At 36.0% G+C, this 57,671-nt stretch carries 49 protein-coding genes and 1 tRNA gene (1 of these 50 only partly in view); 33 read left to right on the top strand and 17 right to left on the bottom strand.

The features are described 5' to 3' along the window. On the bottom strand, nt 1-291 hold the start of the coding sequence (locus AC5YC8_RS07745; RefSeq protein WP_496116879.1) for an aspartate aminotransferase family protein. 921 nt of this gene lie to the left of the window's left edge; only the first 291 of its 1,212 coding nucleotides appear in the window; the start codon lies at nt 289-291; the stop codon falls past the left edge of the window. Between the two features lie 200 nt (nt 292-491). On the opposite strand from AC5YC8_RS07745, the gene grxD reads away from it, so the two are divergent. Continuing rightward, nucleotides 492-833, top strand: a complete 342-nt coding sequence (grxD, locus tag AC5YC8_RS07740) for a Grx4 family monothiol glutaredoxin (protein ID WP_166323214.1) — start codon at nt 492-494, stop codon at nt 831-833. A 50-nt stretch (nt 834-883) separates the two neighbouring features. Here the strand turns inward: grxD and AC5YC8_RS07735 are convergent, their stop codons facing one another. After that, nucleotides 884-3,502 carry a Lon protease family protein gene (locus AC5YC8_RS07735; protein WP_496164109.1) on the bottom strand — a complete coding sequence of 873 codons (2,619 nt, stop codon included), beginning with the start codon at nt 3,500-3,502 and terminating at the stop codon, nt 884-886. Nucleotides 3,503-3,685: 183 nt separating this feature from the next. Between AC5YC8_RS07735 and AC5YC8_RS07730 the strand changes: the two genes are divergently transcribed. From AC5YC8_RS07730 to rpmE, 4 genes are all read left to right on the top strand, one after another. After that, nucleotides 3,686-5,839 (top strand): AmpG family muropeptide MFS transporter, encoded by a 2,154-nt coding sequence (locus AC5YC8_RS07730; RefSeq protein ID WP_496164108.1) that lies wholly within the window; start codon nt 3,686-3,688, stop codon nt 5,837-5,839. Nucleotide 5,840: 1 nt separating this feature from the next. Then, complete coding sequence (gene gloA / locus AC5YC8_RS07725) at nt 5,841-6,242, top strand: lactoylglutathione lyase (protein ID WP_496116882.1); 402 nt, start codon at nt 5,841-5,843, stop codon at nt 6,240-6,242. 153 nt (nt 6,243-6,395) lie between these two features. Beyond that, nucleotides 6,396-7,376, top strand: a complete 981-nt coding sequence (locus AC5YC8_RS07720) for a bile acid:sodium symporter family protein (RefSeq protein ID WP_496164107.1) — start codon at nt 6,396-6,398, stop codon at nt 7,374-7,376. A gap of 205 nt (nt 7,377-7,581) precedes the next feature. Further along, entirely contained in the window at nt 7,582-7,809 is a 228-nt protein-coding gene (gene rpmE, locus AC5YC8_RS07715) for a 50S ribosomal protein L31 (RefSeq protein ID WP_496116884.1), read from the top strand. 177 nt (nt 7,810-7,986) lie between these two features. Here the strand turns inward: rpmE and AC5YC8_RS07710 are convergent, their stop codons facing one another. The 3 genes from AC5YC8_RS07710 to epmB are packed head-to-tail and all read right to left on the bottom strand — an operon-like array spanning nt 7,987 to nt 12,913. Then, a complete protein-coding gene (locus tag AC5YC8_RS07710) occupies nt 7,987-10,155 on the bottom strand; it encodes an EAL domain-containing protein (RefSeq protein ID WP_496164106.1) in 2,169 nt (722 codons plus the stop codon). Further along, nucleotides 10,137-11,882 (bottom strand): cyclic-di-GMP receptor FimW-related protein, encoded by a 1,746-nt coding sequence (locus AC5YC8_RS07705; protein WP_496116886.1) that lies wholly within the window; start codon nt 11,880-11,882, stop codon nt 10,137-10,139. Before AC5YC8_RS07705 ends, AC5YC8_RS07710 begins: the two co-directional genes overlap by 19 nt. A 14-nt stretch (nt 11,883-11,896) precedes the next feature. After that, a complete protein-coding gene (epmB, locus tag AC5YC8_RS07700) occupies nt 11,897-12,913 on the bottom strand; it encodes an EF-P beta-lysylation protein EpmB (protein ID WP_496164105.1) in 1,017 nt (338 codons plus the stop codon). A gap of 371 nt (nt 12,914-13,284) precedes the next feature. Here epmB and efp point away from each other — a divergent pair, with 371 nt between their 5' ends. The 15 genes from efp (at nt 13,285) to AC5YC8_RS07625 (ending at nt 29,179) form a co-directional block, all read left to right on the top strand. Further along, nucleotides 13,285-13,854 carry an elongation factor P gene (gene efp, locus AC5YC8_RS07695; RefSeq protein ID WP_496116888.1) on the top strand — a complete coding sequence of 190 codons (570 nt, stop codon included), beginning with the start codon at nt 13,285-13,287 and terminating at the stop codon, nt 13,852-13,854. 172 nt (nt 13,855-14,026) lie between these two features. Next, entirely contained in the window at nt 14,027-16,129 is a 2,103-nt protein-coding gene (locus AC5YC8_RS07690; protein WP_496116889.1) for a carbon starvation CstA family protein, read from the top strand. Between the two features lie 12 nt (nt 16,130-16,141). Continuing rightward, a complete protein-coding gene (locus AC5YC8_RS07685; protein ID WP_154773214.1) occupies nt 16,142-16,444 on the top strand; it encodes a YbdD/YjiX family protein in 303 nt (100 codons plus the stop codon). Nucleotides 16,445-16,546: 102 nt separating this feature from the next. Further along, on the top strand, nt 16,547-17,254 hold the full coding sequence (locus AC5YC8_RS07680) for a hypothetical protein (RefSeq protein WP_496116890.1): 708 nt from the start codon (nt 16,547-16,549) through the stop codon (nt 17,252-17,254). Between the two features lie 100 nt (nt 17,255-17,354). Next, on the top strand, nt 17,355-18,311 hold the full coding sequence (locus AC5YC8_RS07675) for an AAA family ATPase (RefSeq protein ID WP_496164104.1): 957 nt from the start codon (nt 17,355-17,357) through the stop codon (nt 18,309-18,311). An 8-nt stretch (nt 18,312-18,319) separates the two neighbouring features. After that, a complete protein-coding gene (locus AC5YC8_RS07670) occupies nt 18,320-19,225 on the top strand; it encodes a DUF58 domain-containing protein (protein WP_496164151.1) in 906 nt (301 codons plus the stop codon). A gap of 4 nt (nt 19,226-19,229) precedes the next feature. Continuing rightward, nucleotides 19,230-21,260, top strand: a complete 2,031-nt coding sequence (locus AC5YC8_RS07665; protein ID WP_496164103.1) for a transglutaminase TgpA family protein — start codon at nt 19,230-19,232, stop codon at nt 21,258-21,260. Beyond that, nucleotides 21,259-21,335: transfer RNA gene (locus AC5YC8_RS07660), tRNA-Val, on the top strand. Before AC5YC8_RS07665 ends, AC5YC8_RS07660 begins: the two co-directional genes overlap by 2 nt. Nucleotides 21,336-21,878: 543 nt before the next feature. Beyond that, a complete protein-coding gene (locus AC5YC8_RS07655) occupies nt 21,879-24,110 on the top strand; it encodes an NADP-dependent isocitrate dehydrogenase (protein WP_496116899.1) in 2,232 nt (743 codons plus the stop codon). 414 nt (nt 24,111-24,524) lie between these two features. After that, nucleotides 24,525-24,833, top strand: coding sequence for a type I secretion C-terminal target domain-containing protein (locus AC5YC8_RS07650; RefSeq protein ID WP_496164102.1), 309 nt, complete (start codon nt 24,525-24,527; stop codon nt 24,831-24,833). Between the two features lie 176 nt (nt 24,834-25,009). Beyond that, nucleotides 25,010-25,441, top strand: a complete 432-nt coding sequence (locus tag AC5YC8_RS07645; protein ID WP_496164101.1) for a recombinase family protein — start codon at nt 25,010-25,012, stop codon at nt 25,439-25,441. A 387-nt stretch (nt 25,442-25,828) separates the two neighbouring features. Beyond that, nucleotides 25,829-26,029, top strand: a complete 201-nt coding sequence (locus AC5YC8_RS07640) for a hypothetical protein (protein ID WP_496164100.1) — start codon at nt 25,829-25,831, stop codon at nt 26,027-26,029. A 341-nt stretch (nt 26,030-26,370) separates the two neighbouring features. Next, nucleotides 26,371-27,693, top strand: coding sequence for an NCS2 family permease (locus AC5YC8_RS07635; RefSeq protein WP_496116901.1), 1,323 nt, complete (start codon nt 26,371-26,373; stop codon nt 27,691-27,693). Nucleotides 27,694-27,756: 63 nt separating this feature from the next. Continuing rightward, nucleotides 27,757-28,758 carry an adenosine deaminase gene (locus tag AC5YC8_RS07630; RefSeq protein WP_496164099.1) on the top strand — a complete coding sequence of 334 codons (1,002 nt, stop codon included), beginning with the start codon at nt 27,757-27,759 and terminating at the stop codon, nt 28,756-28,758. A 58-nt stretch (nt 28,759-28,816) separates the two neighbouring features. Beyond that, on the top strand, nt 28,817-29,179 hold the full coding sequence (locus AC5YC8_RS07625; protein ID WP_496164098.1) for a hypothetical protein: 363 nt from the start codon (nt 28,817-28,819) through the stop codon (nt 29,177-29,179). Nucleotides 29,180-29,245: 66 nt separating this feature from the next. Here AC5YC8_RS07625 and AC5YC8_RS07620 read toward each other — a convergent pair whose 3' ends face one another. Next, nucleotides 29,246-29,800, bottom strand: a complete 555-nt coding sequence (locus tag AC5YC8_RS07620) for a cytochrome b (protein WP_496164097.1) — start codon at nt 29,798-29,800, stop codon at nt 29,246-29,248. Between the two features lie 209 nt (nt 29,801-30,009). Here AC5YC8_RS07620 and AC5YC8_RS07615 point away from each other — a divergent pair, with 209 nt between their 5' ends. Both AC5YC8_RS07615 and rnhB read left to right on the top strand, forming a co-directional pair. Further along, the gene (locus tag AC5YC8_RS07615; protein ID WP_496164096.1) at nt 30,010-30,384 is read left to right on the top strand and encodes a hypothetical protein; all 375 of its coding nucleotides are present in this window, start codon (nt 30,010-30,012) and stop codon (nt 30,382-30,384) included. A gap of 11 nt (nt 30,385-30,395) precedes the next feature. Continuing rightward, nucleotides 30,396-31,022 carry a ribonuclease HII gene (gene rnhB, locus AC5YC8_RS07610; protein ID WP_496164095.1) on the top strand — a complete coding sequence of 209 codons (627 nt, stop codon included), beginning with the start codon at nt 30,396-30,398 and terminating at the stop codon, nt 31,020-31,022. Nucleotides 31,023-31,089: 67 nt separating this feature from the next. On the opposite strand, the gene csrA is transcribed toward rnhB, so the two are convergent. From csrA to AC5YC8_RS07590, 4 genes are all read right to left on the bottom strand, one after another. Next, a complete protein-coding gene (gene csrA, locus AC5YC8_RS07605) occupies nt 31,090-31,344 on the bottom strand; it encodes a carbon storage regulator CsrA (RefSeq protein WP_496116907.1) in 255 nt (84 codons plus the stop codon). Nucleotides 31,345-31,576: 232 nt separating this feature from the next. Continuing rightward, nucleotides 31,577-32,857: an aspartate kinase gene (locus AC5YC8_RS07600; RefSeq protein ID WP_496164094.1), complete on the bottom strand. Its 1,281-nt coding sequence runs from the start codon at nt 32,855-32,857 to the stop codon at nt 31,577-31,579. A gap of 62 nt (nt 32,858-32,919) precedes the next feature. After that, the gene (alaS, locus tag AC5YC8_RS07595; RefSeq protein ID WP_496116909.1) at nt 32,920-35,613 is read right to left on the bottom strand and encodes an alanine--tRNA ligase; all 2,694 of its coding nucleotides are present in this window, start codon (nt 35,611-35,613) and stop codon (nt 32,920-32,922) included. Between the two features lie 312 nt (nt 35,614-35,925). Beyond that, complete coding sequence (locus AC5YC8_RS07590; protein WP_496116910.1) at nt 35,926-36,363, bottom strand: hypothetical protein; 438 nt, start codon at nt 36,361-36,363, stop codon at nt 35,926-35,928. A 231-nt stretch (nt 36,364-36,594) separates the two neighbouring features. On the opposite strand from AC5YC8_RS07590, the gene AC5YC8_RS07585 reads away from it, so the two are divergent. Further along, complete coding sequence (locus AC5YC8_RS07585) at nt 36,595-37,620, top strand: type I glyceraldehyde-3-phosphate dehydrogenase (RefSeq protein WP_496164093.1); 1,026 nt, start codon at nt 36,595-36,597, stop codon at nt 37,618-37,620. 75 nt (nt 37,621-37,695) lie between these two features. Here the strand turns inward: AC5YC8_RS07585 and AC5YC8_RS07580 are convergent, their stop codons facing one another. Both AC5YC8_RS07580 and AC5YC8_RS07575 read right to left on the bottom strand, forming a co-directional pair. Continuing rightward, complete coding sequence (locus tag AC5YC8_RS07580) at nt 37,696-37,995, bottom strand: AzlD family protein (protein WP_496164150.1); 300 nt, start codon at nt 37,993-37,995, stop codon at nt 37,696-37,698. Next, nucleotides 37,995-38,744, bottom strand: coding sequence for an AzlC family ABC transporter permease (locus AC5YC8_RS07575; protein ID WP_496116912.1), 750 nt, complete (start codon nt 38,742-38,744; stop codon nt 37,995-37,997). Before AC5YC8_RS07575 ends, AC5YC8_RS07580 begins: the two co-directional genes overlap by 1 nt. A 147-nt stretch (nt 38,745-38,891) precedes the next feature. Between AC5YC8_RS07575 and AC5YC8_RS07570 the strand changes: the two genes are divergently transcribed. The 5 genes from AC5YC8_RS07570 (at nt 38,892) to AC5YC8_RS07550 (ending at nt 43,495) form a co-directional block, all read left to right on the top strand. Next, nucleotides 38,892-39,347 carry an Lrp/AsnC family transcriptional regulator gene (locus tag AC5YC8_RS07570; protein ID WP_496116913.1) on the top strand — a complete coding sequence of 152 codons (456 nt, stop codon included), beginning with the start codon at nt 38,892-38,894 and terminating at the stop codon, nt 39,345-39,347. A gap of 235 nt (nt 39,348-39,582) precedes the next feature. Beyond that, nucleotides 39,583-40,749 carry an ATP phosphoribosyltransferase regulatory subunit gene (locus AC5YC8_RS07565; protein WP_496116914.1) on the top strand — a complete coding sequence of 389 codons (1,167 nt, stop codon included), beginning with the start codon at nt 39,583-39,585 and terminating at the stop codon, nt 40,747-40,749. A 70-nt stretch (nt 40,750-40,819) separates the two neighbouring features. Further along, nucleotides 40,820-42,139: an adenylosuccinate synthase gene (locus AC5YC8_RS07560; protein ID WP_496116915.1), complete on the top strand. Its 1,320-nt coding sequence runs from the start codon at nt 40,820-40,822 to the stop codon at nt 42,137-42,139. Nucleotides 42,140-42,294: 155 nt separating this feature from the next. Next, nucleotides 42,295-42,603 (top strand): hypothetical protein, encoded by a 309-nt coding sequence (locus AC5YC8_RS07555; protein ID WP_496164092.1) that lies wholly within the window; start codon nt 42,295-42,297, stop codon nt 42,601-42,603. A 103-nt stretch (nt 42,604-42,706) separates the two neighbouring features. Next, the gene (locus AC5YC8_RS07550) at nt 42,707-43,495 is read left to right on the top strand and encodes a M48 family metallopeptidase (RefSeq protein ID WP_496116917.1); all 789 of its coding nucleotides are present in this window, start codon (nt 42,707-42,709) and stop codon (nt 43,493-43,495) included. A gap of 109 nt (nt 43,496-43,604) precedes the next feature. On the opposite strand, the gene AC5YC8_RS07545 is transcribed toward AC5YC8_RS07550, so the two are convergent. Next, nucleotides 43,605-44,654: an NADP(H)-dependent aldo-keto reductase gene (locus tag AC5YC8_RS07545; protein WP_496164091.1), complete on the bottom strand. Its 1,050-nt coding sequence runs from the start codon at nt 44,652-44,654 to the stop codon at nt 43,605-43,607. Between the two features lie 171 nt (nt 44,655-44,825). Continuing rightward, nucleotides 44,826-45,530: a cAMP-activated global transcriptional regulator CRP gene (gene crp / locus AC5YC8_RS07540; protein ID WP_496164090.1), complete on the bottom strand. Its 705-nt coding sequence runs from the start codon at nt 45,528-45,530 to the stop codon at nt 44,826-44,828. A gap of 145 nt (nt 45,531-45,675) precedes the next feature. On the opposite strand from crp, the gene AC5YC8_RS07535 reads away from it, so the two are divergent. Together AC5YC8_RS07535 and clpB are read left to right on the top strand one after the other, a co-directional pair. Further along, the gene (locus AC5YC8_RS07535; RefSeq protein WP_496116920.1) at nt 45,676-46,098 is read left to right on the top strand and encodes an OsmC family protein; all 423 of its coding nucleotides are present in this window, start codon (nt 45,676-45,678) and stop codon (nt 46,096-46,098) included. A gap of 319 nt (nt 46,099-46,417) precedes the next feature. Then, entirely contained in the window at nt 46,418-48,997 is a 2,580-nt protein-coding gene (clpB, locus tag AC5YC8_RS07530) for an ATP-dependent chaperone ClpB (RefSeq protein ID WP_496164089.1), read from the top strand. Nucleotides 48,998-49,118: 121 nt separating this feature from the next. On the opposite strand, the gene rlmKL is transcribed toward clpB, so the two are convergent. Further along, a complete protein-coding gene (gene rlmKL, locus AC5YC8_RS07525; RefSeq protein WP_496164088.1) occupies nt 49,119-51,329 on the bottom strand; it encodes a bifunctional 23S rRNA (guanine(2069)-N(7))-methyltransferase RlmK/23S rRNA (guanine(2445)-N(2))-methyltransferase RlmL in 2,211 nt (736 codons plus the stop codon). Between the two features lie 255 nt (nt 51,330-51,584). Between rlmKL and AC5YC8_RS07520 the strand changes: the two genes are divergently transcribed. Further along, nucleotides 51,585-51,944, top strand: a complete 360-nt coding sequence (locus AC5YC8_RS07520; RefSeq protein ID WP_496164087.1) for a hypothetical protein — start codon at nt 51,585-51,587, stop codon at nt 51,942-51,944. A 193-nt stretch (nt 51,945-52,137) separates the two neighbouring features. Here the strand turns inward: AC5YC8_RS07520 and AC5YC8_RS07515 are convergent, their stop codons facing one another. Further along, nucleotides 52,138-53,442: a D-alanyl-D-alanine carboxypeptidase PBP6B gene (locus AC5YC8_RS07515; protein WP_496116924.1), complete on the bottom strand. Its 1,305-nt coding sequence runs from the start codon at nt 53,440-53,442 to the stop codon at nt 52,138-52,140. 179 nt (nt 53,443-53,621) lie between these two features. On the opposite strand from AC5YC8_RS07515, the gene AC5YC8_RS07510 reads away from it, so the two are divergent. Further along, the gene (locus AC5YC8_RS07510) at nt 53,622-55,325 is read left to right on the top strand and encodes a M61 family metallopeptidase (protein WP_496164086.1); all 1,704 of its coding nucleotides are present in this window, start codon (nt 53,622-53,624) and stop codon (nt 55,323-55,325) included. 88 nt (nt 55,326-55,413) lie between these two features. Then, nucleotides 55,414-56,637, top strand: coding sequence for a PDDEXK-like family protein (locus tag AC5YC8_RS07505; RefSeq protein WP_496164085.1), 1,224 nt, complete (start codon nt 55,414-55,416; stop codon nt 56,635-56,637). 72 nt (nt 56,638-56,709) lie between these two features. Here the strand turns inward: AC5YC8_RS07505 and AC5YC8_RS07500 are convergent, their stop codons facing one another. After that, nucleotides 56,710-57,498, bottom strand: a complete 789-nt coding sequence (locus AC5YC8_RS07500; protein ID WP_496116927.1) for an rRNA large subunit pseudouridine synthase E — start codon at nt 57,496-57,498, stop codon at nt 56,710-56,712. Between the last annotated feature and the right edge of the window lie 173 nt (nt 57,499-57,671).

Here is a 57,671-nt window from a genome sequence, read left to right as displayed (position 1 = left end):
TGCAACTTCTGCAAGTTTTTGGGCAGCAGCAGTTTGCCAAGGCACTTCAAATAAATTACTTGTGTGAATTAAAGTTGATGCTTGATCAACAATAGCGGCAGTAACAGCAGGATGTGAGTGACCTAAACCACAAACAGCAATACCTGTAAGTGCATCGAAGTATTCGGTACCATCTGCTGTATAAAGATAAGAACCTTGTCCTCGGACAAAGCTGATCTTCTGACGGCCAAATACAGGCATCAAGTGTGATGGTTGATCAGTTTGCACGGGAGCAAAGGTAATGTTATTCATGGCTAACTCTTATCTGTTAGTTGATTGGGAAATTTGGGTATTAATACCAAATAGATCAAAGGTATTAAGATGTTCTATATAAGCAAAATCTGTCTTAAAATTAAAGCCCGATTGTAAATAAAAATGGATTTATTACTTTTGACATACTGTTTTGCGTAGATTTGGGTATAATGCGAAGCAGAATTATTGAGGATTTATCAATGACTGAACAAGCACGCGATACCGAAGCGTTAATTCGTGACCAAATTGCTAAACATGCAGTTCTTCTTTACATGAAAGGCACACCACAATTTCCACAATGTGGTTTCTCTGCACGTGCGGTAGAAGCGCTTAGTCAAATTGGTCGTCCATTTGCGTATGTAAATATTTTGGAAAACCAAGATATTCGTGCTACTTTGCCACAAATTGCAAATTGGCCTACATTCCCACAATTGTGGATCAATGGTGAATTGATTGGCGGTAGCGATATTATGCTAGAAATGTTCCAAACTGGTGAATTGAAAACATTAGTTGAACAATATAGCGCGGCACCTGAAGCTTAATTCAGTTGTTGAAGCAAAAAAAAAGCGCCTCTAGGGCGCTTTTTTATTATTTAAATTTTACTTTCATCTGATAGATGTTCTGAAGTTTCAGGTGTGTGTTCAGCATCTTTTAGCTTTGCTTTTTTCTTGTCCTTCTTTTTTTTCTTCTTTTTCTTTGGCTTTTCTTCTTCAAGCTCAGCACCATCTTCTATTGCTTGCCAGTACTCGAGTTGTTCCATAACGGCAGCATAAATAGAGTTTTTGGTATATCGACCTTTTTTATCCAGTGTACCTACAGGGCGAGCCATCAGAATTTCAAGTGCTTGATCGATCGTATCAATCGCATGAATGTGGAATTGACCTTCGGTTACCGCTTCAATTACATCTTTACGGAGCATGAGGTGTTGCATGTTTTGACGAGGAATAATAACGCCTTGTTTACCCGTGAATCCTTGAAGCTTACATGCATCGAAGAAGCCTTCAATTTTCGCATTGACACCACCAATAGGCTGTACCTGACCTAATTGATTCATGGAACCAGTAATTGCCCAAGATTGATCAATTGGTAATTGGCTAATTGCAGAAATAAGTGCTGAAAGTTCGGCAACTGTTGCGCTATCACCATCTACTTGACCATAACTTTGTTCAAAAGCTAATGCAGCAGAGAAATGTAAAATTTGTTCACGGCCAAAGTGAGCTTTTAAGAAACTTGACATCAATAGCACGCCTTTGGCATGTAAAGAGCCACCCAGTTCTACACTGCGTTCAATATCTAGAATATCGCCACCACCTTGATAAACTGAAGCAGTTAAACGAGAAGGTAAGCCAAATTCTACATCTGCATATTGAATGACAGAGAGGGCATTAATTTGTCCTAAGCGATGTCCGCGTGTTTCTATAAGTTGTGTACCACGGGATAAATCTTGCCAATACAATTCGCGTAAATAACCTAAACGATATTTACGATGGTCTAAAGCTGTATTGATATGCGCTTCTGTGACCATTTTATCATCTGCTTTTTCTGCATGATGATGTGCTTCACGAATGAGATCGCCCAAGGTTAAAGCATGAAGTGATAATGAACTTTGATCTTCAGCTTGGCGGCTTGAATCTGTAAGTAATGCGGCTAATGCGCTACGGTCAAAAGGCAGTAATTTATCGGACTGAACATAGTCTGCAATAAGTTGCATATAGGCTTGTTCGTTTAATTCATTGCGCTGTAAGGTATCCGTAAAGTCTGCACGAATTTTGAAGATGCTACCAAGTTCAGGCTCAAGTTCTAAAATTTCATAATAAATTTCAGGTTCTGCAAGTAATATCACTTTAATATTTAAAGGAATTGCGGCAGGTTCAATAGAAATGCTTCCTGTTAGGGTAATCATGTGCTCTAAAGAGGAGAGTTTGAGCTGTCCCGATTTAAGTGCACGTTTTAGGCCTTGCCATGCATAAGGTTGTTCTAATAATTGCTCTGCTTCGAGAATGAGAAATCCGCCATTGGCTTTATGCAGTGAACCAGAACGTATTAAGGTGAAATCTGTGGTAATGGTGCCATTTTGAGTAAGTTGTTCTACATGACCCAATAAGTTGTAATGCGTTGGGAAATCTTCAAATACGACAGGCATACCAGAATTAGGTTTATGCGTTACTACAATATTGGCTTGATAGCGTGGAGGTACACGACTAAATAGCCCCGCAGTAAAGTCATCTTCTTCTTGTTCTAAAACAATTTCAACATTATGAATAATGTCTTCGGCATAGTGTTTAAGATAGTCGGCTAAACCAGCTACATCTTTAAACTTATTTAACAATGCTTCAGTACGAGGAAGAACAACTTGTTTTGCAATATCACGGTTTAACACCTGGACTTTGTCACGAGCATGATCTTCTAAATCACCCAAATGCATACCTAGTCGTTCAAGCTTTTTATCCATATAACGAATGTTTGCAGAAATTTCAGCACGATCTTTGTTGTTAAGTGCATTGATTTCAGTTTGCGTCATTTCTTGCATTTTATTGTCTTTTAAATGCATTGGAACAAAGCAATGTTCTTCATTGTTCGAGATAAGTTTTAAATCTAATTCTTCGCCTTCTTTAGTAAGCTCAATAAGTGCAAGATGTTGTTCATCTCCCGTTTGTTGACGAATCATTTCAATACGGTTGTGATACGTTTCTGCGGTAAAACGACGTTCAAGCTGTTTGAGTACTGTTTGCCAAGTTTGATGTAGTTGTGCTTGAAACTTGGGTGCTTGTCCTGCGGGCATTTGTAGCGCAATAGGTTGGCGTGGATGTTTAAAGTTATAAACATAGACCCAGTCATTAGGCGTAGGCATAGTTTTCGCATGTTGTTGAAGCAAACGCTTCACCATTGTACGTTTGCCTAAACCTGCTGTACCTACAGCAAATATATTGTATCCAGAATATGGTAGTGCAATGCCAGCTTCTACAGAGGCACGTGCTCGGTCTTGTCCCAAGAAATTATTTAATGGTTTGATACGTTTTGTTGAAGAGGGAATTTTTACAAGATCAGGTGTATGTGTAAGCTGAGACGCTTCAAGCTTAGTTTGAGTAAGCGTAGGAAGGATTTCTGTTTGATCAAATGCTGATATCAGGTTAGTTTGAGTTGTATCTGAGGTTATGTTTGTTGTGTTGGCAGCGACAGCAGTTTTTACTTGATCGAGTTTTTTCGGCACAGTTTTAGGTCCAAAACAAAATTAAACATGAGAAGTTTAAGATATACAGGTTTAAGGGAAAAATTCAAGCAAACATAAAGTTTTTCGTCATAAAAAGATGAATGTTTTCATAAATCATGTTGAATCTATTTGTATTAAGCGTTTGAATAGCAATTATTCATTTTTGCAGAAAATAAATAAGTAATGACAACACAAACTAAGGATTGGAAATCGGCTTTTACTGCATTTTTAGACCGACGTGCATTAATTATGCTGTTCTTGGGTTTCTCTGCGGGTATTCCAATTTTACTCATTTTTTCTAGCTTATCTTTATGGTTAGGTGAAGCAGGAATAGATAAAAGTGCAGTGACATTTTTTAGTTGGGCGGCACTCGGTTATTCGTTCAAATTTGTTTGGGCTCCCTTAGTTGATGAACTTCCTGTACCTATTTTAACGAAGTTATTAGGTCGGCGTAGGGCTTGGTTGCTCATTGCGCAATGCTTAATTATTTTAGCTATTTGTATTATGGCATTTTCAGATCCTTCTTTAGGGCAAGGCTATATTTATCAAATGGCGGTAGGTGCAGTATTACTTGGTTTTTCTGCCGCAACGCAAGATATTGTGATCGATGCTTATCGTATTGAGCTTGCTGAAACTAATATGCAAACGGTGTTGGCATCTACCTATAACGCAGGTTATCGAATAGGGATGATAGTTGCTGGTGCTGGAGCATTGTTTCTAGCTGCATCTTTTGGAACGGCAAAAGGGAATTACATTTATAGTGCATGGAAAATCACGTATTTAATTATGGCTGCGGTGATGTTGGTCGGAATCCTGACAACATTATGTATTCGTGAGCCACAAGTAGATCGTATTCGTAAAGAATATAAACGTGGTGATTATTATCGTTTGGTCACGGTATTTTTCATTGCCGTTATTAGTTTTGTACTGAGTTATATCTATTCAGGAAACCTAACCGAAAGCTTAAAAACACAATTAAACATTTCAGATTCATTTTTATTGTTTTGTTTTGAAGTATTACGCTTTTTGGGTTCAGGTGCTGTTGCTATATTTGTGGGTTCTGTTTTAGTTAAATCAGGTGCTGTGAATAAGCAAATGGCGTATGAAACTTGGGTTCATCCTATCGCAGATTTTTTTAAGCGCTATGGGGTAAAACTTGCTTTAGTTTTATTGTTGCTGATTGGTTTTTACCGAATTTCAGACATTATTGCAGGTGTCATTTCGAATGTCTTTTATCAAGATTTAAACTTTACGAAAGAACAAATTGCAGAAGCTGTAAAAATTTATGGTGTGATTTTTAGTTTAATTGGCGGTTTTTTAGGAGGTTTGCTAGCACAGCGTATGAACATCATGAAGCTGATGTTTGTAGGTGCTGTACTTGCATCTTCAACCAACCTTATTTTTGTTGGTTTGGTGAAGTCGGGTGAGAAACTTAATGATGTTCAAATTCACGTAGGTACTCAGGCATACGCAGCATCTGTTAATGAAGTTGGCTATTGGCAAGTGAATATTCCAAGTCAGGTTTTAGTGCAAAGTCATCGGTTAGATGTAAAAGCGAGTTATGTAAACTCTAATGAATCTATAACAGCAAACTTACCGTATTTGATTCAAAAAAATCATCAAGCTGTTATGCAACTATTGCCTGTCACAAGTGATAATACAATTTCTGCAAAAGAAAAAAATGGTAGTTTAGTTGTTCGAGGACAGTACTTTGGTGCGCCGTTAAATGATCAACAAAAAATTGTAGTGACGTTGGATGGTGAAAAACTTGATGCCAAATTAGACAAAGACGGCATGTTTAGTACGGCAATTGATGTCAAAAAAATGTTGAACTCACCATCTAAAAATATCACGGCTACACTTGTAGAAAATGACAAAACTGGCTTAGCAGTACAGCATAAATATAGCGTAGATACATCTGAACAAAAACATACTTTAGATGTAGATTTAAAACCGATCCCTGCAATTGATACAAATTCAAATGAAAGCATAAAAGTGTCAGGAAAAGTGATTAAGCCATATAGTAGCGGTTGGCTCTATTTTGCAATTATTGTTGATAATCTAGCTTCAGGTCTGGCAGGAGCAGCATTTATTGCTTTCTTATCAAGTTTAACGAGCGTGTCATTTACGGCAGTTCAATATGCAATTTTCAGCTCATTAATGACGTTAACCCCTAAGATTTTAGGTGGTTATTCAGGTACTATAGTGACTAATATTGGTTATCCAAATTTCTTCTTAATGACTACATTAATTGGTGTTCCAATTTTGGTTTTAGTTGTTTGGGTTGGAATTTTACTCAGAAACCATCAAAAACTTACTGCAAATGAAGGTGAATAGTATGCGAATGTTACATACCATGTTACGTGTAGGCAATTTAGAACAATCTTTAGCGTTCTATACTGAAGTACTGGGTATGACATTGCTTCGTAAACGTGATTATGAAGAAGGTCGTTTCACATTAGCTTTTGTGGGCTATGGTGATGAAGCAAATAATACAGTACTAGAGCTTACTCATAACTGGGATACAGAAAGTTATGAATTAGGTAATGCTTATGGGCATATCGCAATTGCAGTAGATAATGCCTATAAAGCGTGTGAAGAAATTAAAGCACGTGGTGGTAATGTTGTACGTGAAGCAGGTCCTATGAAGGGCGGTGTAACGGTTATTGCTTTTGTTGAAGATCCAGATGGTTATAAAATTGAGTTGATTCAACAAGACTCAAATGCACGAAATAACTAATAGATCTTATATCGGGTAAATAGTTTAAGAAAATAGTGAATATTTTAATAGATATAGACACTTTTTTCTAAAAGCTCAGTAAGATAGTTTATCGAAAGGTAAATTCTCATACTGAGCTTTTTAATGTCGGTTGATAAATACAAGGAAGAAGTAATGTTGAAGTTATTGGCTTTAGATCGTTTTACGATTTTATTGGTTGTAATGGTTATATTGGCATCAGTAGTGCCTGTATCGGGTCAGGCTGCATATTACTTTGGTATTTTAACAACAGTTGCCATTGCGATTTTATTTTTTTTACATGGTGCTAAATTATCACGTGAAGCAGTAGTGCAAGGGATTATGCATTGGAAACTTCATGCGCTTGTCTTTGCGCTTACTTTTGCTGTATTTCCAATACTGGGGCTAATGGCAAAACCTATACTTGAACCATTATTGGGTAGAGAGTTGTATTGGGGCTTTTTGTTTATGTGCTTTTTGCCCTCTACAGTTCAGTCTTCAATTGCATTTACTTCTGTAGCTAAAGGTAATGTTGCAAGCGCCGTATGTAGTGCATCTTTTTCTAATATTATTGGGATGTTTATTACACCTGTATTAGTGAGTGTATTTATATTGGGTCAGGTCAAGCATGATTTTGATCCAACAGCATCTATTATCCAAATTACGTTGTTACTTTTGATCCCGTTTATTTTGGGGCAAATTTTAAGACCTTGGGTATTTCCAAAAATGCAAAAAGTACCCAGCATTGTCAAAGCATTTGATCAGGGTTCAATTTTGATGGTGGTGTATGGTGCATTTAGTGGAGCAGTAGTTGCTGGTCTATGGAGGGCTGTTAGTTTTAATACGTTGGTTTTATTAATCTTGGCATGCTCAGTGTTGCTAACAGTTGTAATGCTTTTAGCCTTATATATTCCGAAATTATTAGGCTTTAATAAAGCAGATCAAATTGCAATATTTTTTTGTGGCTCTAAGAAAACCTTAGCAAGTGGTGTACCAATGGCACAAATTTTATTTATTGGTCAGCCATTAGGAATGATTGTTTTACCTATTATGATTTTCCATCAAATGCAACTTATGGTTTGCGGTGTCATTGCAAACTACTGGTCTAATAAAGCTGAAGCAAAAGAGAAAGAATAGTTCGCTTTATGTAAAATATAAAGTATAATGTTGCCCACTTGTTGTGCTTAGCTCTGACGGTATCCGTCTCGGTGGGCCAAAAGAATGGTCTGTTGTGGTGTTGATCTGCTGAAGTAATTTAATTATTTCACCTTTTCCTCATTTTTGATGAGAGTGATCAATTGCGATGACAGCAAAACCTTCTTTAATCTTAGGAGAATCGACGATGCGCGCCGATATTCACCCAAAATATGAAAAATTAGTTGCTACTTGTTCATGTGGTAACGTAATTGAAACTCGTTCTGCGATTGGTAAAGAAACTGTTTACCTAGACGTATGTTCAGCTTGTCACCCATTCTATACTGGTAAACAGAAGAATGTTGACACTGGCGGTCGTATCGACAAGTTCAAACAACGTTTCTCTGGTATGTCACGTTCTATCAAACGTGGTTAATACTGAAGCGAAAAAAACGGGCTTTAAGCCCGTTTTTTTGTGTCTAAAAGAAAGAATAAAAATAAGATTTAACTATTCATATTGGATTGAAAATAAAAAATTAGCAATATTTAAAACCTTTGTATTTTATATTTCAAAAATGACAAAGGTTTAAATAAAGAAGCATGTACAAAAACTTTACGAGTCTTGTACATCAACAAGTTGGTCTAATTTTTTCTGGAAATAATCACCTTGAATAAAACGAGCTTCAACATTCCAGGCATTTGCAAATAAGTTCATATCGTTTAATTCACGTAATAGCATTTGTGCTGGACGAATTTCTTGGAAAGCTAATAGCTTTTCATTGAATTCTTGCATGGTTGTTTCATCGGCTAGCATGTGTGTTAAATCTGAATGTAATGATAAACACTCAACATCAAGTTGTTTTAGAAGCGTTTCACTATACATTGAGCGACCAAAATTACGGATTGCAATTTGTGCGCCGTGCGAGCGTAATAGGGCATACTTCTTCTTCACTTCATCAATATATTGATGTACATCTTCTTCCGCAAATTGAAGAATAAGAGGGTGTTCAACTGGGCTACCAACAATAGTAATTAGTTTGGATACAAACTCTGGGAATGCGTTGTCTTGAAGTAAAATATGTTTGTTTAAGTTGATAATGAGTTTAGCACTCGGATATTGAGTAATAAAATTATGTAGCTGTTTACACGCTTCTACTAAAATCCAACGGTCAAGTTTGATAGATAATTCAGGGTCTTCTGAAAGCTCTAAAATATCATTACAGTTTTTCCAAGTTGTTCTATCAATAAAACTACTTGTAACCTCGTAGGTATAAAGACTTGTATCTTCTTTGTCATATAGTTGTTGATATTTAAGATGAATTTCACCTTTGTTTAGGCATTCTGTAAGTCGACCAAGCGTACTGTCAAGTTGCGGGGCAATGAATACGGATTCATTTGGTTGAGTAATTGCAGGAGTTGGGGTAAGTGCAATGATAGGACTTTCTACTTTGGTTGTAGGAATTTCAATATTTGGTGCGAAGTCTGTGTCTAAGGCAAAATCTACGGTTGATTGTTTGCATGGTACTGGAAGCTCAGTATTAAATGCTTGAGCAATGTGATGATCAAAAGCTTGTTCATCTTTAATACTATTCTCTAATATGCTAAAGCCCATACGTAAGTTTAATGGATAAGATGAACCATTAACTTCAATAAGTTGAGGCTTTGAGAGTGAGCTCAAAGCAGATAGTTTTGAGTCTAAAACAGCTTGTGAGTCTGCTTGAAATAGACCGATATAGACAAGGGTGTCGACTTTGAATAAAGGAACTTGAGTTTGTTCTTTTAAAAAATTACGAATATTTTGGAAATAGGCTTTAGATGTAAACCAATCTAACTGAAAAATTTGTTCTGGGCATGAAGCCAAAGAAAAAATGACTAGGGCATTTGCAGTAGCTGGCTGCTTTTGCAATACACGATTGATTTGTTGGAAAATATGTGTATTTTGTGGCTGTGTTTCAATAGTTGTTGCAAGTGAAGAAGATGTTGTTTCAATATCGATTGTAATTTGAATAGCATCTTCTTCTGTTGCTTTTAGAAATTCTACATTGAGAGGGTTTTTACTTGATATATTGCTATTTAAAGATTCTAGGCTAAATGAGCCTGCTTCTAGTTGACCTTGAGTTGCTTTTTTTATACGCGTTTTTAATTCCGCAACATTTTTAGGTTGAAGTAAATCAAGTAAAGGTAAGCCAATAATTTCATCTTCAGATTTAAAGCCAAATAAGTCTAAATACTCAGGATTCGCTTGAATGTGAATACCTTCTTGTACAAGAGCAAGTGCTTTATTGCTGTCTTCAACTAAAGATTGTGCTTGAGTTTGAGCTGTTTCTAACTCTTCCATCAAGTTTTCTTGCTGTTGTTGCAAGCGACTAAATGCAAGCGTGCGAATTACACCATAATAAAAACGTTCAGGATGATCGATATTAAGAACATCGTATAAACCTTTATGGATATAACTCGTGTATTGTTCATATTCGTAATCATCGGGGTTAAGTAATAAAAGAGGTAATCCTGGTTGTGATGATGAACGAATTAATGCAATGGCTTGATCTACTTTTAAGTCATAAGCACGACCAAAAATAACAACATCCCATTTTAAATTTAATTGTTTTTCGAAGCTTTTAACATCATCTAAAAGCGTGGCAACAACATTAAAGTTATTTTCTTTCAGTTGATTACAAATTTGATTAAATCTAATTTGATTATCATCGATAATGAGTAAGCGTGCTTCCGAACGTTTATGTTTTTTAGAAAATAATGGATTTCTCACTTTAATGTTTCCCATAAATCATGATGTTTTACTTCATTTAATTGTTGCTGGATAAATGTATCCAAAATTGGCTTGTGCTGTTCATTAAGCAATTCAAAGTCAAAACGCATGAAACTTTGAGTAATTAATAACGGCTTAATTAAAAATACTTTTAACTCATCCGAGCCTAAACGAAGTTGAATAGATTGCTTGTCTTTTAATAATCCAATTCCTGGCAAAATGAGAGTAGTGGATGTTTCATCTAATTGTGTGTTTTGCATAATAAGAGCAGGGTGGTAATGTCCTGTATTCCGATCGACTTGTAAGAAACATGCACATGGTGCAATGTCTTGTGCAAGGATTTCTAGACCAAGTTCTAAACTTTGTTCGGAAGATTGTTTAATCCAACGAATAACGCCACCACGCCATGGGCTACGTGAGTTTTCTTGGACTAGAATGAATTCACCAGTTTTTAAATTTTTGGGTGTTTCTCCAGACCATTTAATACGATAACCATTGACACTAATATCAAGAACATCGACTTGAAATATTTTTTTTGCTTCTCGATCTGTTGTTTTAACTGTTTTGTCATTTAGTGAAATTGAATGATCATTTGGGTCTTCAAATACACTTGCACCTTTAATTTGGTAATTAGGGCCTAGTGCCAATGTTTCATTGAAATTTTTGGCTTTAGATAGGTAAAAATGAGCAGCACTTAAGCCAAAACATATTTTAATACGTGCATTATATTCATACCGTTCATGACGTCTTTCTGCTGTATTTGTTAAAATATTATGCAGATGAAAATGTAGAGCAGGTGTTAAAAATAGCTTCTCATTAGAAGACATTTTTTCATTTTTTCGCCCCTGATTTTCATTCAAATATTCAAGTAATGCTTGGGTTGAAATATAGATATTTACACTGCAATCTGAGTTTTGTAGGGTGTTGAAAATAGGAGCATGATCTTTAGTTGAGTCGACAATATAGCGAGATAGCGTAGATTCTTTAGGCAAAATTTGAATGAACTTTACCCATTCATAGCTACATAAAAATAAGCCCTGAATTTCAGCTGGACGAATTTGATGAGTATTAAAAATATTAAGCACAATTAATTGAGCATAAGCTTGATTAATATTTTTAATTTGATGTTTTGTACCTAATATTTGGTTAATGTTGGTCAAATTGTAATTGTGCTTCATTGCTGTTGCTAAAAGCGTATGCGTGATAAGCCATTGACCAGGGAGGGCTGTGTTGTACAGCATCTGTTGTTGGTAAAATAATAGAGCAAGTTGTTGCAATGCGTAATAGGTTGCAACAATTCGAGCAGTCTGTAAGTTCTTTTTCAGTTTAAAAGAAAATAAAGAAAAATTTTGACTTTCTAATTGATGATTACTGCGCTGAGCAATATCTATATAAACTTTAGATAAATGAATTCTTAAAGATAAAGCCAATTCAATAATTTGTTTATTACGGCTATCTGAAATAAGAGATTGATTAAAGAAATGTTTCTCTAGACTGTTTAAAATATTATCGATAAGAGGGTGAATCGCTTGAGTTAAATCAAAGCGAAGTGTTTCACTACAGTTAAGTTTAGATATTTCTACAAGTGCATTAAATAAAGCACGTGCCGAATCTCCCAAATGATGAATTTCTAATTGTCCCGACCATTGTTGAATGCTTTTTACAGAATTTTGGCAAAAACTAAGTTGATCCAATGTTAATTCGTAGGTCGTTTGAAAGATATCGTTCGACTTTATATCCATAGTTCTTATCTAACTCAAAAAGTTGCAGTTCCAAATAGTGGAGTTTTATTCTTTTCTCCAGCAATTTCTCTAACAAGTTTAGGTACCAAATAGCCAGGCAATGTTGCAAGTAAGTCTGTATAAATGTGATTAATGACATCGGGGGCTAAATCGAAATGATGTGCACCTTTCACTTTATCTAATACATGTAAATAGTACGGCATTACCCCAATATCAAATAATTTATAACTTAAGTTTGCTAAAATGTCAGCTGAATCATTTACCCCTTTTAACAAAACAGCTTGATTTAAAAGCGTAATTTTATTCTCTACAAGTCCACTTAATTTCGAACATGTATAGTCATCTAATTCTAGAGCATGATTTGAGTGTATCACTAGAATTATGTGTAGCCTACTGTTTTTTAAGATAGAAATAAGTTCATTATCAATTCTACTTGGAATAACAACGGGAACACGTGAGTGAATTCTCAAGTACTTTAATTGATCAATTGATTCTAGTCGATCAATCCATAATTGCAATTTTCGATTTGAAATTGTGAGTGGATCACCACCACTTAAAATAACTTCATTAATGTCAGGTTTAGATTCAATGTAGTTTTTTATATTTATCCAGTCATCATTTTTAGGTAAATTTTCTTGATATGGGAAATGGCGTCTAAAGCAATATCGGCAATGAACTGCACAAGCACCAGTAAGTGTAAGTAAAAACCGTGATTTATATTTATGTAAAACACCTGGTTGTTGATTGGCATCTTCTTCACCTAATGGATCAGTTACAAAACCATCATGATCCTCAAGTTCTAAGTGATGAGGTAATATTTGTAGTAATAAAGGATCAAGGGGATTTCCTTTCTCTATTTTTTCAGCAAAAGCACGAGGCACACGTAGTTTGAATTCTTCAGATGCCAAAAGCGCACCAGACAATAATTGTTCAGTTGATAATTCGAGTTGATCTAACAGCTCTTGAGGATGAGTAATAAGATCACTCATTTGAGATTGCCAATTTTGCTCTTGATACAAATAATTTGTCATGTTGATGCTTAAAAATATTAATTAATTTTAAATACAAACGAATGGGCTGATTCAAAATTCAAGTGGAGTGAGAGATAAAATTATCTGAAAAAAGATAAGGCTGAGCATTATCTGAAATTGATATTCAATTTTGATGAATTTTACATCTTTATGAGAGTGCTATAAACCAGAGAAATTAATGTATGTGTATAAGTTAATCAGCTTAAGTTCGTTATTCAGGAATTTTTCATTGCGACAAAGTGTATTGGTCATTTAGAATACGTCATATTACATTAATGTGCGCGTGGCATAAATGTGCGAATTAGCTTGCTAAATGATTTGTACAGCCCGTGGCACTAAAGATTAAAGTTAGTAAGTTTGGAGTGCCAGTCATGGCCTATTATTCTACGAATGATTTCAAGTCAGGCCTTAAGGTCATGCTTGATGGTAACCCATGTTCAATCATGGAAAATGAATATGTTAAGCCTGGTAAAGGTCAAGCATTTAACCGTGTTAAATTGCGTAACCTTCGCAGTGGTAAAGTTTTAGAAAAAACTTTCAAATCTGGTGAAAGCTTAGAAGCTGCAGACATCGTAGAAGTAGAAATGGAATACTTGTACAACGATGGTGAAATGTGGAACTTCATGGATCCTGTAACTTTTGAACAGATTGCTGCTGATAAAACAGCGATGAGCGATGCTGCGAAATGGTTAAAAGACGATTCTAACGAAAAATGCACAATCATGTTGTTCAATGGCGTTCCTTTGAACGTTACAGCACCTAACTTTGTTGTATTAAAAATTGTTGAAACAGATCCAGGCGTTCGTGGCGATACTTCAGGCGGTGGCGGTAAGCCAGCTAAGCTTGAAACAGGCGCTGTTGTACGTGTTCCATTATTTGTACAGCAAGAAGAAAGCGTTCGTGTAGACACTCGTACAGGTGATTATTTAGAGCGTGCATAATGGTCTACAATTAGACTATTATCGAAAGGGATGATGAAAATCATCCCTTTTTTTATGCCAAAGTCTTAGATTAAAAGAAGGATATGAGGAGTAAAATTGTTTAGGAAGAAACAGCGGTACTCCAACAAGAATAAATAAGCTGATTAAGTACATACATTTATGAGGGATTTACATGGAATCTGTACAACCTAAGTTGACAACAACTTCGAAAATAATATGGCTGCTTGTTGCCATATTAGGCGCAGTATCATTTGGAATATTGGCGGTAAGTCGTGGTGAGCATGTAAATGCGGTTTGGCTTATTCTGGCAGCTATTTGTGTTTATAGCATTGCATACCGTTTTTATAGTTTATTTATTGCAAATAAAGTTTTTGAACTTAATGAACGTCGTTTAACACCAGCTCATCGTTTAGCAGATGGCTTAGATTATGTTCCAACTAATAAAAGCGTATTGTTTGGACACCACTTTGCTGCAATTGCAGGTGCTGGTCCGCTTGTAGGTCCAATCCTTGCAGCACAAATGGGTTATTTACCAGGCACCATTTGGCTTTTAGTGGGTGTTGTTCTTGCAGGTGCTGTACAAGATTTCTTAGTTCTTTTCATTTCTACACGTAGAGATGGGCGTTCTTTAGGTGAAATGGCGAAGCAAGAGCTTGGTTCATTTGCTGGTGTAATTGTAATGCTCGGCGCGCTTGGTGTGATGATCATCATTCTTGCTGTATTGGCATTGGTTGTTGTTAAAGCATTAACGAATAGCCCTTGGGGGGTATTCAGTATTGCTGCAACTATTCCAATTGCATTGTTCATGGGTATTTACATGCGATTTATCCGTCCAGGAAAAATTGCAGAAGTGTCAATTATTGGTTTTGTACTAATGATGGCAGGTATTATCTATGGTGAAAATATTGCTCAACATCCATATTGGGGGCCATTATTCACATTAACTGGTACTGAATTAACTTGGTGCTTAATCGGATATGGTTTTGTTGCATCAGTTTTACCAGTTTGGTTGCTTTTAGCACCACGTGATTATTTATCTACATTCCTAAAAATTGGTGTAATTGCAGGTTTGGCTATTGGTATTCTTTTTGCAATGCCAGAAATGAAAATGCCAGCAATCACTCAATTTGTTGATGGTACAGGTCCTGTGTTTGCAGGTTCAATGTTCCCATTCTTATTTATTACTATTGCTTGTGGTGCTATTTCAGGTTTCCACGCACTTGTTTCATCGGGCACAACGCCAAAACTTGTCAACAAAGAAACTGATATTCGTATGATCGGTTATGGCGGTATGTTGATGGAGTCTTTTGTTGCAATCATGGCAATGGTTTGTGCAACAATTTTAGATCCAGGCGTATACTTTGCAATTAACTCTCCAGCAGCAGTTATTGGTACATCTGTAGAATCAGCAGCTGAAGCTGTTCGTAATTTAGGCTTTGTCGTAACTCCTGAGGCTCTAACATTACTTGCACAAGAAGTGGGTGAGAACTCAATTTTATCGCGTACAGGTGGTGCACCAACATTTGCTATTGGTATGGCTCACATCATTACTGATATTTTTAACAGTCGTGAAATGATGGCATTCTGGTATCACTTTGCAATTTTATTCGAAGCATTATTTATTTTAACAGCAGTTGATGCGGGCACACGTGCTTGTCGTTTTATGGTTCAAGATACCGTTGGTATTGTTGTTCCTGCGGTTAAAAACTCTAAGAATTTTGTGGGTAACCTTATTGGTACAGCGGTAGCCGTATCGGGTTGGGGTTTCTTTGTGTATCAAGGCGTAGTCGACCCATTAGGTGGTATTAATAGCTTATGGCCGTTATTTGGTATTGGTAACCAAATTCTTGCTGCAATGGCACTTATTTTAGGTACAGTTATTCTGTTTAAAATGAAGAAAGAAAAGTATGTTTGGGTGACAATTGTTCCAACAATTTTCTTATTTATCACATCAATGACAGCGGGTTGGCAAAAGATTTTCCACGAAAATCCAAAAATTGGTTTCTTGGCACAAGCGAACCGTTTTTCAGATGCAATTGCGCGTGGTGAAATTTTAAAACCTGCTAAAACAATTGGGGAAATGCAAACAATTGTATTATCAAATCAAATTAATGCAGCGTTATGTGCATTCTTTATGATTGTTGCATTTGTCATGTTGTTTGCTGCTATTAAGGTGATTCGTCGTGCTTTAGCTTCACCAACACCAACAGTAAATGAAGCGGAAGCAATTTACGTTGATCCTGCTGAAATTGAGCCATCAAAATCTGCACATTAATGAGGATTTCGTATGAACCTTAAATTTGCTAAAAGTGGTAAAACGGTGATTTATAAAATCATTAAGATGACTATTATGTCGCAAAAAGAGCTGATTCTTAATCCTAAGAATTGGTCTAGAATTGCGACACTTTGGCAGCGGTTACAACAAAGCTTTCGCTTAATGGTTGGTGTGCCTGACTACCAAAATTATTTGGAACATATGGCAAAACATCATCCTGATTTAGAAGCAATGGATGCAAAAACATTTTATCGTTACTGCGTGGATGCTCGTTATCCAACCGCAGGTGGTGACATGAAGAAATGTCCTTGTTGATATTTTGGTGAATAAAAAAGCGCTCATAAGAGCGCTTTTTTATTTGATTTTGAATGTAATATTTGAATAATGATGATAGGGGAAAACATATAAGTACATAAAATGAGTGAATTTGTAGAATTAATAAAAGTGATCATTGCCAATCCATCATCTAGTATTGTTGTTTTTGCGATTTGTGGGTTCTTAATTTTTAAAGTTAAAGATTTATTGCAAATATTTTTTGATGTAAAAGATTTAAATAAAAAGAGATTGATGCAGAAATTTGAGGAAACATACACATTTCACGAGAAAAACTTTCTCAGTTCTGAGTTAAAAATAAATTATGAGCGCTTATGTGAAGAGGCTCAGATAAAAGCCCTAATTGGTTGTCCATATTGTTCAAAGGAAATGGCACAATATATTTTAAGCCGGAAACATATCACAAGAGCAATTCGAATTTATCATCGAATTAAAGATGAAATTAAAATAGAAAATGGAGTGATTGTGCCTAATTTGGTTATGCCTAATTGGCGTATAAAGTTGAATACTTATGCTGGTGATGTTTTTTATTTTGTCCTTATTTTTATAGGGGTGATACCGATGATATTAGCTGCGCTAGGAATCTTTTTTAAAGTTCAAAATGCTTTCGATACTCAATATTATATGAATGCTATCTTTATTTTTATAGCATTATCAATTCCCGCCTTTTTTGTTTTAATCCAATCTTTAAAGCCTGAGTTCACTAAAATATTTTGTGAGTTAGAAGCACAACTTACAGATGAAACTGAAGATAAGTCTGAAACGATAGAAATAGAGGGAAAAGTCGCATAACTATCTTAAATTTAATGATACAAAGAGCTTTGAATTCTTTAGAAAAAATCGAAAACCGTGTATGTTAATCATTCATTAGCTTTTATTTTGGGGAAAATGGGTGATTTGGGGAATGAATAAATTTAAGCAAAACGATATATCAGAACTTAGTGCTGACATTGTCATTACACAGTATGCAGATAAAATTGATTTATTCTTAGAACAACTCAACACCATTATTTTAGATAAAAATCAACAAACAAAGCTTTCACTGTGCTGTTTGTTGGCAGGAGGTCATGTTCTTTTTGAAGACTTACCTGGGCTAGGTAAAACTACACTTTCAAGTGCTTTGGCAAAACTTGCGGGAATGGAGTTTCAACGTATTCAATTTACCAATGACATGCTTGCAAGTGATGTTATTGGTGTGAATATGTTTAATCAAAAAGAACATCAGTTTGAGTTTAAACAAGGTCCAATTTTCACTCAAATTTTACTAGCAGATGAAATCAATCGTTGTAGCCCTAAAACACAAAGTGCATTATTGGAAGCAATGGAAGAAAGCAATGTCACAATTGATGGGGTACGTTATGAGTTACCTCGACCATTTTGGGTTATGGCGACACAAAATCCATTATTCCAAAGTGGTACGTATGCTTTACCTGAATCTCAACTTGACCGATTTTTAATGCGTTTATCAATGGGCTATCCATCAAGACAAGCTGAAAAGCAACTGCTTCAACAAAACTCACGACAAAGTTTAATTTCAACATTAAAGGAAGTATTTAGTGAAAATGAAATTTTAAATATCCAGAACAGTGTGAAAGAAGTACATGTCGCTGAATCAGCATTGGACTATATGCTTGACTTGGTAGAAGAAACTCGTAAGGGAAGACATGGCTTATCTACTCGAGGCGTAATTGCTTTAAAACGAGCTGCACAAGCTTATGCATTTATCGAAAAAAGAACATACGTTACAGCAGAAGATATTCAAGCAATTTTTGTTGCTGTAGCAGCGCATCGTATTGGTTTATCAGAGGCGGAAACCTTAAATATTATGCATAAGGTTGCAGTGAGTTAAGCGCAATGCTGAATAGTTTTTGGCAGAATTGGGCAAATAAACGATTTCGTTTTGATAACTCAAAAAAGCTCTCGCAAAAAGATATTTTGGTCTTTATGTACCAACATGGATATCTGTATTTGGTGCTAATTTTTATCACATTTGTTGCAGGTATTAATTATGCAAACAATTTGATTTTGGGTTTTTGTTTTTTAATTAGTGCTGTGCTGTGTATTAGTTTTTATCTGACATTTAAGCAATTACATGGGCTAGAAGTTGAAATCGCGACCAGTGAAATTGGACAGGTAGGACAAAATGTAGAGGTCACGATATATCTACATCAACAGGAAAAGCATCATCGTTATTTGTGGATTGAAAGCGATGGATATGAAAAAAAGATATTGCTAAATCAATTGAAAGATAAAGTGATTTTGAGCTTGTATGCGGATGCTCGAGGGAAATTCTACTTACCTAAAATTAAAATAATGTCGGTGTATCCTTTTGGGTTGGTTCGGGCTTGGACGTATTTATATCCAGAAAATTTTATTTGGATTGCACCAAAACCTGAACATTACCAGAGTGAAAGTAAACAATTGCAGCGTTCATTAGAGTTGGATGTAGATGAGTTTCGAGAGCTCCGTGATTTTCAAAAAGGAGATTCTTTGCATGCAGTGTCATGGAAACAAGCGGCACGAGGTCAGGGACTTTATATTAAAGTATTTGAACAGCATGAAGATCAGCACAGCATGAATATTGTGTATGAAAATATGCCTGCAAATTCACATGAAAATAAGCTGAGTTTAATGATGGGCCTAATTGAACAATGTGAGCAAGCAAATTGTGCATATAGTATGTCATTACCTAAAGCTCAACTTGAAAAAGGATGTGGAGAACAACATCTTTTGAATGCAAAACTATTATTAGCACAGGCTTAAAACAATGCATGAATCTATTCGTAATTCGATTGTTTTGACACTGAGTTTAGTCTTAGTGACGCAAGCTATTTTTTTACCTGTAGCCATAAGTATTCTATTTTTTATTGTTATTCTTATATTTTATTTTAATGCGAGAAAGAATAAACGTACATCTAAAGTCATTACATTTTTATTTGTTTTAAGTGCATTGCTCAGTATTTTTTTATCATTTAAAACGTTTTTAGGCGTTGAAGCTGGTGTTGCTGTACTGTCTACATTCCTCTTTGCTAAATCATTAGAAACAAAAGCGAAACGCGACATTATTGTTTTATTTAATTTTGCATTATTTGTGAGCGCAAGCAGTTTTCTTTACAGCCAAGCTGCATGGATGGCAGCGCTAGTTTTCATGTGCTTTTTAAGTTGTTTAACAGGATTGTATCGTTTACAAAGTATCGATTTTTTACCTACACATGAATATAAAGCATATTTATTACAGGATGTTAAACATGTAGGTAAATTGGTTGTATTTGCTGTTCCATTTTTTGTATTACTTTTCTTGTTTTTCCCGCGTTTACCACCGCTTTGGCATATACCAATACCTGATGATTCAGGTGTAACAGGATTAAGCGATACTATGTCACCAGGTGATATTGCTAAGTTATCGCAATCATCTGAGTTGGCCTTTCGTATTGTGGGGGATATAACGCGGTTGCCTGAACGCTCAGAATTGTATTGGCGAGCATTAGTTTTAGACCAATATGATGGGAGGACATGGACAAGTAATTTTATTAATCAGCAACCTATTCAAAATGAGAAATATCAACAAATAAAAGGGCAGTTGGATTATCAATATTTACCTGCTGATGCACGGGGGAAGTGGATAACAGCACTTGAAAAATCTATTCCTCAGCAAAACCATTATGGTTTAAGAGCAGATTGGAGTGTTATCTCAAATAGACCTAATGCACGAATTATTCCAATCTCTATGCAATGGATAGGAGATAGTACTGTTGATGGTATTGATCAAAATATTCCAGAATGGGTGAAATCGACGAATTTAAAAGTTCCTGTAACCGATATAAAAACACAACAATTTGCTCAAGATTTATATGTGAAAAGTGGTGAAAATTCAGCACGCTATATTGAAAATATTTTGAATTGGTACAAATCGAATGGCTTTGTTTATACCTTGAGTCCTGGTGTTTTAGGTGAAAATCGCGTAGATGAGTTTTTATTTCAATCAAGACAAGGGTTTTGTGAGCATTATGCATCAAGTTTTGTCATGTTAATGCGCTATGTTGGAATTCCTGCACGTATCGTTGTTGGATATCAAGGAGGGCAACTTTCACCTGATGGAGAGACTTGGGAAGTTAGACAACTAGATGCTCATGCATGGGCTGAAGCTTACATTGATGGAAAATGGCATCGATTTGATCCCACTGCGATGATTGCTCCTGAACGTATTGATAGTGGTATGCAGAATATACTTGCTAGTGATCAAAGGGTTTTAGGTAATCAAAATCAGTGGAAATATCAGCAATTTAATTTGGTGAATAATCTGCGTGTTTGGAGCGATTATTTAGGTTATCAATGGCAGAGTAAAATTGTGGGCTATGATGTCGAAGCTCAAAAAAATTGGTTTAATCGAATTGGATTACAAAGTTCATATTCGGCTGTATTGTTGTTAATATTTGGGATAATGATGATCGTGGGAAGCTATTTTGCTTCACTTCAGCTAATTAAATATAAAAGACGAGATAAGATTGTATGGGCATTTAAAAAAATGTCACAAAAACTTCCTGTAGAATTGCAAAAAGAATTATCAGAACCTATATCAATATGGTTGAAACGTATATCTGCTTCATTGCCCTTAGATCAGGCTGCTGTTTTTCAGCAATGTACATCAGCTTATGAGCAATATAAGTATCACAATAGGTGTGAAAAGGCTGATATTTCATACCTGCTTTTTTTGATTGATAATTGTACGGTTGTAATTAAGGAGCATAGATACTACTTGTTTTCAGAATCGAAAATTAATAATATCGACAAGCCTTAGGTGTATAGCTCAGTTGGTTAGAGCGCTACGTTGACATCGTAGAGGTCTCCAGTTCGAGTCTGGATATACCTACCAAGATTAAAAAAAGCCTCTTATTTACAGAGGCTTTTTTATTTTATGATAAATTTTGTTATATATTTTTTATATTAATACCTACATTTTATCTATTCATAAAGGTATTTTCTGTCGAAATATGTTTCAAAACAAAAACTTTAGACTTAAAACATCATAAAATGTCGATCTAACTATAGACAAAAGTCTAAGATTTGAATTATTAGTTATTTGGAAAAGAATAATAATTTAGCGTAATTTTTACAAATAAAACTATAAAAAACAGTATATTGGTGTAAATTATTAAAATTAAATATCATTATTTCATGAATGAATACCTAATATTTTGATCTACGAGAAAACATAAAATTCTTGTACAATATTGCCACTTAAAAGCAGTATATATGTGTGTATTATTTATTCGATATCACGAAATGAAATGTTCTTTCATGAATTGGTAACGATGAGCATCGATACTCTTAATGTTTTATTCAAGCAAATCGGTTCGAAGAGTTGAGTCAAAAGCTCACTTCTAAAAACTCAAAAATCTATCGCAAGGGGCTATATATGGCTGGTGGAAAGTCAAAAATCATTTATACACTGACCGACGAGGCGCCATTATTGGCAACTTATTCACTATTGCCGATCATTGAAACCTTTACAAAGCCGGCTGGTGTAGAAATTGTTAAAAGTGATATTTCTGTAGCAGTACGTGTACTCGCAGAATTTTCAGATTATTTAACAGCTGAACAAAAAGTTCCTGATAATCTTGCAGAGCTAGGTCGTCTTACTCAAGATCCAGATACTAACATTATTAAACTCCCTAATATTAGTGCATCTGTTGGTCAATTAACGGCATGTATTAAAGAACTTCAATCTAAAGGTTATGCGATTCCTGATTATCCAGAAAATCCAACAACTGAAGAAGAAAAAGCGATTAAAACACGTTACAGCAAATGTTTAGGTTCTGCTGTAAACCCAGTTTTACGTGAAGGTAACTCTGACCGTCGTGCACCTGCTGCAGTTAAAAACTACGTTAAGAAAAATCCACACTCTATGAGCGAGTGGAAGCAGTGGTCACAAACTCACGTATCACACATGAATGAAGGTGACTTCTATCATGGCGAAAAGTCTATGACTTTAGACCGTGCTCGTGATGTGAAAATGGAATTAGTGACTAAGTCTGGTCAAACTATTGTTCTTAAGTCAAAAGTTGCACTTCAAGACGGTGAAATCATCGATTCAATGTTCATGAGCAAGAAAGCGCTTTGCGATTTCTACGAAAAAGAACTTGAAGATTGTCGTGAAGCAGGCATTTTATTCTCTTTACACGTTAAAGCAACAATGATGAAAGTTTCACACCCGATCGTATTCGGTCACTGTGTGAAAATTTACTACAAAGAAGCTTTTGAAAAGCACGGTAAATTATTTGACGAGCTAGGCATTAACGTAAACAACGGTATGGCTGGTCTTTACGAAAAAATTCAAACTTTACCGACTTCTTTACGTGAAGAAATCATTGAAGATTTACATGCTTGCCAAGAACACCGTCCTGCGCTTGCAATGGTAGATTCTGCAAAAGGTATTACAAACTTCCATTCACCTAACGACGTAATTGTAGATGCTTCTATGCCTGCAATGATTCGTGGTGGCGGTAAAATGTGGGGCGCTGACGGCAAACCTTACGACTGTAAAGCAGTAATGCCTGAATCGACTTTCGCACGTATTTACCAAGAAATGATCAATTTCTGTAAATGGAATGGCAACTTCGATCCAAAAACAATGGGTACTGTACCTAACGTTGGTTTGATGGCGCAAAAAGCGGAAGAATACGGTTCACACGACAAGACGTTTGAAATCACAGAAGCGGGTGTTGCAAACATCGTTGATATCGAAACTGGCGAAGTGTTGATGTCACAAAACGTGGAAGAAGGCGATATCTGGCGTATGTGTCAGGTGAAAGATGCACCGATTCAAGACTGGGTTAAACTTGCAGTAACTCGTGCACGTAACTCTGGCATGCCAGCAATTTTCTGGCTTGACCCGTACCGTCCACACGAAAATGAGGTGATCAAAAAAGTTGAAAAATACTTGAAAGATCATGACACTGACGGTTTAGACATTCAAATCATGTCTCAAGTTCGTGCTATGCGTTATACGCTTGAACGTGTTGCTCGTGGTTTAGACACAATTTCTGTTACTGGTAATATCTTACGTGACTACTTAACAGACTTGTTCCCAATTATGGAATTAGGTACATCTGCTAAGATGTTATCTATTGTTCCGTTAATGGCGGGCGGTGGTATGTACGAAACTGGTGCTGGTGGTTCTGCGCCTAAACACGTACAACAGCTTGTTGAAGAAAACCACTTGCGTTGGGATTCTCTAGGTGAGTTCATGGCTTTAGCTGTTTCTTTAGAAGAAATGGGTATTAAAGAGAACAACCCAAGTATCAAATTACTTGCTAAAACTTTAGACCAAGCAACAGGTAAATTACTTGATAACGATAAGTCTCCATCACGTCGTACAGGTGAGCTTGATAACCGTGGTAGCCATTACTACTTAGCAAAATATTGGGCAGATGCACTTGTTGAGCAAAATGAAAATGCTGAACTTAAAGCTCAATTTGCTCCATTAGCTAAAGCACTTGATGAAAACGAAGATAAAATCGTTGCAGAACTTGCTGCTGTACAAGGTAAGCCTGCTGATATCGGCGGTTACTACGCTGTAGATCAAGAAAAAGTAAATGCTGTTATGCGTCCAAGCGCAACATTAAATGCAGCACTTGCTACAGTTTAATTGTTAAACATATTGCCTATGTAAATGGGTAGTATAAAAAAGCCGATACTATTGTATCGGCTTTTTTTATGTTTAGAGGGGGATATTAGAAAGTATGTTAATGAAAAGACTAAAACATAATTAAAAACAGGTGTTTAAAACACATAACAATCAATTGTATTTTGCTAAGCTTTTGATTTTAGATAAATAAATTATTAAATATAGATACTTTTATCTTTGATGAGGTATGCCTTTTATTATGTATAAAAAATAAATTATAAAATTGAGTTTAATAATAAATGAGTTATTTAAATTATAGAAATTCTAATAAAGATTGCGTCCATTTAAATTTCATTAGACCCATTTTATGTTTAAGTATTATGTCATGTTCTTTTCCAATTATGGCAAATGAACAATATTTATATAATAAAGTAAATGTACCCTAAGGTGGGTGTCGTAGAAGCAACCCTTGATGCTGATATCATTGACTTAAAAGACCTTCTTATTAGTTATCAAGCCGATGCTGATGGTGCTGCTCATTATATTAATGGTGTGGCGGCAATTGATGCTGGTGATACAATTGAACAATTCTTGAAAGTTGAACAAGAGGGCAATAACACAGTTATTAAAGTCGATCGTGATGGCGAAGTAGGTGGTCATGATTTCACAACGCTTGTAACCTTGAACGATGTACAAACTGATTTAGCTACGTTGTTAGCGAATCATCAAATTGTAATAGGTTAAAATTTATAAATATAAAAATGGTGTATGACTACCTCTCTTACAAACAATGTGATAAATATCACATTGTTTGTAAGTTGCGTTAATTGTTTTACTTTTTTTATATCATAATGATATTATTTATATAACTAAAAATAAAAACCTAAACAAAGATTTAGGGTGTAGAAGAGGATGGTATTTTGCGTATTTATGCATATATAAGAGTTGAACCAAATGATCAGGTGAACTTATCACGCTATATAGAGTGTTTTAAAAAGCATGGGTACTCGATACAAAGTAATCGAATATTAACTGAAGAGGTGACAGTTGATACTCCAATTGAATATAGAGATAAGATTTTAAATCTCATTAAATATAATTTAGAAATAGATGATGTTCTTATTGTTAAGAGCTTAGATTGTTTGGGATCTAATTTTTTAGAAATAAAAGAAATTGCAAGTTTAATCTATGAAAAAGAAATTATACTCATTTGTTCCGACTTTTCCAGAAATCCGATTAAAGGAGACCTAAAAAAAATTTTTTTCCATTTTATTAAAATGGGGTGTGAATTTGAATCTCAAGTTATAAATTATAAAAGAAGTATAAAACAAAATAAACTTGTTAAAAAGTAGGTCGACCGGAGCTTTTAGATTCTAAGCAAAAACAAATAGTATTGGATAAATTTAAAAAAGGTCAAAGTGTTTATTCTTTAGCAAAGGAGTTTGATGTCACTCGAACAGTAATTCAACGAGTATTAGATAAATTTTCTGAAAAATTAAACATAATACAAGATTAATTTTGCTCGAACTCTGTAAAGTACTATTGTTAGAAGAGATCAGATGTTTTATTTTGGTAAAAATTATTTTTAAGTAAATCTGATAAAAAAATCACAATATTTAATATAAATGAATAAAAGTGTTAAAAATAATACAAAATATTGAGTTTTTTTGTTATATTTTATAATAAATATGTAGTTTGGCTAAAAAATAATTGGGTATTGAAAATAATTGAGGCTAAAAATGTTTAAATTTATTGTGGGGGGGACTTTTTTTGTTGTACTAGTATTGGGTTTTATTGTTTATAAAGACGTACAAGTAAAACAACATGAAGAGTTAAAGTTACTGATTAAAGATGCTAGATATTCTATTGATAAAATAGAAAAAAATAAAAACTATTATGCACCTAAAAAAGATGGTGATTTAGGCGATCATAAGGAATAGAAAGGTAGTTTGCATTTTAGGATTCTTTGATAGCACTTGAAAAATAAAATTTTAGAAACTTTAAAAAATCAATGTGATATAATCCTGGAATAGGAAGGTTGGACTCAATATCTTAAAAAATTATGTATTTAATTTCAGGTGAATAGGTAGGGCTGCATATAATTTATGCAGCTTTTTTGTTTACCAACACAATGAGTTTTTCTATTTGTTGTGCTGTGAAATTGGTTGGATATATTCTTTTTTTAATTTGGCATAACCATTGCAGCAAGTTTTTTATGCAATATACCTTTTTGTATATCTTAAAATTTCTTGGCATTAAGTTTATTAACAGGGGCTAGGTCATGACGACTCCTAATCCATCTTCAGTGAGTGTGCTAGAGCGCTTATTCAAGCTCAGCGAAAATAAAACTGATTTTCGTACAGAAGTTCTAGCAGGTATAACAACATTCTTAGCAATGAGTTATATCATTATTGTCAATCCAATGATTTTATCCGCGACAGGAATGGATCACGGGGCTGTCTTCGTTGCAACATGTCTTGCTGCTGCTATTGGTTGCGTAGTCATGGGTATGATTGCAAACTATCCGATCGCTCTTGCACCTGGTATGGGGCTAAACGCTTACTTCACGTACTCTGTCTGCTTGGGTATGGGAGTGCCGTGGCAAACTGCTTTAGCGGCAGTGTTTGTATCGGGTTTAGTTTTTATTGCTATTAGTATGTTTAAAATTCGTGAGGCAATTGTGAATGCAATTCCAATGTCTCTGAAGTTTGCTATTGGTGGTGGTATAGGTTTATTCCTAGCATTGGTTGCATTGAAAAATGCGGGTATTATTGTCGATAATCAAGCAACTTTAGTTGGCTTGGGCGATTTAAAACAGCCTTCAGTATTACTTGCGCTTTTAGGTTTCTTATTCATTGTTATCATGCATCATTTTAAAGTGCGTGGTGCGATTGTAATTAGTATTTTAGCAGTTACTGCTTTATCTACAATTTTAGGTTATAACGAATTTAAAGGTGTTGTAGGTGCAATTCCTTCTATAGCTCCAACATTCATGCAAATGGATTTTGAAGGCTTATTCACAGCAAGCTTAATTGGCGTGATCTTTGTATTCTTCTTGGTTGATTTATTTGACTCGACAGGGACATTGGTTGGTGTTTCACATCGTGCTGGTTTGTTGAAAGATGGTAAATTACCTCGCTTGAAAAAGGCTTTATTTGCCGACTCATCTGCAATTGTTGCGGGTGCAGCTTTAGGTACATCTTCAACTACGCCTTATATTGAATCTTCGGCAGGTGTTGCTGCCGGTGGTCGTACGGGTTTAACCGCGGTAGTTGTTGGCGTTCTATTTATTCTGTGTTTATTCTTGGCGCCATTGGCTCAATCTGTACCAGGCTTTGCAACAGCTCCGGCATTGTTGTTTGTTGGTGTGTTGATGATTCAAGGTATTACCAATATTGATTGGGAAGATATCACAGAGGCAGTTCCTGCATTTTTAACCATTATTTTCATGCCGTTTGCATATTCAATTGCAGATGGTATTGCAATGGGCTTTATTAGTTATGCATTAATTAAACTCTTTACAGGTAAGGCGAAAACCGTACCGTATATGGTTTGGATTGTTGCTGTACTTTGGGTATTAAAATTTGCATTATTTGGTGGCTAATTCACCGAATAAAGCAAAGGGTGTAAACTTTGTTTACACCCTTTTTTATTTTTGAGGATATCAATGAATCAATTAGATTTTATTCGTGCATTGCCAAAAGCTGAGTTGCACGTACATATAGAAGGGACGTTTGAGCCAGAGCTAATGTTTGCAATTGCACAACGTAATCAAGTCGAAATCCCATACAAATCTGTAGAAGAAGTAAAACAAGCTTATAATTTTCATAATTTACAATCTTTTCTCGATATTTATTATGCGGGTGCAAATGTACTTATTCATGAGCAAGACTTTTATGATCTTGCTTGGGCATATTTTGAAAAATGTGCTGAAGATAAAGTTGTTCATACAGAAATGTTCTTCGATCCGCAAACACATACAGATCGAGGAATTGAATTCTCAACAGTAATTAATGGCTTGCAACGTGCTTGTGATGATGCAAAAGAAAAATTTGGTATTTCATCACATTTAATTATGTGTTTCTTGCGTCATTTAAGTGAAGAAGCTGCATTTAAAACACTTGAGCAGGCCTTACCATATAAAGATCAAATTATTGGTGTTGGCTTAGACTCTAGTGAAGTTGGTCATCCGCCATCTAAATTTGAACGTGTGTTTGCTAAAGCGCGAGAAGCAGGCTTTTTGGTGGTAGCTCATGCAGGTGAAGAAGGGCCAGCAGAATATGTGTGGGAAGCATTAGATTTATTAAAAGTAAATCGTATTGACCACGGTGTACGCTCTGAAGAAGATGATAAGCTTATGGAGCGATTGATTGCAGAAAAAATGCCATTAACTGTTTGTCCATTAAGTAACTTAAAACTATGTGTTGTAGATGATATGGCGAAACATAATATTCGTCGTTTATTACAAAAAGGTGTGCATGTTACAGTAAATTCAGATGATCCATCTTACTTTGGTGGTTATATGAATGATAACTTTATTGCAATTACTGAAGCTTTAGATTTAACAAAAGATGAGCTTAAGCAATTGGCAATTAATTCATTTGAAGCTTCTTTTATTTCAGATGATGAAAAGCAAAAATGGTCAGAGAAAATTCAAGCAATGGCTTAAGTTTCTGATTTAGATAAAGCAGTGAGTTTTCACTGCTTTTTTTATAGAAGAAGTATAGATGAAGAAGATATTTAAAATATTTACGCTGATATTATTTTTATTGGTTGCTATTGTGATGTACTTAGCTGTGGCACATCCTGCCATAATTACAAAAACGGCACTTAATCCTGTAATCGATTATCAATGTAAAGCTGAGCTACAAGTGACGAAAATTTGGAAAACAGCTTCAATTTTTATGACAGAAGATGAACAACTACAGAGTTTATCTCAAGTTTGTGGTTGTGTTTCTGAGCATGCAACAGATGATGTATCTGTTAAGGAGTTGATGAGCGCGTTGTTTAATGAAGAGGCTAAAAATAAGTTGGTTTCTAAAGCAATTGGAAACAGTGTACGTGGTTGTGTCGTTAAAGCATTGGAATGAAAATATTTCACTAGTGTAATAAAAAAGCCGAATTGATACGGCTTTTTTTATTGAGTAGGTGTGTATTTATTTTGGTTGTTTTGTCATGCTAATTAAAACAGCATCTTTATCAATAAAATGATGCTTTAATGCAGCAAGAATATGACCTACAAGTAATAAGCCCGCAGCCCAAGAAAGATAAATATGCAATGGCTTAACAATAGCTGTAACTTCAGGGTTTTCTGAAATTAAAGCAGGTAGGTTAAATAAGTATAAAACGGGTGCAGGATATCCGGCACTCCAGCTAAATAAACAGCCTGTAATGGGTAATGCAAGTAACATAAAATATAGTGCTATATGTCCCAAATGAGCGAGACGCTTCATAGTTGGAGACATTGTATTTGGTAGTTCTGGTGCAGGGTGGGTGTAGCGCCAAAAAATACGAATAACAACTAAGAAAATAATAACGGTTGCAATATTTTTATGTAGAGTGGTAACACTTCCTTTAAAGCTACCATCTACGTCATAGCTTAAAAAATTACCGCTATAAAAGCCAATGACCCATGCAAGAATAAAAATAATAGCCATTAACCAATGTAGAGCTTGTGCGGTGCGTGTGTAATATCCTGAAGTATTTTTCATAATATATTCGAAGTTTTTAGATTTGAATAAATATTAGAGTGTTTTTTGACTATTTAAAAGCTAACTGGCGTAACAGAGTGTTTGATTGTTAGAACGATGGCTGTAGATTAATTATGCACATAATGAATAATTAAAAAAATGGGGATTCACTATTATTTTTATATTCGGCAAAATAGGGCACATTTATTTTTTATAAAAAGGACAATATTGTGAAAAAGTTATTTGCTGTATTGGCACCAATGGCTTTGGTTTTATCTGCATGTGCAACGACGGACACGACAGGTACTCCATCTACGACGCAGCAACTTGGTACAACAGCACTTAAAATTGCAGTAAATACAAAATGTACAGCTGAATTAAATGACTTGGCTGCATGGAAAACTGCAACACAATTTATGACAGTATCACAAAAAGAAGAAGTTCAATCTAAAATTTGCGATTGTGTAAGTGAAAAAGCACCACAAAGTGTTTCTGCTATGGATTTAGCAAGTGCAGCACTTGATCCTGCAGCTCGTACGACAATTGTTTCAAATGCGGTAGCAAAAACAGTAAATGCTTGTGTAGCTGAAGCTGTCGCTAAATAATTGGAATTTATTTGAAATGGGCTGATGTTTTATCAGCCTATTTTTTAAGGAAAGATATGAAAAAAATTGCCGGTACAGATGAGGCGGGGCGTGGACCATTAGTTGGTTCGGTTGTTGCTGCGGCTGTTATTTTAGACCCGAATAATCCTATTGATGGATTAAATGATTCTAAAAAGTTAACAGAAAAAAAACGTGAAAAGTTATTTGTTGAAATTAAAGAAAAGGCACTTGCTTGGGCAATAGCGGAATCGAGTGCGCAAGAAATTGATGAATTAAATATCTTGCAAGCATCCTTATTGGCAATGCGTAGGGCGGTAGAGAAGCTTTCTATTCAACCTGATCATGTGTTGGTAGATGGAAATAAAGAGCCTAAAGGTTTACTCATGAGTTGTGAAGCTGTTGTGGGTGGTGATGCTATTCATGCTGAGATTTCTGCTGCAAGTATTTTGGCAAAAGTTACTCGTGATCATGAAATGGTCGAACTTGACCAAAAATACCCACAATATGGATTTGCAAAGCATAAAGGTTATCCGACAAAAGCACATTTTGAAGCAATTGCAGAACATGGTGTAATTGATGAACACCGTAGAAGTTTTGGCCCTGTGAGGAAAGTGTTGGAATTAATGGATCAACAATAATTTTCTAAATTTTAGGCAAATTTAAAGCGGCCATGTAGCCGCTTTATACTTACAAAATATAATAATCTTAACGATTATATGTATTTTGTTGACTATTTTCTTCTTCAATAGACGGTTGATAGTCTTGATCAATGTGTTGAAGATGTTCATGCATTGCACGTTCATGCTGAATGCGTTGATAAATTTCTTCACGATGAACAGAAACTTCTTTAGGTGCATTTACACCAATACGAACTTGATTGCCTTTAACACCAAGAACAGTAACACTGACTTGATCCCCAATCATTAATGTTTCACCGACACGTCGGGTAAGAATCAGCATGTTTATCTCCTTGCAATATGCTAAACGTGCAAATGTTAAAATAGGAAATTACACAACCCTAAAACCTTTTTAAATTTTGACAAATATTTGTAGTAAACAAAACATAGGATACAAATTGTCTTAATCTAATATTAAGCTGTAGCTCAATATAGCAGAGCCACTAATATAAATACTAGGGGCTCTATCTGTTCTGTATATAAAACTTTACAAATTTATTTAGGATATCAATAGATTAAGCACGAGCGCTTGATTCACCGCTTTCACGATCTAAATCAAATGCTGTGTGAAGTGCGCGTACAGCAAGTTCTAAATACTTTTCATCAATAATCACTGAAATTTTAATTTCAGATGTTGAAATCATTAAAATGTTAATGCCTTCTTTTGCAAGAGCGGTAAACATTTTGCTTGCAACACCAGCATGAGAACGCATACCAACACCAACGATAGATACTTTTACGATATCTGAACGTGTAGCCACTTCACGCGCACCAATTTCTTTTGCTGTTGCTTCAAGAATTGATTTTGCTTTCGCCAATTCACCACGGTTCACAGTAAACGTAAAGTCGGTTGTTCCATCTTCTTCAACATTCTGTATGATCATGTCAACTTCAACATTTGCATCACCAATAGGTGAAAGAATGTTTGAAGCAATACCAGGTAAATCTGGCACACCAAGAATAGTTAATTTTGCTTCGTCACGGTTAAATGCGATACCTGAGATGATTGGTTGTTCCATGTTGTCTTCCGCTTCAGTGGTGATTAGTGTTCCGACGTTTTGTTTAAAGTCTTCGTCGAATGCGCCATCATCGTCATTATCAAAACTAGATAATACGCGTAAAGGCACTTGGTATTTGCCTGCAAACTCTACTGAACGAATTTGAAGAACTTTAGAACCAAGCGATGCCATTTCAAGCATTTCTTCAAAAGAGATACGATCTACTTTTTTAGCTTTTGGTGCAACACGTGGATCTGTTGTGTAAACACCGTCAACATCTGTATAAATTTGGCATTCGTCTGCTTTAAGTGCAGCAGCAAGTGCTACACCTGAAGTGTCAGAACCACCACGACCTAAAGTCGTTGTGTTGCCATTGGTATCAAAGCCTTGGAAACCTGCAACAACAATCACTTGACCAGCATCTAAGTAACGTGTCATTACATCAGTATCAATTGCTTCGATACGTGCTTTTGTGAATGAGCTGTCTGTTTTAATACCGACTTGGCGACCTGTTAGTGATGTCGCTTTCACACCAACAGTGTTTAGTGCCATCGCTAACATGGAAATCGTTACCTGTTCACCCGTAGACACCATTTGGTCTAATTCACGAGGATCAGGGGTTTCGGTAATGGCCTTCGCTAAAGCAAGTAGACGATTGGTTTCGCCACTCATTGCTGATACAACCACCACTACCTTGTGGCCGTGGTCATGCCAGCGCTTTACACGACGAGCAACATTTAAAATGCGCTCGGGAGTACCCATTGAAGTACCGCCATATTTTTGAACGATTAATGCCATAGTTGTTCCATAAAAGCCATGACCCTGATTACCTTTCAGGGTCAGTTACACAAAAGGTGAAATTATTTAGCCTCAAGCCAAGCCACAAGGCTTGTCATTACAGGTTCTAATTTCTCGTTAAGTGGCGCGCCACCTTGTGCCAAGTCAGGTTTACCACCACCTTTACCACCTAGTTCTTGACCTAAGTGTTTGATGATGTCGCCTGCTTTAATAGACGCAGTAAATTCTTTCGCTACAGATGCAATCAGGCTAACTTTGTCACCCTCAACACCTGCAAGTACGATGACTGCATTGTCTAATTTAGATTTCACACCGTCATGCAAGTTGCGAAGTGATTTCGCATCTGTATTTTGAACGGTTATGATTAATGTTGAACGACCAGCAATAGTTTGAACTTGGCTTAAAAGTTCAGTTGCTTGGAAGTTTGCAAGTTTTTGGTTGAGTTGCTCAATTTGCTTTTGAAGGCTAGAAGCGGTAGAAGCAAGATTTTCAACTTTTTCTAAAGTTTGATCTTTTTGTGCCTTTAACAAATCGTTAATTGCATGAATATCACGATCTGCTTTTTGAGCCGCTTCAATTGCTTTTGTACCAGTAACAGCTTCAATACGGCGCACACCAGCAGCAACACCGCCTTCAGAAGTGATTTTGAATAAACCAATATCACCTGTACGTTTTACGTGAATACCACCACAAAGTTCGATAGAGAAGTTTTTATCTTCACTCATAGAACCCATAGAGAGTACGCGAACTTCTTCACCGTATTTTTCACCGAACAACATCATTGCGCCTTTCTCTTTAGCCGCATCGATGTTTAAAAGCTCAGTTGTTACAGCTGTGTTAGCAATGACTTCACGGTTAACAATACGTTCAATTTCTTGAATTTGTTCAAAAGTAACAGGTTGGTCATTTGCAAAATCGAAACGTAAAAGCTCGCTTGCAACTAAAGAACCTTTTTGTTGAACATGAGAACCTAAAACTTGGCGTAAAGCTGCATGTAACAAGTGCGTAGCAGAGTGGTTGCGTGCAGTTGCATCACGAAGATCTGCTTTCACAATAGCTTCTACAGATTGAGTAGATTTGAGGTTACCCATAGTCACGATACCTTGGTGTACAAATGCACCACCAGATTTTTTCGTGTCTTGAACTTCAAAAATACCTGTATCGTTTTTGAAGATACCTGTATCGCCAATTTGACCACCACTTTCTGCATAGAAAGGTGTTTGGTTTAGGACAATAAGGGCTTCATCACCTTCGAATACTTCATCAACTTGTTCGCCATCTTTGTAGATCGCAATAATTTGACCTTGACCTTGAGTTGCATCATAGCCATCAAATTGAGTTTCGCCTTCAACTTTTACAACGCTGTTGTAGTCGATTGCGAACTTACCAGCATCACGTGCACGTTGACGTTGTGCTGCCATTTCAACTTCAAAGCCTGCTTCATCAATGGTTAAGTCACGTTCACGTGCGATGTCAGCTGTTAAATCTGTTGGGAAGCCGTAGGTATCGTAAAGTTTAAATACGGTTGCACCTGGAATAACGGAACCAGTTAAATTTGCTAACTCGCCTTCAAGCAATTTCAAACCTTGCTCTAAAGTTTTTGCAAATTGTTCTTCTTCCTTAAGAAGCTGTGCTTCGATGCGAGCTTTTTGAGCTTCAAGTTCAGGATATGCAGCGCCCATTACATTAATTAATGGTTGAAGCATTTTGTGGAAGAATGAACCTGTAGCACCTAATTTGTTACCGTGACGTACTGCACGACGAATAATACGACGTAATACATAACCACGACCTTCATTAGAAGGGTTTACGCCATCTGCAATTAAGAAACAGCATGAACGAGCATGGTCAGCTACAACTTTTAATGATGCAGGATATTCAACAGGTTTGTTTTCTGCTTGTGCTTTAGCATCTATTTCAGCAGTGTCTAAACCAATAATCTGTGCAGCATCTTTAAGTAAGTTTTGGAATAGATCGATTTCGTAGTTTGAGTTTACGTGTTGTAAAACTGCAGAAATACGTTCTAAGCCCATACCTGTATCTACAGATGGAGCTGGAAGAGGGTGTAATACGCCATCAGCAGTACGGTTAAACTGCATGAAAACATTGTTCCAAATTTCAATGAAACGGTCGCCATCTTCTTCAGGTGTGCCCGGTAAGCCACCCCAAATGTGATCGCCATGGTCAAAGAAAATTTCAGAACATGGACCACATGGACCTGTATCACCCATTGCCCAGAAGTTATCAGATGCGTATTTTTCGCCTTTATTATCGCCAATACGGATAATACGGCTTGCATCTAAACCAATTTCTTTATTCCAAATATCAAATGCTTCGTCATCTGTATGGTAAACAGTGGCATATAGTTTATCTTTTGGTAAAGCGAGCCATTGTTCAGATGTGAGGAAATCCCAAGCAAATTTAATTGCATCACGTTTGAAGTAGTCGCCAAAAGAGAAGTTACCTAACATTTCGAAGAATGTATGGTGACGTGCTGTATAACCTACATTATCTAGGTCGTTATGTTTACCGCCTGCACGTACACATTTTTGTGAAGATGTTGCGCGAACATAATCACGTTTTTCCAAACCAAGGAAGCAGTCTTTAAACTGGTTCATACCAGCATTTGTAAATAATAATGTTGGGTCGTTGGCCGGAACCAGAGAACTCGACGCGACACGTGTATGCCCTTGCGATTCAAAATAGCTTAAAAAAGCTTCGCGAATTTCAGCGGATGTCATAAAACGAGTACTCACAACCAAGTCACTCCATAAATCTTGTATTTGGCTAATAGTATCTCAGATAAGTTTGACTTAAATATTAAAGCTAACTTGAGATACTGGCTTAAATTTTAAAAACGACAAATTATAACGGAAGAAAGGCGTACGCACCAATTATTTTCCAAGGAAAAGTAATATGAATTGAATAATTTGATTTAAGGGGAATGTGAAATTAAATAGAGGGTTATCGTTATTTTGAGTTATATCTCGGATAAATAAAAATGTGAGAGATTTTATTTAATGAAAAATATAATCTCTCACAAATTAGAATGAAGCTTTAGCTATGAATTAGCAAGCGCCCCAATATGGACCTTCTGCTGGTGCAAATTCACAGTTGAATGGCTGATTGTTGAAGAAACCATCATTTGTATTCCATTCCATTTGTTCTAGGTTGAACTGTTGGTTTTCTTGGTTAATTTGCTGTGTTTCTTGGAACGATTGGAAAGCAAGTTTGTAACAAGCTTGGAATGTTGGGTTATTTACACGAGCTTGATATTGTTTGTCAAAGCTAGCACGATCTTGTGCGCTAAGTTGACTAATTTTTGGTAACTCTGCCATTAGGTTGGCTGCAACAGGGTCACATTGTTTTGCTAAAGCAACTTGGAAGTTAAGTCTTTTTTGAGCTTTTTCTTGCGCATATTCTGCTTTTTGCTGAGGTGTTAATGCACAAGCAGTTAAAACCGTACCAAATAGAACTGCTCCGAATATACCTAATTTCTTTTTCATGTGATATTTCCTTTATAGTGGTAAATAAAACCGCACTTAATCTTATATTTATAGCGTGAATAGTGAAAGTATTTAATTGTTTAAATTGTTGATTTAATATTTGATTTGTTATTTTGTCACTATAGAGATTTATGTGTGATTAAAAATAAGAAAGCAATATTATCTTTTATGTTGCTTTATCCCTTAATATATTGTGGTTTTCTTCTTGTTTGAAATGTAAAGGGTCTTTTCATGCAACATGTGGCGATAAATGGATTTGGTCGAATTGGACGTAATGTATTACGTGCATGGTTTGAAAATCCTAAAGATTTTGCATTTAAAATTGTTGCGATTAATGATGTTGCTGATGTAGAAACTCTAATTCATTTATTTAAATACGATACAACGCATGGTCGCTTTCAAGGTGAAGTTGAATTGTGTTATGTCGATGAGCAAGCATATTTGCAGATATCGGCAGGTGATGCGAAGCTAAATGTTCAAGTGCATAACTGTGAAGACCCAGAACAGTTGCCTTGGAAAGAGCTACAAGTTGATGTGGTTTTAGAATGTACGGGCTTATTTCGTTCTCGCCAAGCAGCGACTAAACATCTGACTGCGGGTGCGAAGCGTGTCATTATTGGTGCTGCACCATTTGATACTGTAGATGCTGCAATTGTATATGGTGTAAATCATCAAGAAGTGAAACCGACAGATCAAATTATTTCAGGTGTTTCGTGTACCACGCAAGCTTTGGTACCACTTGTTAAAATTCTAGATGATATTTTTGGTATAGATACAGCTTTAATGACTGAAATTCATGCAGTCACAGCAGATCAGTCTGTACTTGATCATGCACATCGAGATTTACGTCGTGCACGTGCTTCAGGGCAAAATATTATTCCAACAACATCTTCAGCTTTAGGTGCGCTTAAGCGTGTTATGCCTAAAATGGAAAACAGAATAGATGGTTATTCAATTCGTGTGCCGACTATTAATGTGGCAGCTATTGATTTAACTTTTATTGCGAAAATGGATGTGAATTCGCAAATGATTAATGATGCTTTGGTGAATGCGGCACGTTATGATTATTCAGAAATTATGCAAGTGACAGATGAAGCGTTGGTTTCAAGTGATTTTAATCATTCCCCATACTCTTTAATTGTTGATTTAACCCAAACGATGGTGGTTGGGCGTCAAGCAAAAGTTTTTGCTTGGTATGACAATGAATGGGGTTATGCAAACCGATTATTGGATTTGTGTGAATCTTTTAATGTTTAACACTTAAATGAAATGACTATCAGTATTTAAAACATGATTAAGATATAAAAAATGCCCTAAATTTAGGGCATTTTTTTATAAGAAAAACATTCTTAATAGTGCGGTTGAAGCCATGCTAATGATCACGGTTGGTAATAGTGAAAAACGTGTTGCAACTATAACTGTAATGAAAATAGCAAGTAAGTCTACAGGGTTGTCTTTGACAAAGTAGGGGGTAATGACTGAAATTAGGACACAGCCTGGAACGACTTCCAAAATTCGTCTTTGTTTTGTGCTTAGTGTTTTATTTTTTAATAAAACATAACCTAAGATGCGGGTTAAATAGGTGGTGAGTGCAATACACACAATTGCAATTAATGTTGGTGTATGGATTATCATTGGTGATCATCCTCTATTAAGAAAAAAGCAGAGGCAATTCCACTGATTGCACCTATAGGGACATACCAGCCCGAAGGTAAATATAAGTAAGCGAGAGCTGCACAAACTAAACTGATTAACCAGGGTCTTGCCGCACGGGTACCTTTCCACATTCCGCGTAGTAGAACTAGAAATACAGCAGGGAAAGCCATATCAAATCCAAAACGACTAATATCGCCAAGAGCTGGTCCTATAGCTGCACCAAGTGTAGTGAAGCTGACCCACATGATATAAAGAGCAAAACATAGTCCTGCATAAAATGGAAAGGAGAAAGCATGTTGAAAGCCCGTATGTTTTTGCTTAATTTGAGCATCAGCTAAGGCTACAGCCCAACTTTCATCACACATAAAAAATAAGGCAGGAAATACTTTTTTGTTAGGCAAGTGTTTTAAGTAAGGAACTAAGCTTGCCCCCATTAATAAATGCCGACTATTGACTAAAAATGTAATAAACATCAGCATTAAAATATTAGGTGGATTCGTCCAAACTTCTAAAATGGCAAATTCCGAACCCCCTGCAAAATTCAATCCTGTAAACAATGGGACTTCAATTAAGCTGAATCCTTTTGTTGTTGCTTGTGCACCAAGTACTAATGCAAATGGAATAATGCCTAAAAGCATAGGGATAGATGTTTTTATACCGCGTTGAAAATTTGAAAATTCAACGATAGAAAGCTGTTTTTGAGTGAGATTTCTCAATGTTTGCATGAGTATAAAACATAGGATTTTAGGATTTAAAAAGTATATTTATAAAAAGTTGGAATTTGTAAGCTAAATCTGCTTAATTTTAGTTGTGTTTAGCATAAAATATTAAAGATGATATTTAAATTAAAATTAAATGCTTAAGGTTTTGATATGGACGCAATAGATAAAAAGATATTGAGGCAAATTCAGCGTAATGGAAAATTACAAAATAATGAGTTGGCAACATTGGTTGGGTTGTCGCCATCACCATGTTTAAGACGTGTTAAACAACTCGAAGATGATGGAGTGATTGAGCAATATGTAGCTCTGCTAAATGCACAGAAAGTGAATTTGGGTTTAACTGTTTTTGCACGTATTTGGCTAAAAGAACAAGATGCTAAAACAGTGAATCAGTTTGTGGATGCTATACACGACATGCCAGAAGTTGTGGAATGTCAATTAATGGCGGGGGATTGTGATTTCTTTTTAAGAATAGTCGTTGCAGATTTAGATGCTTATAGAACTTTTCAAATTAATAATTTGAATAAAATTACAAGTATTCAAAATGTTAAAACGGAAATTCCATTGCAAAGTATTAAAAAAACAACAGAATTACCAGTGTATTAAAGTTTATATACCTTTTAGTGAATAATTATGGGAATAATATTGAATAATTATAAAGGCTTGAGTCGAGTGGGAGTTGAATTCTTTATAGGGCGTATAAAGTTTGGTTAATTCACTAGGAATTCTGAAAAAGTCGGTGCACAGCTAAAATGAACGTGTTAGACTAGGAGAAATCGGGTGTGCTCCCGATTTTTTTATGCGGATTACTTCCGCGCTGACGAGTATTTAGGTTTACAACATGCCCATTTCAGAGACATGGTTATTACCTGATGGTGTAGCTGATGTATTACCAGAGCAAGCGCAAGTAATTGAAACTTTGCGCCGTGACGCATTGGATTTCCTCGCATCTCGAGGTTATCAATTGGTGTACACGCCTTTCATCGAATACATAGAATCTCTATCTTCTCTTTCCGAATCGAATCAAGATTTAGACTTAGCCACTTTTAAAGTAATTGATCAGCTTTCTGGTCGTTTACTTGGTGTGCGTGCCGATATGACACCGCAAGTGGCACGTATCGATGCGCATGTTCATCAAGTTCAAGGCGTTGCTCGTTACTGCTATGCAGGAACGGTATTACACACAAAACCTCAGGGTTTTAATACCACACGAGCACCACTACAACTAGGTGCAGAGCTTTTTGGTTCAGATAGTATTGATGCAGACGTTGAAATGATCGACGTGATGCTTAATTTACTTAAAACCACAGGATATGAAGATGGAATCCATCTCGATGTCGGTCATGTGGGTTTATTCCGTAGCTTGGTTAAGCACGCAGGAATAAGCAAATCTACTGAAAATCAATTATCAGATTTATATCAACGTAAAGCATTACCAGAGCTTGCAGTCTTTACGGCCGATCTTAATTTTGGTGCAGATTTCTATACGCTTGGGCGTTATTCAAGTGATGTTAAAGCATTACAAGAAAATTTAAGTGCTGCAGTTCTTGAAGATGAAGCATTTAAACTTGCATTAGAAACTTTGCAAACAACATGCCAAGCGATTCAAGCACGTTGGCCTAAGTTGGATATTGGTATAGATGTTGTAGAACTTCGTTCATATCATTATCACACTGGTTTAATGTATGCCGTATATGCGCCAAATCGTGCTGCACCAATTGCACAAGGTGGTCGCTACGATGGTATTGGTGAGCATTTTGGTCGTGCGCGTCCAGCAACAGGCTTTTCTTGTGACTTATACGCATTAAGTGCGGGTCAGTATAAAACAATTAAAAAAGTTGTTGCGCCAAAAGGCACCGAACAAGATTTGTTAAAAGCAATTGAATTAACTCGAGCACAAGGTTTGAGTGTTATTCAATTACTAGGTAATGATGGTTTAGACTCTGTACCATTTGCAACACACCAATTGGTGAGTGTTGCTGGTGAGTGGAAAGTCGAAAAAATTTAATCGCAGAACTGAATGTTCATGTCATTCGGTTTTGTTTTCAATTTTAACAGCATGATGTAATGAGGCTATTATGGGCAAGAATGTTGTGGTACTTGGTACCCAATGGGGCGACGAAGGTAAGGGTAAAATCGTCGACCTGCTCACAGATCAAGCGACTGCGGTTGTACGTTATCAAGGCGGACATAATGCGGGTCATACTCTCGTGGTTGGTGGTAAAAAAACTGTATTACACCTCATTCCATCTGGTATTTTACGTGAAAACGTACTGTGCTTAATTGGTAACGGTGTTGTACTTTCACCTGAAGCACTTATTAAAGAGATGGCTATTTTAGAGGAAGAAGGCGTACCTGTTAAAGAACGTCTACGTATTTCTCCAAACTGTCCTTTAATTTTGCCTAACCACATCGCACTTGACCAAGCGCGTGAGAAAAAACGTGGTAACGCGAAAATTGGTACTACAGGCCGTGGTATTGGACCTGCTTACGAAGATAAAGTTGCGCGCCGTGCAGTACGTGTTGCGGACTTAGTTCGTGGTGGCGACCATTTGAAAGCTCAATTAGAAGAGCTTCTTGAATACCATAACTTCCAATTAACTCAATTCTACGGTGTAGAAGCAGTTAAATTGGAAGATGTTATTGCACTTTGCGATCAATGGCGTGAAGTTGTTGCACCATTAGTAATTGATGTAACAGGTGAACTTCATAAGTACCGTAAAGCTGGTGATAACATCATGTTTGAAGGTGCTCAAGGTTCACTTCTTGATGTTGATCATGGTACATATCCGTATGTAACATCTTCAAATACAACTGCTGGTGGCGTAAGCTCAGGTTCAGGTTTAGGTCCATTGCATCTTGACTATGTATTGGGTATTACAAAAGCATACACAACACGTGTAGGTGCAGGTCCATTCCCAACTGAGTTGGTATATGACGCTGCAAATGACGTTGGTGATGCGATTGGTAAACACCTTGGTACAGTTGGTTCTGAGTTTGGTGCATCTACTGGTCGTCAACGCCGTTGCGGTTGGTTCGATGCTGAAATTCTACGCCGTTCTGTAGAAGTAAACTCACTTTCAGGTATTTGCTTAACTAAACTTGACGTACTTGATGGTTTGGAAGAAGTAAAAATCTGTGTTGGTTATGAAGCAGCAGATTCTGGTTGTGTAGGTTCATCTGATGCACTTGCATTTGAAACCTTAAAGCCAATTTACGAAACTATGCCTGGTTGGTCTGAATCTACTTTTGGTGCTAAGTCTTTAGACCAATTGCCAGAAGCAGCAATCAACTACATCAAGCGTATTGAGCAGTTAATTGAATGTCCAATCGACATCGTTTCTACTGGTCCAGACCGTGATGAAACAATCGTATTGCGTCATCCATTTGATGCATAATTTGCTTCAGATGTAAGATTAAAAAAGCCTCGCAAATGCGAGGCTTTTTTTGTTTATGCACAAGGATAAAATCTACTAAAGTTGCATTTGAACGAGCTATGCAAACTTTATGTACTTGTTACAATACAAAATTAATAAATATTGAGATATGCAGGATGCAGAACAATATCGCAAGTACCATTTTTTATTCTTTGTTGTTTGCTATGGGTGGGGCACCTACAATTGCAATGTTAATGATAAAAACACAGAATGTTGATGATGCTGTTTTTTATCAAGTATTTATTGGTTTAAGTGTGATTATCGCTTGTATTTTGGTGCCATTTATTTTAATTCAAAATGCATATTTATTTTTTAAGCGTAAAAATGAAATCTTAGAGAAAAAAATTAAACCACTTAGCCAGTTCTATTTTGTATTGAATGCACTTTGCTTGGTATTTTGGTTAATTATTCAATTTATGCTTTGATAAAACATATAATTAATACTGAAATATAATAAAAAATAGTTGAACATTCTTTTTAGCTGAATATCGATTGATTATAATGATGAAAATAAGTGGAGAAATTTTAATGAATAAAAAACTGTTGATGGCATTATGTGCCTCAGGTGTGGTTACAATTTCAGGTTGCGCTACATTTGCAGAAATGGCGGGTGCAGACACAACAACTTTAAATGCTGTTGCAACTGAAGGATTTAATAAAACTTTAACTGAAGCGCGTGCAAAAAATACTTTAGATACGTCATCTTCAGTTTATAAGCGCATTAATACAGTTTTTATCAATTTAAAGCCGTATGCAGATCAAATGAATACAACAGGTGTTAAATTTGATTGGCAACTTGCAGTATTGAAGTCAGATCAAGTTAATGCTTATGTTGCCCCAGGCGGAAAGGTTGTTTTTTATACGGGTATTGTAACCAAGCTTAATCTAACTAATGCTGAAATTGCTGCTGTTATGGGGCATGAGATGACGCATGCGCTTGAAGAGCATTCAAAACAAAAAATTGGTGCTGATGCACTTACAAATATTGCATTAGGTGTGGGGTTAAGTGCAGCAGGTGTAGGTGAGGGTGGTACAGCATTAGCACAGCTAGGTTCACAAGTTGGTGTTGGTTTACCATATTCGCGTAGTTTAGAAAGCCGAGCAGATGAGGGCGGTTTATTTTTAATGGCAAGAGCTGGATATAACCCTCAGGCTGCTATTACGCTTTGGGAAAAAATGGCAAAACTTTCTGGTTCTAGTGCTTCAGGAAGTTTCTTTTCTACTCACCCATCAAATAATCAGCGTATAGAAGCAATGCGTAAGAATTTGCCTGCTGCTATGGCAATTTACAATCAAAGTAAAATTAAACGCTCTTAAAAAATAGAGATGTGAAAAAGGATGCTTAGGCATCCTTTTTTTATTTCTAAAAATTAAAGCAGTGCTTTTATGCTTCTCATAAAAATTTAAAGGAGTCCTTAAATTTTCATTAGGGAGCAGGGTTAGGTTGTTGCTTATGAATGGCCTCAATACCTTGTAATACTTCTGCTGAAAGATTGATATCAAAAGCATCAATGTTTTCTTTTAGTTGAGATAGATTTGTTGCACCAATAATAGTTGATGTTACAAAGAATTGTTGCTTGATAAATGCTAGAGCAAGCTGGGTGAGGGTTAAACCATGCTGTTCTGCAAGCTGTGCGTACTGTTCAGTTGCCCATTCACTTTCTGGGTTGCTGTAACGGCTAAAACGAGAAAATAGCGTTACACGGGCATTTTCAGGGCGTGCGCCATTACGGAATTTTCCTGTTAAGTAGCCAAAAGCCAGAGGTGAATATGCCAATAAGCCTATGCCTTCATATTTGGCAATTTCAGACATGCCAATTTCATAAGTTCTATTTAATAAACTATAAGGGTTTTGAACACTCACAAATTTAGATAGCCCAAGTTTTTCTGCTAAATGTAAAAACTTCATGGTTCCCCAAGGTGTTTCGTTTGATAAGCCGATATAACGAATACGACCTTTTTTAATTTCATCTTGTAAGGCGCTTAGTGTTTCTTCAAATGCTGTGATTTCTTTTGTATTTTTAGCATCTTCATTGCCATAGCCTAATTTTCCGAAGAAGTTTGTTGGGCGTTGTGGCCAATGTAATTGGTATAGGTCGATATAGTCTGTTTGGAGGCGTTTTAAATTACCATCAAGTGCAGAGGAGATATCTGAAGCATTAAACCGTGTTTGACCATCACGAATATGGCTACCACCTTGTGAAGGACCTGCAATTTTAGAGGCTAAAAATAGTTGATCACGACCACCGTTCTGCTGAATCCAGTTGCCAATAATATGTTCTGTTGCGCCTTGAGTTTCGGGTTTTGGAGGAACAGGGTACATTTCGGCTGTATCCCAAAAATATAACCCACGATCCAAAGCATACTCAAGTTGCTGGAATGCTTCTGCTTGAGTGTTTTGCTCTCCAAAAGTCATGGTTCCTAAACAAACTTCAGGTAAAAGAATACCTGTATTGGCAAGTGGTTTAAATTGCATGTGAATTTGCTCTCAATAAACGTAGATATATTTTTAAGCCTCTCAGTGAATAGACGCAAGGCTTATATTGAAATCATTGTGTGTAAAAGGTTAGTGAAAAGTTGAGTTAGGTGAATTTTAGATATAAAAAAAGCAAATCAGGAGATTTGCTTTTTTACTTTAAACAGACTGTTAATCTTCAGTGTCTGCATAAGCACCTTCTTCAACAGCTTCTAAAGAAGCATCAAAGATTAAAATTGCTTTACCATCAGTTTCGATCATGCCTTGTTCTTCTAATGTTTTAAGAACACGACCAACCATTTCACGTGAACAACCTACAATTCGACCAATTTCTTGGCGTGTGATGCGAATTTGACGACCGTTCGGTAAAATCATCGCTTCTGGCTGAGATGAAAGGTCGATTAAACAACGTGCAATACGACCAGAAACATCAATAAATGCAAGGTCTGTTACTTTACGAGTTGTATTTTTTAAGCGACGTACTAACTGAGCAAATACAGCATAGCTTAAGTCTGGAAATTGTTTGCTTAGTTCATGGAAGTTTTCATAAGTCACTTCGGCAATTTCACACACGTCGCGAGTACGAACTTCCGCAGTACGTTGTGGATTTGATTCGAATAGACCCATTTCCCCAAAAAAGTCCCCTGGATTTAGATACGCAACCACAATTTCACGATCATCATCTTCGCGAAGGATGATTGATACAGACCCTTTAAGGATTAAGTATAAAGATTTAGATTCCGACCCCGAGTCAATAATTGTTGTACGTTTTGGATAACGATTAATATATGCACGCTTTAGTAATGCTTTAACTGAGTCAGGCAATTGACCCGGTGATAGGGCATCGGTGCTTAGTTGTGAAAAATTTGAAGTCATACTAACAGTTCCGAAAATGGATAAATAATAGATCGCATAAGATCTAGTATGAACGTGCCACACATGGGCTGAAATTCCGTCTCAACCCAAATTATGTTAGTGTACAGGTACACTGTAAATTTATAGCTTTTTTTAGGGACTTGCAATGCAAACAAGCGTTCATTGGTTAGAGAATGTTGCTTTTGAGGCAAAATCGGATAGCGGTCATACAATTACGATGGATGGATCACCTGAATATGGTGGTGAAAATCGTGGACCACGTCCCATGGAATTAATATTAATGGGTCTTGGTGGTTGTGCATCGTTCGATATTGTGACTATTTTAAAAAAATCTCGCCAAGATGTGACCAATGTTGTATGTCAGTTAAAGGCTGATCGTGCGGATACAATCCCTGCAGTATTTACTAAAATTCATTTGCATTTTGTTGTGTCAGGTCGTGCTATTAAAGAGAAGCAGGTCGCAAAAGCGGTCGAACTTTCTGCTGAAAAATACTGTTCTGCTAGCAAAATGTTATCAGATGGTGGTGTTGTGATTAGCCATGATTTTGAAATTATTGAAGCCGAATAATTAAAATTGTAAGCAAATGTAATATTTTTAAAGATCGATTTTTAATCGATCTTTAATTTAGATATTTTAAAATATAAGTTATTAATTATTAAATAAAAATACAATTGAATCTGTTTAATGAATGACATTTCTATTAATTTATAAGCTTAACCTTGAAATAAGACTTATGAAGACCCATATTATAGCAGAGCTATATGCTTTATTTTCATATTTAAATATTTGAAAAATATAAATAAAAATTAATAAAAAGATTTGAAATTTGATGTAATACCTCCATATAAGATTCAAGTAAAAAAATTTGTTGTGAGGTAAAACAAGAATGCGTTTTGAAAAATTTACAAATCGCCTGCAGCAATCTTTGTCAGACGCTCAATCTCTAGCAATGGCTAAAGACCATACATCTATTGATGGTATTCATATTCTTGCCATTTTATTAGAAGAAGCTTCTAACCTAAGTATGTTGCAACAAGCGGGAACAAATATTCCTGAATTGCAAAAAAAATTACAGCAGGCTTTAGCTGATGCACCGACATTGGCAAATCCGACTGGTGATTTACATTTAAGTCCAGATGCAATCAAAATTTTAAATTTAGCAGATAGCTATGCACAAAAAGCGGGTGATGAATTTGTTTCGACAGATTGGGTCATGTTGGCTTTACTTGAAGTTGGCGCAACTAAAACATTGTTAACAAGCGTTGGTGTAAACAAAGATAATTTACGCAATGCCATTGAAAAAATTAGAGGGAATGACAAAGTGATGAGCAACAATCATGAAGATCAACGTGATTCACTCAGTAAATACACGATAGATTTAACTGAGCGAGCGGTGGCTGGAAAACTTGATCCTGTTATTGGACGTGATGATGAAATTCGTCGTACAGTTCAAGTATTGTCACGTCGTACTAAAAATAACCCTGTTTTAATTGGCGAACCTGGTGTTGGTAAAACAGCTATTGTTGAAGGTCTTGCTCAACGGATTATTAATCGGGAAGTACCAGAAAGCTTACAAGGTAAGCGAGTTTTATCATTAGACCTAGGTGCATTACTTGCGGGTGCTAAATATCGGGGTGAGTTTGAAGAGCGCCTAAAAGCCGTACTCAATGATTTGGCAAAACAAGATGGTGAAGTCATTCTCTTTATTGATGAGCTTCATACGCTTGTTGGTGCAGGTAAAACTGATGGTGCAATGGATGCAGGTAATATGTTGAAACCTGCTCTTGCACGTGGTGAGCTGCGCTGTGTGGGTGCAACAACGCTTGATGAATATCGTCAGTATATTGAAAAAGATGCTGCGCTTGAACGTCGTTTCCAAAAAGTTCAGGTCGATGAACCTTCTGTAGAAGATACAGTGGCGATTTTACGTGGCTTAAAAGAGCGCTATGAAGTGCACCATGGTGTGAAAATTTTGGACTCTGCCATTATTGCAGCAGCAAAAATGTCGCATCGTTATATCACAGATCGTCAATTGCCCGATAAAGCGATTGATTTGATTGATGAGGCTGCATCTCGTATTAAAATGGAATTGGATTCAAAACCAGAGCCATTAGATAAACTTGAACGTCGTTTAATTCAGTTGAAACTTCAACTTGAAGCTGTGAAAAAAGATGAAGATGCTGGCAGTAAAGCTGAAATTGAACATCTTGAAAAGCAAATTGACGAAGTGCAAAAAGAGTATAGCGATTTAGAAGAAATTTGGATTGCTGAAAAACGCTTGGTTCAGGGCGATCAACAAATTCAGGCGGAATTGGATCAGGCACGTATTACTTTGCAAAAAGCACAACGTGAAAATGATTTATCTGAAATGGCTCGCTTGCAATATGGCGTCATTCCAGGACTTGAAAAACGTTTAAGTGAAGAAGAGGCAACTGAAGAAAAAGCAGAACCTAAACTTTTACGTAATAAAGTGACTGATAATGAAATTGCAGAAGTTGTTAGTGCCACAACAGGTATTCCTGTAGCCAAAATGATGCAAGGTGAACGTGAAAAACTTCTTCAAATGGAAGATTTCTTACACAAACGTGTTGTTGGTCAAAGTGAAGCGGTTGTTGCTGTATCGAATGCGGTACGTCGTTCACGTGCAGGATTATCTGATCCGAACCGTCCAAGTGGTTCATTCTTATTCCTTGGACCAACGGGTGTGGGTAAAACTGAATTGACTAAAGCACTTGCGAATTTCTTATTTGATAGTGACGATGCGATGGTTCGGATCGACATGTCCGAATTTATGGAAAAACACAGTGTAAGTCGTTTAGTGGGTGCACCTCCGGGCTATGTAGGTTATGAGGAAGGTGGTGTGCTAACGGAAGCTATTCGCCGTAAGCCTTATAGTGTCGTGTTATTTGATGAAGTTGAAAAAGCACATCCAGATGTATTTAACATCTTATTGCAAGTATTGGATGATGGTCGTTTAACCGACTCACAAGGTCGAATTGTAGACTTCCGTAATACCGTTATTGTGATGACATCTAACTTAGGTTCGCAAGACGTTCGTGAATTAGGTGATGGTGCATCGGAAGATGAAGTACGTGCGGTTGTGATGGGTGCGGTAAATCAGCATTTCCGTCCAGAGTTTATTAACCGTATTGATGAGTTAGTGATTTTCCATTCATTGAAAAAAGAGCAAATTCGTGGCATTGCAGATATTCAATTGAGCCGTTTACGTGAGCGTTTAGCAGAGCGTGATTTAAGCTTAACTGTAGATGATAGTGCTTTTGACTTGTTAATTGATGCTGGATTTGACCCAATTTTTGGTGCACGTCCATTGAAACGAGCGATTCAACAGCAAATTGAAAACCCGTTAGCACAAAAAATCTTGTCAGCAGATTTTGTGGCAGGAGATACAATTATTGCTTATGTGGATAATGGTCAGTTAAGTTTTGATACGTTAAAGCTGAGCTAATTTCACGGAATATAAGTATCTAATCAATAGTTGCATACTAAAAGTAAGTTTGTTGATTTAGATATAAAAGATTGAGAGATAAAAAAACCGAGCTTAGGCTCGGTTTTTTTCTATACAAAATTTACGCTTCGTTTTTTGGATGTGAAATTTTCCAAGCACGGTGAATTTTTGTATTGCGTTTAAAATCTAAACCAATCGTTTCATTCGAAATTTCTTGAACATCGTAGAATGCTAAGATTTCTTCATCCATTTCAAAACCACGGTAGTTATTTGAGAAGTATAACGTACCATCTGTAGTTAAGCGGTTCATTGCACGTTTAAGCAATGACAAATGGTCACGTTGAACGTCAAAAGTACCATAGAACTTTTTCGAGTTTGAGAAAGTTGGTGGGTCAATGAAGATTAATTCATATTGTTCATGACCTTCTTTCAACCATTCAAAACAGTCACTAGCAAAGAATTGGTGTTGTTCATCTGCATGGTCAACAGTTAAACCATTTAAAACAAAGTTTTCTTTAGACCAGTTTAGGTATGTATTCGATAAATCGACACTTGTAGTACTTGCAGCACCGCCTAATGCAGCATGCAAGCTTGCTGTAGAAGTGTAGCTGTATAAGTTTAGGAAGTGTTTACCTTTGGCTTCAGCAGCAATACGTAAACGCATTTGACGGTGATCTAGGAATAAACCAGTGTCTAGATAGTCTGTTAAGTTCACTAAAATTTTAGCTTTACCTTCTTGTACGATAAAGCGTTTAGATGCAGTACTTTGTTTAGTGTACTGAGTTTTACCTTCTTGGCGAGCACGTGTTTTAATGAAAATTGCATCACGACCTAAACCTGTTACAGAGCGAATGGCTTGTAAAGCAAGGTTAAAACGACGTTTTGCTTTTTCAGGATCAATTTGTTTTGGTGGCGCATATTCTTGCACGTGTAAACGATCGCCATATAAATCGACTGCAACATTAAAGTCAGGTAAATCTGCATCATATAAACGTAAGCAGTAGATATTTTCTTTAACTGCCCATTTTTTTAGATTCTGCATGTTTTTCGTTAAACGATTTGCAAATTCCATTGCACCTTCAATTTCTTCAAATTGTTGAGGTTGCCAATCTGCAAGGAATGGTTTGCTTACTGTTGCAGGTTTAATTGTGCCAAAACGAATATAAATTGGTAATTTACCATTCATTAAGCGCAAAATTTGTGGGTTGTTAAATGCAAGAACATCGGCTTGTTCAACTTGTGAAGCAATAACCGCAGCTGCTTGATTTGGGAAATGCTTTTGTAATAAAGCAGATAAACCTAAATACAATGCACGGTTAGATGCTTTTTCACCTAAGCGTTCACCATAAGGAGGGTTGGTCACAACAAATGACACTTTGCCTTCATTTTCAAAATCAGGCCAGTCTGCAAGAGTACGTTCTTCAATTTGAATTTGATCTAAAATAGATTCAAAACCAGCAGCAATAATATTTTGTTTGGTTGCTTTTACCGCCTCCCAATCTGCATCGAATGCGTAGAACTTAGGTAATGGTTTTTCTAGCGCAATTTTATGGCGTTCAGCTGCTTCGGCTTTAATATCCATCCAAAGTTCATGGTTATGACCATTCCAACCATTGAAGCCGAAACGACGTACCAAACCAGGTGCACGGTCAGTCAAAATGAATAATGATTCGATAATGAACGTACCTGAACCACACATTGGGTCAAGAATAATGTCGGGATTTTTTTCAGCTAATTTTGCTTTTTGTAGGATTGCTGCTGCAAGGTTCTCTTTAATAGGGGCATCTGTCATAAAACGACGGTAGCCACGTTTATGTAAAGAATCACCTGATAAATCTAGGCAGTAAGTATGCTTAGTTTTACCCGCAAGAATAAACATTGTAATTTCAGGTTGTTTTGTATCGATGCTAGGGCGTTTACCCACCGCTTCCATAAACGAGTCAACCACACCATCTTTTGCACGTAAAGTTGCAAACTGTGTGTTTACTTTAATGTCACGTTCTACATGTAAGCGAATAGCAAAGGTACTTTGTGGTGCAAAAATAAGCGACCAATCGAAGCTAATTGCACCTTCATAAAGCTCTTCAGCGACATCACGAGCATCATGTGAAAACTCTATCTCATGTGTATGAATAGGCATAAGAACACGAGATGCAAGGCGAGACCACATACAAATACGGTAGGCATTTTCTAAATTGCCTTGGAAAATTAAACGACCAGGTAGGCGTTCTATGTTTTGAATACCTAAACCTTCCATTTCTTCTTGGAGCAAGGTTTCAAGTCCATCTGCACAGGTAACCCAATATGTAGAAAGACGTGGTTTCGAATTCATGTAAATTTCCAAAAGCAAAAAAGCAATCTGCTATTTTAACGTATTTTCATGCTTTTGGGCTGATGAACTACAGAACATATATAGGAAAATTTATAACTTATGATTTAAAAATTAAAAAATAGTAAAAAAAGCATGTTTGTTCCCACTTAGTTTTGCTGAAGTTATCAAAAATTAAATAAAAATTTATAAGTTGGTATGACTTTTGCTTAAATTAAAAACATAAATCTTTAAAGTTTAATTGTTGAAGGAGTTTTCATGGAAGATGAATTGTTTGGTGGATTAGTTGCTAAAAATGAAGCTTTTTCTACAGCAACTTTAATTTACACCAGATTAAGACGAGTAACTGGTCGTGTATTGGATGCAGCTTATTTGGCAGAAAATACTCAATATGTACAACACGTAGCAGCACTTATTCAAGCAACAGGCGATGTTGAGTTGCTTAAGCTTTTAGATAAATTGAAAACTGCTTTAGGTGTTGGTGTAGATGTTAAAGAAATAGAACTAGATGAAAAGAAACAAAATTTAGAAATAAAGCTTGAGCCAAGTTATCAAGCAACAGAGGAAGAAGTATATAAAGCGCAGGTGTCACATCACTATATAGGAAGTTTGCGTTAAGAAAGACCAGTGAAGAAAAAGGGGGGATTTGTTTTGTATAGGGGAAATAAGAAAAACTGAAAACATTACAATACTGAAAAGATAAGAATTAAAAGATAAGAATTAAAATTACAATTTTATTGAGTTAAGCCACTCAAGTAACCTTAAAACAGTTACTTGAGTTTTTTTTATCTTCTTATAGCAATTTTAGAAATTAGCTTTGAAGAGGGTAAATTTTTAACTTGTCTGTATTGCTAGAAAATAGATTAGAAAACCACATTATCACTCGTTGAAAAATATTTGCTTCTTCAACTTGAACATCTTGGTCTAAATGAAGGGTATTGATAAGCACGTTATTTTGATAAACCTGAATGGTTGCAAGTTGCATTACTTTTGCAATAGGTGCAATCATTTCATTAGGTTTTACCTGAACGTCATAACGTGTATTAGTTTGTGTAAGTGGATTAATTTGTTGAAGTGTACCATTTCCAGTATTTAACATGATGCGCTGATTTACTTTGTCGTAAGTTGCTAAATCGATTGCATAGTTCTGGTCATATAGCGAAACTGTTGCATATTTGGGTTCGCTTGCAGTGACTTTAAACATTTTTAAAGTCGATTTAACGACAGGGATATCTGCAATAGTTTGTTTTTCTTTTACCACAACTTCATTACGTGTGTAGGCATAAGCTAAATTCAGCAGAGTTTGCGCTACTTCAGCACGTTTAACTGCACTTTTTGCACCCATTACGACCACAATTAAGCGACGATCTGGGGTATTTAAATCTTCCGTTGGGCGGTGTGCTGTTAATGTGAGGTTATAGCCTGCTGCACGGGTAAAACCTGTTTTTAAGCCATCGACACTTGGATCTGTTTTTAATGCTAGGTTTGTTGCATGGTGAAAGCGTTGGTTGTAGCTAAAACTAGGCATGATTGAATAATGTAAATATTCAGGCGTTTGTTTTGTAACAGCTTGACCTAAAAGTGCCATATCGTGTGCAGATGAAAAGTGATCATCCATCGTGATACCCGCAGGATTTGAAAAATGTGTGTCTTTCATTCCTAATGCTTGAGCTTCTTTATTCATACGCTGAACAAAGGCAGGCACTGAGCCTGAAATACGTTCTGCAAGCGTAACAGCTGCATCATTTGCAGACATGACAATTAAACCTGCAAGTAACTGATCGACTGAAATGGTTTCAGTAGGCTTGAGGTACATTTGAGATTCATCCCACTGCACTGTATTGACTACAGGTGTAGCAGTAATAATTTCATTTTTAGATAAACGACCTGCTTCAATTTCTTTAAATGCAATATAAGCGACCATCATTTTAGTCATAGAGGCGGGCGCTCTTTGCACATGGCTGTTATGTTCTGCAATCACTTGACCCGATTGAGGGTCTAGAATAGTCCAAGCTTCAGCTTCCACACTTTGTGGAACGATATTTAAGAGGGCAGCTTGGGTTAAAGTTGAACACAATAAACTCAATATTGTGAGTACATAAATAACAGCTTTCAATGAAAATCCTTAGTCAAGTCAGGCCGAGACTGTAGTAGCGCAAAAGAGGGTAAATGCTATGCCTTTTTTTTCAAGCTGACTAGTCAAAAATGCAGACATTTAAGACAGTTCAGCACTGTATTTAAAAAAAATGATAAGCTAGAACTAAGTTTTGTAAAATATATTTTGAATTGCCTATTATGCTGCATTATCAAATCGAATTTGACGATTACCGTCAACATCTTGTACACGTAACACTTCGCTTTTTGGCAGATCCTACGCAAGTTTTGAGCTTGCCAACTTGGATTCCAGGTAGTTATTTAATTCGTGAGTTTTCTAAGCATATCGAATCTGTAAAAGCATCGGATGAAGATGGTCGTCTTTTAAAAATTAGTAAATTTGAAAAGAACAAATGGCGTTTGTTTAATACAGATCATGAGCTGATTACGGTTGAATATGATGTATATGCCTATGACTTATCTGTACGTGGCGCGTATATAGATCAAAATCGTTTATACATTAATCCTGCATGTGCTTGTATTGGCTTGGTTGGGCAGGAAGATAAACCTGTAGAAATTGAAGTGTTCTTACCGCCAGAGTTAAAACATTTCCAATTGGCAACGGGTTTAGAATCTAAAAGCTTAGTAAAAGGTCGTTATACCTTAAAAGCGAAAAACTATGCAGAGTTAATTGATTCACCATTTGAGTTGGCAGATCAAACACGTTTTGCTTTTGAAGCGAATGGCATTGCACATGAGTTTGTGGTTTCAGGTCAGCACAAAATGAATGCTGAACGTATGAAACAAGATATTGAAAAAATCTGTGCGACAGAAATTTCAATGTTTGGTTCTGCGCCATTTAAAAACTATACCTTTATGACGATGGCAACTGCTAACAGTTATGGCGGTTTAGAGCATCCGAATAGTACAAGCTTAATTAGCCCACGTGATGATTTACCAAAAGCCAATGAGCCTGTAGAACCATCTGAAAATTACCAACGCTTTTTAGGTTTATGCAGCCATGAATATTTCCATTCTTGGTTGGTGAAATTTATCCGTCCTGAAAACTTTGTAAATTATGATTTAAACCGTGAAGGCTATACGTCTTTATTGTGGATTTTTGAAGGTTTCACTTCGTATTATGATGATTTAATTTTGCTTCGTAGCGGTGTAATTAACCAAGATTCATACATTAAATTGTTAAAAGCACAAATTGATCGTTATTTACAAAACCCAGGTCGTGGAATTCAAACGGTTGCAGAAAGTAGTTTTGATGCTTGGGTAAAATTCTACCGTCAAGATGAAAACTCGAATAATGCAGGCACGAGCTATTACAACAAAGGTTGTTTGGTTGCGTTGTGTTTAGATTTGGGCTTGCGTTTACGTGGTTCTAGCTTAGATGCCTTAATGCGTAAGTTGTATGAAAATGCACAAAATGGTATTCAAGTACATGAAGGTACAATTTATGAATTGTGCGAAGCGCTTACAGGTGATGATTGGTCTGAACAAATTAATCACTTGATTAATACCACAGATGAATTGCCTTTAGATCAGTTATTCCCTGAATTTGGTGTTTCTTATACCTTAAAAAATGGCAAGACTTTGCCATTTGGTTTGAAACTTGCCGATAAGCCTGAAGGTGTTGTGGTTCAGTCTGCACGCCGTGATGGTGTTGGTGCTAAAGCAGGTCTTTCTGCTCAAGATGTGATTATTGCCATTGATGGTTTAAAAGCGTCTGTAAAATTACTTGAGCAATATGCGAAAGAGGAAGGCGTGTTTACTGTTTATGCGTTCCGCCGTGATGAGTTAATGCAGTTTGAAGTGAATGCTTCGGGTTCTGTTTTAGCGGAAGTTGAGCTGAAAGTTGAAGATGCTGTAAAAGCTGAGAAATGGTTTAAAGCTTAATTGCTTATAATGGAAAGATCATGTAAAACCCATACTTAGGTATGGGTTTTTTATTGCCTAAAATTTATTATTTATTTGAAGGTCTTTTATGGCTATTGACGTTGAAAAGTTATTAAAGAAGTTAATTCTTGATGATGATTTTTCGTATTTATTGAGTATGACAAACAAAGAAATTAATTTAATGGATATCTTGAGGGTATCGCATAAAGAACTTCAGCATTCTAATTTTTTAGCATGGTTAATGTCACCGAATGAGTCTCATAATTTAGGTGATTTCACTTTTAAAGAGTTTATTAAAATTTATTTTAAAGAAAATGAATTTGAGAGCTTAGGGGTAGATACAGGTTTATCTGTCTTTGATTATATAAATTTTGATTTTGATGATTTAGTAATAAAACGAGAATATAAAAATATTGATCTTATTTTTTTATCAGAAAAAAATAGGTTTTGTATGGTTGTTGAAAATAAAATTAACTCAACGGAAAGTAGAGGGCAACTAAAAAAATATAGAGACTTTGTTGAAAAAGAATTTTCTAATTACAAACATCGAATATATTTATCACTTAAAGAGCAGAGCTTAAGTGGTGATGATAGTGATTATTATGTCCCAATTACATATAACCACATTATTAAATTATTAAATACACTCTTGACTACACAGCAGGTATCTCTTTCGGAACAAACAAGATTTGTTCTTCAACAATATTTACAGACATTAAAATCTATGCTTAATCAGAATGAAGAAATTGAAATTTTAACTAAAGAGCTTTATAAAAAATATAAGGCTGCTTTTGATCTTGTTTTTAAGTATTGCGCAACTTCAGAGTCCGAGGAGCTAAGTAGTTTTTTACAAGAGTTAATAGAAAGCGAAAGCAGTATAGTTTCTTTTCAAAGTTCGAAAGGTTATGTACGTTTTAAACCAAAATTTATATATGAAAAGATTGAAGTATTAAAGGAGAAAGGAATCTTTCCAAAAAATGAAGATATAGATGATGATTGGATATATTTATTTGAATTTAATATTAGGAATAATTGTATTAATTTTGATTTAAAGATAGGTGATGGGGACTCAGATATCAGATCAAAAATTTTAGGGATATATCAAAAGAACTCTCAATTTTTTAATAAAGTGAATAAGAAATTTTCTTTGAAATGGCATTTATCATTTCAGAAAGAAATTTTACGTAGAGAAGAGTTTGAGAGGTTTATAGAAACTGGCAATATAGAAGAAACTAAAATTATAATAACTAAGCGTTTCCGAGAGCTTATGGTAAAAATTAAAGAATATGAACAAATTATTTTAACAGATTAAGTTAATTTTATGGGCTAGTTATAAATTAAACCCCTCAATTGAGGGGTTTAATTTATAACAAATTTCTAAATCTTAACGACCATTACGTCCGCGACCACGTGGCGCTTTCGTATTTGGTCGAGTAGTCCCATTGGTTCTACGTTTCGGCTTCTCGCTATCATCCATCTGCCAAATACGCTTCGTACCAGACTTTTTGACAGAACCATCTTTATTCTTACGAACCATCGGCTTACCACCAGTACCACCTGGTTTTTTCACATAAGAACGTGAACGGTACGGTTCTTCCGCTGGAACATTTTGAAAGTCAGGATATAAAAGCGGTTCAATCTCTTTAATTTCACCTGGCTTCAATTGCATTTGCACTAAATCGATTTGACCAATTTTAGTACGAATTAAACGCAAAGTAGGGAAACCAACAGCAGAAGTCATACGACGAACTTGACGGTTACGACCTTCACAAATAGAAATTTCAACCCAAGACGTTGGTACAGACGCACGGAAACGAACAGGAGGAGTACGCTCCCACAACCATTCAGGCTCTTCAACTTTTTCCGCACGTGCAGGCAAAGTCATACCATCTTTAAGTTCTACGCCTTTACGAAGTTGCTCAAGCGCTTCTTCAGTTACATCACCTTCAACCTGAACTAAGTAAGTTTTAAACTTCTTGTTTTCAGGGTTAGTAATATATTGGTTTAAACCACCGTGATCGGTTAAAAAGACTAAACCTTCAGAGTCCATATCTAAACGACCAGCCAAACGAAGTGTTGGATCGTTTACAAAGTCCGCCATAGTTTGATGTTTTTCATCGGCACGAAATTGTGAGAGAACGTCATAAGGTTTGTTTAAAATGACGATTTTCATAAAAATGCTTCTTTAATAAAGATAAATACTGAAATGCTTAAGATTTATTCGATGGAGAAATATCATGATTTCTCATTAAATCTTAAAAAAACGAAAATTAGATGACACTATTATGCTTTAAGATCGCTCGAAAGTATTGTAAATCGCCAATTTTTTTTCAAAGTTCTTTGTTT

The sequence above is a fragment of the Acinetobacter sp. FY731 genome, from assembly GCF_059515905.1.
This window is presented reverse-complemented; position numbering and strand designations above follow the sequence as displayed.

Bases quoted from the DNA above. Each gene is read 5' to 3' on its own strand.
- AC5YC8_RS07505 (WP_496164085.1), top strand. From the start codon at position 55,414: ATGGCTATTGACGTTGAAAAGTTATTAAAGAAGTTAATTCTTGATGAT.
- AC5YC8_RS07560 (WP_496116915.1), top strand. From the start codon at position 40,820: ATGGGCAAGAATGTTGTGGTACTTGGTACCCAATGGGGCGACGAAGGT.
- rlmKL (WP_496164088.1), bottom strand. From the start codon at position 51,329: ATGAATTCGAAACCACGTCTTTCTACATATTGGGTTACCTGTGCAGAT.
- AC5YC8_RS07685 (WP_154773214.1), top strand. From the start codon at position 16,142: ATGAACCTTAAATTTGCTAAAAGTGGTAAAACGGTGATTTATAAAATC.
- AC5YC8_RS07575 (WP_496116912.1), bottom strand. From the start codon at position 38,744: ATGCAAACATTGAGAAATCTCACTCAAAAACAGCTTTCTATCGTTGAA.
- efp (WP_496116888.1), top strand. From the start codon at position 13,285: ATGGCCTATTATTCTACGAATGATTTCAAGTCAGGCCTTAAGGTCATG.
- AC5YC8_RS07570 (WP_496116913.1), top strand. From the start codon at position 38,892: ATGGACGCAATAGATAAAAAGATATTGAGGCAAATTCAGCGTAATGGA.
- AC5YC8_RS07555 (WP_496164092.1), top strand. From the start codon at position 42,295: ATGCAGAACAATATCGCAAGTACCATTTTTTATTCTTTGTTGTTTGCT.
- AC5YC8_RS07550 (WP_496116917.1), top strand. From the start codon at position 42,707: ATGAATAAAAAACTGTTGATGGCATTATGTGCCTCAGGTGTGGTTACA.
- AC5YC8_RS07710 (WP_496164106.1), bottom strand. From the start codon at position 10,155: ATGGGAAACATTAAAGTGAGAAATCCATTATTTTCTAAAAAACATAAA.
- AC5YC8_RS07635 (WP_496116901.1), top strand. From the start codon at position 26,371: ATGACGACTCCTAATCCATCTTCAGTGAGTGTGCTAGAGCGCTTATTC.
- AC5YC8_RS07535 (WP_496116920.1), top strand. From the start codon at position 45,676: ATGCAAACAAGCGTTCATTGGTTAGAGAATGTTGCTTTTGAGGCAAAA.
- gloA (WP_496116882.1), top strand. From the start codon at position 5,841: ATGCGAATGTTACATACCATGTTACGTGTAGGCAATTTAGAACAATCT.
- AC5YC8_RS07705 (WP_496116886.1), bottom strand. From the start codon at position 11,882: ATGGATATAAAGTCGAACGATATCTTTCAAACGACCTACGAATTAACA.
- AC5YC8_RS07625 (WP_496164098.1), top strand. From the start codon at position 28,817: ATGAAGAAGATATTTAAAATATTTACGCTGATATTATTTTTATTGGTT.
- AC5YC8_RS07545 (WP_496164091.1), bottom strand. From the start codon at position 44,654: ATGCAATTTAAACCACTTGCCAATACAGGTATTCTTTTACCTGAAGTT.
- AC5YC8_RS07690 (WP_496116889.1), top strand. From the start codon at position 14,027: ATGGAATCTGTACAACCTAAGTTGACAACAACTTCGAAAATAATATGG.
- AC5YC8_RS07630 (WP_496164099.1), top strand. From the start codon at position 27,757: ATGAATCAATTAGATTTTATTCGTGCATTGCCAAAAGCTGAGTTGCAC.
- AC5YC8_RS07680 (WP_496116890.1), top strand. From the start codon at position 16,547: ATGAGTGAATTTGTAGAATTAATAAAAGTGATCATTGCCAATCCATCA.
- AC5YC8_RS07510 (WP_496164086.1), top strand. From the start codon at position 53,622: ATGCTGCATTATCAAATCGAATTTGACGATTACCGTCAACATCTTGTA.
- epmB (WP_496164105.1), bottom strand. From the start codon at position 12,913: ATGACAAATTATTTGTATCAAGAGCAAAATTGGCAATCTCAAATGAGT.
- AC5YC8_RS07620 (WP_496164097.1), bottom strand. From the start codon at position 29,800: ATGAAAAATACTTCAGGATATTACACACGCACCGCACAAGCTCTACAT.
- clpB (WP_496164089.1), top strand. From the start codon at position 46,418: ATGCGTTTTGAAAAATTTACAAATCGCCTGCAGCAATCTTTGTCAGAC.
- AC5YC8_RS07590 (WP_496116910.1), bottom strand. From the start codon at position 36,363: ATGAAAAAGAAATTAGGTATATTCGGAGCAGTTCTATTTGGTACGGTT.
- AC5YC8_RS07665 (WP_496164103.1), top strand. From the start codon at position 19,230: ATGCATGAATCTATTCGTAATTCGATTGTTTTGACACTGAGTTTAGTC.
- rpmE (WP_496116884.1), top strand. From the start codon at position 7,582: ATGCGCGCCGATATTCACCCAAAATATGAAAAATTAGTTGCTACTTGT.
- csrA (WP_496116907.1), bottom strand. From the start codon at position 31,344: ATGCTGATTCTTACCCGACGTGTCGGTGAAACATTAATGATTGGGGAT.
- AC5YC8_RS07650 (WP_496164102.1), top strand. From the start codon at position 24,525: ATGTACCCTAAGGTGGGTGTCGTAGAAGCAACCCTTGATGCTGATATC.
- AC5YC8_RS07565 (WP_496116914.1), top strand. From the start codon at position 39,583: ATGCCCATTTCAGAGACATGGTTATTACCTGATGGTGTAGCTGATGTA.
- AC5YC8_RS07500 (WP_496116927.1), bottom strand. From the start codon at position 57,498: ATGAAAATCGTCATTTTAAACAAACCTTATGACGTTCTCTCACAATTT.
- AC5YC8_RS07585 (WP_496164093.1), top strand. From the start codon at position 36,595: ATGCAACATGTGGCGATAAATGGATTTGGTCGAATTGGACGTAATGTA.
- AC5YC8_RS07600 (WP_496164094.1), bottom strand. From the start codon at position 32,857: ATGGCATTAATCGTTCAAAAATATGGCGGTACTTCAATGGGTACTCCC.
- AC5YC8_RS07720 (WP_496164107.1), top strand. From the start codon at position 6,396: ATGTTGAAGTTATTGGCTTTAGATCGTTTTACGATTTTATTGGTTGTA.
- AC5YC8_RS07520 (WP_496164087.1), top strand. From the start codon at position 51,585: ATGGAAGATGAATTGTTTGGTGGATTAGTTGCTAAAAATGAAGCTTTT.
- AC5YC8_RS07640 (WP_496164100.1), top strand. From the start codon at position 25,829: ATGTTTAAATTTATTGTGGGGGGGACTTTTTTTGTTGTACTAGTATTG.
- AC5YC8_RS07655 (WP_496116899.1), top strand. From the start codon at position 21,879: ATGGCTGGTGGAAAGTCAAAAATCATTTATACACTGACCGACGAGGCG.
- AC5YC8_RS07730 (WP_496164108.1), top strand. From the start codon at position 3,686: ATGACAACACAAACTAAGGATTGGAAATCGGCTTTTACTGCATTTTTA.
- crp (WP_496164090.1), bottom strand. From the start codon at position 45,530: ATGACTTCAAATTTTTCACAACTAAGCACCGATGCCCTATCACCGGGT.
- grxD (WP_166323214.1), top strand. From the start codon at position 492: ATGACTGAACAAGCACGCGATACCGAAGCGTTAATTCGTGACCAAATT.